Annotated in this window: 52 protein-coding genes (2 of these 52 only partly in view); 26 read left to right on the top strand and 26 right to left on the bottom strand. The window is 62.2% G+C overall.

Going from position 1 to position 57,671, the window contains the following annotated elements; translation table 11 throughout:
- From HV765_RS17375 to HV765_RS17355, 5 genes are all read right to left on the bottom strand, one after another.
- Positions 1-204, bottom strand: partial view of a threonine aldolase family protein gene (locus HV765_RS17375; protein ID WP_175170452.1) — the start only. It extends 855 nt beyond the left edge of the window; the window shows 204 of its 1,059 coding nt (coding positions 1-204); its start codon is at positions 202-204; the stop codon falls past the left edge of the window.
- Between the two features lie 5 nt (positions 205-209).
- On the bottom strand, positions 210-944 hold the full coding sequence (locus HV765_RS17370; RefSeq protein WP_175170517.1) for an amino acid ABC transporter ATP-binding protein: 735 nt from the start codon (positions 942-944) through the stop codon (positions 210-212).
- Between the two features lie 33 nt (positions 945-977).
- Positions 978-1,667, bottom strand: coding sequence for an amino acid ABC transporter permease (locus HV765_RS17365; RefSeq protein WP_054420907.1), 690 nt, complete (start codon positions 1,665-1,667; stop codon positions 978-980).
- Between the two features lie 9 nt (positions 1,668-1,676).
- Positions 1,677-2,426, bottom strand: coding sequence for an amino acid ABC transporter permease (locus HV765_RS17360; protein WP_054420906.1), 750 nt, complete (start codon positions 2,424-2,426; stop codon positions 1,677-1,679).
- Positions 2,427-2,512: 86 nt separating this feature from the next.
- On the bottom strand, positions 2,513-3,424 hold the full coding sequence (locus tag HV765_RS17355; protein WP_175170451.1) for an amino acid ABC transporter substrate-binding protein: 912 nt from the start codon (positions 3,422-3,424) through the stop codon (positions 2,513-2,515).
- A 171-nt stretch (positions 3,425-3,595) separates the two neighbouring features.
- Here HV765_RS17355 and HV765_RS17350 point away from each other — a divergent pair, with 171 nt between their 5' ends.
- Positions 3,596-4,528: a LysR substrate-binding domain-containing protein gene (locus tag HV765_RS17350; RefSeq protein ID WP_175170450.1), complete on the top strand. Its 933-nt coding sequence runs from the start codon at positions 3,596-3,598 to the stop codon at positions 4,526-4,528.
- 60 nt (positions 4,529-4,588) lie between these two features.
- On the opposite strand, the gene HV765_RS17345 is transcribed toward HV765_RS17350, so the two are convergent.
- A complete protein-coding gene (locus tag HV765_RS17345; protein WP_175170449.1) occupies positions 4,589-5,257 on the bottom strand; it encodes a flavin reductase family protein in 669 nt (222 codons plus the stop codon).
- Between the two features lie 18 nt (positions 5,258-5,275).
- Complete coding sequence (locus tag HV765_RS17340; protein WP_175170448.1) at positions 5,276-5,764, bottom strand: VOC family protein; 489 nt, start codon at positions 5,762-5,764, stop codon at positions 5,276-5,278.
- Positions 5,765-5,926: 162 nt separating this feature from the next.
- Between HV765_RS17340 and HV765_RS17335 the strand changes: the two genes are divergently transcribed.
- On the top strand, positions 5,927-6,832 hold the full coding sequence (locus HV765_RS17335; RefSeq protein ID WP_175170447.1) for a LysR family transcriptional regulator: 906 nt from the start codon (positions 5,927-5,929) through the stop codon (positions 6,830-6,832).
- On the opposite strand, the gene HV765_RS17330 is transcribed toward HV765_RS17335, so the two are convergent.
- The 4 genes from HV765_RS17330 to dnaA form a co-directional block, all read right to left on the bottom strand.
- A complete protein-coding gene (locus tag HV765_RS17330; protein ID WP_175170446.1) occupies positions 6,791-8,650 on the bottom strand; it encodes a WG repeat-containing protein in 1,860 nt (619 codons plus the stop codon). The two genes, HV765_RS17335 and HV765_RS17330, sit on opposite strands and share 42 nt — an antisense overlap.
- Before the next feature lie 178 nt (positions 8,651-8,828).
- A complete protein-coding gene (gene gyrB, locus HV765_RS17325; protein WP_054420900.1) occupies positions 8,829-11,276 on the bottom strand; it encodes a DNA topoisomerase (ATP-hydrolyzing) subunit B in 2,448 nt (815 codons plus the stop codon).
- Positions 11,277-11,377: 101 nt separating this feature from the next.
- Positions 11,378-12,487, bottom strand: coding sequence for a DNA polymerase III subunit beta (dnaN, locus tag HV765_RS17320; RefSeq protein ID WP_006227714.1), 1,110 nt, complete (start codon positions 12,485-12,487; stop codon positions 11,378-11,380).
- A gap of 2 nt (positions 12,488-12,489) precedes the next feature.
- Complete coding sequence (gene dnaA / locus HV765_RS17315) at positions 12,490-13,947, bottom strand: chromosomal replication initiator protein DnaA (RefSeq protein WP_054420899.1); 1,458 nt, start codon at positions 13,945-13,947, stop codon at positions 12,490-12,492.
- Between the two features lie 405 nt (positions 13,948-14,352).
- On the opposite strand from dnaA, the gene rpmH reads away from it, so the two are divergent.
- The 5 genes from rpmH to HV765_RS17290 all read left to right on the top strand — a co-directional run bounded on the left by rpmH (position 14,353) and on the right by HV765_RS17290 (position 18,689).
- The gene (gene rpmH, locus HV765_RS17310; protein WP_003816025.1) at positions 14,353-14,487 is read left to right on the top strand and encodes a 50S ribosomal protein L34; all 135 of its coding nucleotides are present in this window, start codon (positions 14,353-14,355) and stop codon (positions 14,485-14,487) included.
- A 113-nt stretch (positions 14,488-14,600) separates the two neighbouring features.
- The gene (locus HV765_RS17305; protein WP_175170445.1) at positions 14,601-14,972 is read left to right on the top strand and encodes a ribonuclease P protein component; all 372 of its coding nucleotides are present in this window, start codon (positions 14,601-14,603) and stop codon (positions 14,970-14,972) included.
- Positions 14,972-15,244 (top strand): membrane protein insertion efficiency factor YidD, encoded by a 273-nt coding sequence (gene yidD / locus HV765_RS17300; RefSeq protein WP_175170516.1) that lies wholly within the window; start codon positions 14,972-14,974, stop codon positions 15,242-15,244. Before HV765_RS17305 ends, yidD begins: the two co-directional genes overlap by 1 nt.
- Positions 15,245-15,292: 48 nt before the next feature.
- Positions 15,293-16,972 (top strand): membrane protein insertase YidC, encoded by a 1,680-nt coding sequence (gene yidC / locus HV765_RS17295; protein WP_175170444.1) that lies wholly within the window; start codon positions 15,293-15,295, stop codon positions 16,970-16,972.
- Positions 16,973-17,243: 271 nt separating this feature from the next.
- Positions 17,244-18,689, top strand: coding sequence for a catalase (locus tag HV765_RS17290; protein WP_054420896.1), 1,446 nt, complete (start codon positions 17,244-17,246; stop codon positions 18,687-18,689).
- 106 nt (positions 18,690-18,795) lie between these two features.
- Here the strand turns inward: HV765_RS17290 and HV765_RS17285 are convergent, their stop codons facing one another.
- The 10 genes from HV765_RS17285 to HV765_RS17240 form a co-directional block, all read right to left on the bottom strand.
- Entirely contained in the window at positions 18,796-19,674 is an 879-nt protein-coding gene (locus HV765_RS17285) for an ABC transporter permease (RefSeq protein WP_175170443.1), read from the bottom strand.
- Between the two features lie 27 nt (positions 19,675-19,701).
- Complete coding sequence (locus tag HV765_RS17280) at positions 19,702-20,544, bottom strand: ABC transporter ATP-binding protein (RefSeq protein ID WP_175170442.1); 843 nt, start codon at positions 20,542-20,544, stop codon at positions 19,702-19,704.
- A 1-nt stretch (position 20,545) separates the two neighbouring features.
- Complete coding sequence (locus HV765_RS17275; protein WP_175170441.1) at positions 20,546-21,589, bottom strand: ABC transporter substrate-binding protein; 1,044 nt, start codon at positions 21,587-21,589, stop codon at positions 20,546-20,548.
- Positions 21,590-21,650: 61 nt separating this feature from the next.
- Positions 21,651-22,664, bottom strand: coding sequence for a TauD/TfdA dioxygenase family protein (locus tag HV765_RS17270; protein ID WP_254600616.1), 1,014 nt, complete (start codon positions 22,662-22,664; stop codon positions 21,651-21,653).
- A gap of 187 nt (positions 22,665-22,851) precedes the next feature.
- Positions 22,852-24,051: a M20 aminoacylase family protein gene (locus HV765_RS17265; protein WP_175170440.1), complete on the bottom strand. Its 1,200-nt coding sequence runs from the start codon at positions 24,049-24,051 to the stop codon at positions 22,852-22,854.
- Positions 24,052-24,096: 45 nt separating this feature from the next.
- A complete protein-coding gene (locus HV765_RS17260) occupies positions 24,097-25,110 on the bottom strand; it encodes an ABC transporter ATP-binding protein (RefSeq protein ID WP_175170439.1) in 1,014 nt (337 codons plus the stop codon).
- A complete protein-coding gene (locus HV765_RS17255) occupies positions 25,107-26,117 on the bottom strand; it encodes an ABC transporter ATP-binding protein (protein ID WP_175170438.1) in 1,011 nt (336 codons plus the stop codon). The genes HV765_RS17260 and HV765_RS17255 overlap by 4 nt, the downstream gene beginning before the upstream one ends.
- Before the next feature lie 11 nt (positions 26,118-26,128).
- A complete protein-coding gene (locus tag HV765_RS17250) occupies positions 26,129-27,049 on the bottom strand; it encodes an ABC transporter permease (RefSeq protein ID WP_054420889.1) in 921 nt (306 codons plus the stop codon).
- Entirely contained in the window at positions 27,046-28,020 is a 975-nt protein-coding gene (locus HV765_RS17245; protein ID WP_054420888.1) for an ABC transporter permease, read from the bottom strand. The genes HV765_RS17250 and HV765_RS17245 overlap by 4 nt, the downstream gene beginning before the upstream one ends.
- A gap of 22 nt (positions 28,021-28,042) precedes the next feature.
- A complete protein-coding gene (locus tag HV765_RS17240; protein ID WP_175170437.1) occupies positions 28,043-29,629 on the bottom strand; it encodes an ABC transporter substrate-binding protein in 1,587 nt (528 codons plus the stop codon).
- A gap of 115 nt (positions 29,630-29,744) precedes the next feature.
- On the opposite strand from HV765_RS17240, the gene mnmE reads away from it, so the two are divergent.
- A complete protein-coding gene (gene mnmE / locus HV765_RS17235; RefSeq protein WP_175170436.1) occupies positions 29,745-31,097 on the top strand; it encodes a tRNA uridine-5-carboxymethylaminomethyl(34) synthesis GTPase MnmE in 1,353 nt (450 codons plus the stop codon).
- Between the two features lie 121 nt (positions 31,098-31,218).
- Here mnmE and HV765_RS17230 read toward each other — a convergent pair whose 3' ends face one another.
- Positions 31,219-32,637, bottom strand: a complete 1,419-nt coding sequence (locus HV765_RS17230; RefSeq protein WP_175170435.1) for a ClcB-like voltage-gated chloride channel protein — start codon at positions 32,635-32,637, stop codon at positions 31,219-31,221.
- 489 nt (positions 32,638-33,126) lie between these two features.
- Between HV765_RS17230 and HV765_RS17225 the strand changes: the two genes are divergently transcribed.
- From HV765_RS17225 to HV765_RS17205, 5 genes are all read left to right on the top strand, one after another.
- Entirely contained in the window at positions 33,127-33,804 is a 678-nt protein-coding gene (locus HV765_RS17225) for a response regulator (RefSeq protein ID WP_175170434.1), read from the top strand.
- A complete protein-coding gene (locus HV765_RS17220) occupies positions 33,794-35,278 on the top strand; it encodes a sensor histidine kinase (RefSeq protein WP_420840124.1) in 1,485 nt (494 codons plus the stop codon). The genes HV765_RS17225 and HV765_RS17220 overlap by 11 nt, the downstream gene beginning before the upstream one ends.
- 114 nt (positions 35,279-35,392) lie before the next feature.
- The gene (locus HV765_RS17215) at positions 35,393-36,391 is read left to right on the top strand and encodes a Bug family tripartite tricarboxylate transporter substrate binding protein (protein WP_175170433.1); all 999 of its coding nucleotides are present in this window, start codon (positions 35,393-35,395) and stop codon (positions 36,389-36,391) included.
- A gap of 124 nt (positions 36,392-36,515) precedes the next feature.
- Complete coding sequence (locus HV765_RS17210; protein WP_054420882.1) at positions 36,516-36,953, top strand: tripartite tricarboxylate transporter TctB family protein; 438 nt, start codon at positions 36,516-36,518, stop codon at positions 36,951-36,953.
- Complete coding sequence (locus HV765_RS17205) at positions 36,950-38,476, top strand: tripartite tricarboxylate transporter permease (RefSeq protein WP_175170432.1); 1,527 nt, start codon at positions 36,950-36,952, stop codon at positions 38,474-38,476. The genes HV765_RS17210 and HV765_RS17205 overlap by 4 nt, the downstream gene beginning before the upstream one ends.
- Positions 38,477-38,613: 137 nt before the next feature.
- Here HV765_RS17205 and HV765_RS17200 read toward each other — a convergent pair whose 3' ends face one another.
- Complete coding sequence (locus HV765_RS17200) at positions 38,614-39,780, bottom strand: pyridoxal phosphate-dependent aminotransferase (RefSeq protein ID WP_054420880.1); 1,167 nt, start codon at positions 39,778-39,780, stop codon at positions 38,614-38,616.
- Between the two features lie 84 nt (positions 39,781-39,864).
- Here HV765_RS17200 and HV765_RS17195 point away from each other — a divergent pair, with 84 nt between their 5' ends.
- From HV765_RS17195 to HV765_RS17155, 9 genes are all read left to right on the top strand, one after another.
- Positions 39,865-40,929 (top strand): AbrB family transcriptional regulator, encoded by a 1,065-nt coding sequence (locus HV765_RS17195; RefSeq protein ID WP_175170431.1) that lies wholly within the window; start codon positions 39,865-39,867, stop codon positions 40,927-40,929.
- Positions 40,930-41,164: 235 nt separating this feature from the next.
- Complete coding sequence (locus HV765_RS17190) at positions 41,165-41,371, top strand: cold-shock protein (RefSeq protein ID WP_008157480.1); 207 nt, start codon at positions 41,165-41,167, stop codon at positions 41,369-41,371.
- Between the two features lie 415 nt (positions 41,372-41,786).
- The gene (locus HV765_RS17185; protein WP_175170430.1) at positions 41,787-41,984 is read left to right on the top strand and encodes a hypothetical protein; all 198 of its coding nucleotides are present in this window, start codon (positions 41,787-41,789) and stop codon (positions 41,982-41,984) included.
- A gap of 1,757 nt (positions 41,985-43,741) precedes the next feature.
- Positions 43,742-45,661 (top strand): tRNA uridine-5-carboxymethylaminomethyl(34) synthesis enzyme MnmG, encoded by a 1,920-nt coding sequence (gene mnmG, locus HV765_RS17180; RefSeq protein ID WP_175170429.1) that lies wholly within the window; start codon positions 43,742-43,744, stop codon positions 45,659-45,661.
- Positions 45,658-46,371 carry a 16S rRNA (guanine(527)-N(7))-methyltransferase RsmG gene (gene rsmG, locus HV765_RS17175; protein WP_175170428.1) on the top strand — a complete coding sequence of 238 codons (714 nt, stop codon included), beginning with the start codon at positions 45,658-45,660 and terminating at the stop codon, positions 46,369-46,371. Before mnmG ends, rsmG begins: the two co-directional genes overlap by 4 nt.
- Entirely contained in the window at positions 46,368-47,168 is an 801-nt protein-coding gene (locus HV765_RS17170; RefSeq protein ID WP_054420876.1) for a ParA family protein, read from the top strand. Before rsmG ends, HV765_RS17170 begins: the two co-directional genes overlap by 4 nt.
- Before the next feature lie 9 nt (positions 47,169-47,177).
- Positions 47,178-48,002 carry a GNAT family N-acetyltransferase gene (locus tag HV765_RS17165; RefSeq protein WP_175170427.1) on the top strand — a complete coding sequence of 275 codons (825 nt, stop codon included), beginning with the start codon at positions 47,178-47,180 and terminating at the stop codon, positions 48,000-48,002.
- A gap of 43 nt (positions 48,003-48,045) precedes the next feature.
- Positions 48,046-48,969, top strand: a complete 924-nt coding sequence (locus tag HV765_RS17160) for a ParB/RepB/Spo0J family partition protein (protein WP_054420874.1) — start codon at positions 48,046-48,048, stop codon at positions 48,967-48,969.
- The gene (locus HV765_RS17155; protein WP_175170426.1) at positions 48,962-49,966 is read left to right on the top strand and encodes an asparaginase; all 1,005 of its coding nucleotides are present in this window, start codon (positions 48,962-48,964) and stop codon (positions 49,964-49,966) included. The genes HV765_RS17160 and HV765_RS17155 overlap by 8 nt, the downstream gene beginning before the upstream one ends.
- On the opposite strand, the gene HV765_RS17150 is transcribed toward HV765_RS17155, so the two are convergent.
- A complete protein-coding gene (locus HV765_RS17150) occupies positions 49,960-50,832 on the bottom strand; it encodes a LysR substrate-binding domain-containing protein (protein ID WP_054420872.1) in 873 nt (290 codons plus the stop codon). The two genes, HV765_RS17155 and HV765_RS17150, sit on opposite strands and share 7 nt — an antisense overlap.
- A 118-nt stretch (positions 50,833-50,950) precedes the next feature.
- Between HV765_RS17150 and HV765_RS17145 the strand changes: the two genes are divergently transcribed.
- The 4 genes from HV765_RS17145 to HV765_RS17130 all read left to right on the top strand — a co-directional run bounded on the left by HV765_RS17145 (position 50,951) and on the right by HV765_RS17130 (position 55,524).
- Entirely contained in the window at positions 50,951-51,538 is a 588-nt protein-coding gene (locus tag HV765_RS17145) for a cysteine dioxygenase family protein (protein WP_054420871.1), read from the top strand.
- 2 nt (positions 51,539-51,540) lie between these two features.
- Positions 51,541-52,731: a cystathionine beta-lyase gene (metC, locus tag HV765_RS17140; RefSeq protein WP_175170425.1), complete on the top strand. Its 1,191-nt coding sequence runs from the start codon at positions 51,541-51,543 to the stop codon at positions 52,729-52,731.
- Complete coding sequence (locus HV765_RS17135; RefSeq protein ID WP_175170424.1) at positions 52,728-54,326, top strand: rhodanese-like domain-containing protein; 1,599 nt, start codon at positions 52,728-52,730, stop codon at positions 54,324-54,326. Before metC ends, HV765_RS17135 begins: the two co-directional genes overlap by 4 nt.
- A gap of 190 nt (positions 54,327-54,516) precedes the next feature.
- On the top strand, positions 54,517-55,524 hold the full coding sequence (locus HV765_RS17130) for a Bug family tripartite tricarboxylate transporter substrate binding protein (protein WP_175170423.1): 1,008 nt from the start codon (positions 54,517-54,519) through the stop codon (positions 55,522-55,524).
- A gap of 93 nt (positions 55,525-55,617) precedes the next feature.
- Here the strand turns inward: HV765_RS17130 and HV765_RS17125 are convergent, their stop codons facing one another.
- Together HV765_RS17125 and HV765_RS17120 are read right to left on the bottom strand one after the other, a co-directional pair.
- Entirely contained in the window at positions 55,618-56,379 is a 762-nt protein-coding gene (locus HV765_RS17125; RefSeq protein ID WP_054420867.1) for a DeoR/GlpR family DNA-binding transcription regulator, read from the bottom strand.
- Positions 56,380-56,396: 17 nt separating this feature from the next.
- On the bottom strand, positions 56,397-57,671 hold the 3' portion of the coding sequence (locus HV765_RS17120) for an ABC transporter permease subunit (protein ID WP_054420866.1). The gene runs 408 nt beyond the window's last position; only the last 1,275 of its 1,683 coding nucleotides appear in the window; its start codon lies off the right edge, out of view — the gene reads right to left on this strand; its stop codon occupies positions 56,397-56,399.

Raw genomic sequence — 57,671 nt, 5'->3', positions numbered from 1 at the left:
GGGCACGAACAGCCCCGCTTCCTTGCCCAGGCGGGCCGCCACATGGGCTTCCAGCGCGCGTACGGAAGGGTCGCCATCCAGCCCGTCGTCGCCAATGGGCGCGGTGCGCATGCGCTCGTACATGGCCGCGGTGGGATGGGTGACCGTGTCGCTGCGCAGGTCGACAGGGCTGGTCGGGTGGTCGGCGGGAGTCCGCTGGGTCATGGCGTTCAATGCTGCAAAATTTTGGAAAGAAATTGGCGCGTGCGCGGAGCACGTTCCTCTACATTGCCGAAGAACGCGTCTTTGTCGCAGTCTTCAACAATCTTGCCGCCGTCCATGAAGATCACACGGTCGGCGACGCGGCGGGCGAATCCCATTTCATGGGTCACCACCATCATCGTCATGCCCTCGCGGGCAAGGTCGGTCATGACGTCCAGCACCTCGTTGACCATCTCGGGGTCCAGCGCAGACGTCGGTTCGTCAAACAGCATCACCACCGGGTCCATCGACAGCGCGCGCGCAATGGCCACGCGCTGCTGTTGGCCGCCCGACAATTCGCCGGGATGCTTGTCCTTGTGCGCCGACAGGCCCACGCGTTCCAGCAGCGCCAGCGCACGCGTGCGCGCCTCGTCCTTGCTGCGGCGCAGCACCTTGACCTGACCCAGGCACAGGTTCTCGGTCACGGACAGATGCGGGAATAGCTCGAAGTGCTGGAACACCATGCCGGCCACCGCACGCAGCTTGGGCAGATTGGTGCGGGGGTCGCCCACCGAAATGCCGTTGACCACGATGTCGCCCTGTTGAAAGGGTTCCAGCGCGTTCACGGTCTTGATCAGCGTGGACTTGCCGGACCCGGACGGCCCGCACACCACCACGACCTCGCCTTTGCCGACGGTCGTCGTGCATTCATCCAGCACCTGAAAGGCGCCGTACCACTTGCTGACCTGCTTGATCTCGATCATCGGAGGCGTCGAAGAAAATTGCATCGTTAAACCCTATCGCAGCACACGGGTGCGCTTTTCCAGCAGTTTGACCAGGCGGGACGCCGTGAAGCAGATCACGAAATACACCACCGCCACAAAGAGGTAGAGCTCCACCAGCCGGCCATCGCGCTGGCCGATCTTGGAGGCCGCGCCCAGGAAGTCCGTCAGTGACAGCACGTAGACCAACGAGGTGTCCTGGAACAGGATGATCACGCGCGTCAGCAGCGCGGGCACCATGTTGCGAAACGCCTGCGGCAAGATCACGTAGCGCATGCCTTGCCACGGGCTCAGGCCAATCGCCATGCTGGCCGACACCTGCCCGCGCGCAATCGACTGGATGCCGGCGCGCATGATTTCGCAGAAGTACGCGGCCTCGAACATCGTGAAGGTGATGACCGCTGAATTGAACGCCCCCACGCGCAAGGGCGTAGGCGACCCCACCACCCAGGCCGCAATGTACGGCACCAGGAAGTAGAACCAGAAGATCACCAGCAACAGCGGAATCGACCGCATCACGTTCACATAAATGCCCGCCGGCACCGACAGGATCTTGAAGCGCGACAAGCGCATCATCGCAAGCAGCGTGCCCAGCGCCAGGCCCATTACAGCGGCCAGCACCGTCAGCGTCAGCGTGAACGTCATGCCCGTCTGGAACAGATAGGGCAGGGCGGTCCAGATCACATCGAAATCGAATTTACCCACGGCGTTCCCCTAGCGGCTCTTGCCGGCTGAACCGATCAGCCCGGGAACAGCGACATGGCGTTCAAGCAGGCGCATACCCAGCACGACGATGCCGTTGAGGATCAGGTAAATCACCGTCGCGGCGGAGAACGCCTCGAAGATGTGGAAGCTAAATTCCTGCATGGAGCGCGCCTGGCCGGTCAGTTCCAGCAGGCCGATCGTCAGCGCCACCGAGGAATACTTGATGGTGCCCATGAATTCGGAAGTCAACGGCGGCAGCACGATGCGAAACGCTTCGGGCAGGATGATGTAGCGATACACCTGCACCTCGGTCAGCCCCAGCGCGGTGCCCGCCTGGAACTGGCCGCGCGGCAAGGACTGGATGCCGGCGCGCAATTGTTCGGCCACGCGGGCCGATCCATAAAACCCCAGGCACAGCACGGCAGGCACGAACTGCCCCCACGGCTGCGGCATCTGCTTCATCGCCAGACCCCAGGCATGCGGCAGCAGCTCGGGCAGCACGAAGTACCACAGGAACATCTGCACCAGCAGCGGAATGTTGCGGAAGATCTCGACGTAGGTCGCGCCAACGACGTTCATCAGCCGGGACTGCGCCGTGCGCATCACGCCCAGCCACGACCCCAGCAGCAAAGAGAAGACCCACGCGGTCAGCGCCAGCGCCAGCGTCCAGCCCACGCCGATCAGGAGCGTCTGCAGGAAGGTGTGCACGCCGTCTGGCGACATCTCCAGGAAGACGCCCCAACTCCAGTTGTAATTCATGCCTGTGCCTTAGATGGCGGCGCCGGCCCCGGCGCCTTGCCCCAAAACCGCCGCGGGACGCACTGGGCGTCCCGCGGACTACCTGCTTACTCGTATACCTTGGGGTCACCCGAATCGGTCGGGTTCGCCAGCGCGCGCTTGAGCGCGTCGCTCATCGGATACTTCAGGTTGATCTGCTTCGGGGGAATCGGCGAATTGAAGTACTTGTCGTAGATGGCGGCGACCTTGCCGGTCTTGATCAGGTCCACCACGGCGTCGTCCACCACCTTCTTGAAGGCGGGGTCGTCCTTGGGTTCCATGATGCCGTAGGGGGCCATTTCCAGGCCCTTCTTGCCGATCACGAATGCGTCCGGGTTCTTCGACGAGGCCACGGCGCCGTAGGCGATACCGTCATCGTTGGCCGAACCGGCGGCACGGCCCGATTCCACCATCAGGATGGTCTCGGCGGTATCCTTCGTCGGTGCCATCGTGATGCCCAGGTTGCCCTTGGCGTTCAGGCCCGAGATCAGGCGGAACGTCTGGCCACCGGCTTGGGCGGCGATGGTCTTGCCGCGAAACGATTCCAGGTTGTTGGGATCAACGCCGCCGTCCTTGCGCGCCACCAGCACCACTTGCGCCACGAAGGTCGTGGGCGCGAACGACACCAGCTTGTGGCGGTCCAGGTTATTGGTGGTGTTGCCGCATTCCAGGTCGATCGTGCCGTTGGCCAGCAGCGGGATGCGCGTGGCCGAGGTCGTCGGGTTGTAGCGCACTTCCAGCTTGGGCAGCTTCAGCGCGGCCTTCACGTACTGGGCGACTTCCTGGCAGATCTCGACCGTGTACCCGACCGGCTTCTGGTTGCCGTCAAGGTAGGCGAAGGGGACGGACGTCTCGGGGTGGCCGATGGTGATCACGCCCGTTTCGCGGATCTTGTCCAGGCGGCTGGGGCCTTCGGCGTGGGCGGTGGCGGCGCTGCCCAGCAAGGTGGCGGCAACCGAGATCGCGGCAAATGCTTTCATCTGAATCCCTTGGCGCCGTGCGTGCGGCGCGTGTTTGTAATGTCGATCAGCGGCGCCAGATTTTTTGGCGGCCGCCGCGTCCCGCGATGAGCCCCGCGGCTGGCAAAAAGTATCAACTAGCAGTATGGTTTTATCCAGTTCCAATCAGGTATTCCTCTATACGGATTTGATATGGCCATTCCACGGATGGGCTTAAGACACATCGAGGCCTTCCGAGCCGTCATGATGACCGGCTCGATGACGGCCGCCGCGCGGCGCGTGCATACCTCGCAGCCGCACGTTAGCCGCTTAATTGCGCAATTGGAAGCCATCACCCAGTTTCCCTTGTTCGATCGCAATGGCAGCCGCCTGAGCCCCACACAGGACGGCTCGCGCTTCTTCCAAGAGGTTGAAAAGACCTTCATCGGCCTGGCCGGCCTGGAGTCGGCCGCAGCCAGCATCCGCTCGTTCAGCGCCAGCCGCCTGAGCGTGGCCGCCATGCCCCGGTTGGCAGGCGGCATCCTGGCGCGCATCGTCGCGGCCTTCAAGACTGAGTACCCGGACGTGATGGTCTCCATCCACTCGGGCAACGCCAGCGCGGTGCATAACTGGATCAGCTCGGGCTTCTGCGACACGGGGCTGGCCATGCTGTCGGGCGACAGCCCCGGCATTCAGGTCGAGCCGGTGTTGACGATGAGCTGCGTGGCGGTGCTGCCCAAAGGGCACCGCCTGACCAAACTGAAAAAGCTGAAGCCCGCTGACTTCGCCGGCGAACCGTTCATCGCCTTTCCCAGCGCCACGCCGCTGCGCGAAAAGATCGACGCCGTCTTCAAGGCGGCAAAGGTCGAACGTCAGACAGTGGCCGAAGCCGGGCTGGGTTCATCGGTGTGCGCGCTGGTGGGCGCCGGGCTGGGCGTGGCGCTGATCAACCCGCTGGCGGCGCGCGAGGAGTACGAGGCCAACGGCGTCGAAGTCCGCCCCTTCAGCCCGTCGGTGCCGGTGACGGTGGCGCTCCTGTACCCGCCGTATCACACGCGCACCCGGCTGGTCAGCGTGTTCTCGCGCTACGCGCATCAGCTGATGAATGAAGAGATGGCGGATCTGAAGGCGCGGGCGCCGCGGTAACGCACAAGCGCCCGGCCAGAAAGGCGGCATGCGCGATGAACGGCGCCGCGTCCCCGCCTGCTATATGAAAGACTGCTCAAGATAGCCCGCCGCTTCGCCAGACTGCTTCAGGGCTTCCCACTGCGCCAGGTTCAGCTGCGGCATCTGAAAGGCGGGCTGCGGGCGGCTGTACCAGCCGGGGTTATGCAGACGGGCCAGCAGGTCCATCTTCGGGCCATCCAGGTACAGATGGTCGCGGTCGGCCACCAGCGCATCCTGCACATGCATGGCCACCACGTCGGCCACCACCAGGCTGCGGCCGTCGATGCGCAGCAGTTCATGCACCCGGCACTCGAACGCAACAGGCGACTGCATTACCCGTGGCACGCCGATACGCTCGGAAGGGGACAACACCAGACCGGCCTCGGCCGATTCGTCGACGCCTGCCGGGAAATCCACCGCCGTCACATTCATTCTGGCCGCTAGCCGGGTCGACACCAGATTGACGGTGAACTCGCCACGCTCGGCGATATTGCGGGCGGTGTCCTTGGGTGCGCCGTCACGCATCCCGATACCCACGCAGATCAGCGGCGGGTCACCCGACATCAGGTTGAAGAACGAGAAGGGCGCCACGTTCGTCGCCCCCCGCGCGTCGCGCGACACGATCCACGCGATGGGACGCGGCACGATCGCTGCGGTCAGCAGCTTGTAGCGGGCAGGGCCCGCCAGCGCATTCAGATCAATGAACATGACTGATCCCCAGGGCCATCAGTCTTGCGGGGCGGTTTGGGCCGGCGCCGCGCCCTCGGCGGCCTTCGCATCGGCAAACAGGCGGTCACTGCGCTTGCAGCGGCACCGGCCAATCTGATGCAGCTCGATCAAGTTGCCCACCGGATCGCGCAGGAACAGCTGCATCAGTTCGGGCGCCGCCACATTGTCCAACTTCCAGTAGTCCACCGCTTGACGCTGGAGTTCGGCTTCGGCCGCAGCAATGTCCCGCACCGCCAGCGCCACATGGTTTTCCACAGGGTCGCGGCCCGGCCCTTGGGAATAGGGCGAGGGGCCGTCGCTGCCCAGCAGATGGATCTGACAGTCATTGCCCATGTCCAGGAAGTACCCGGCAATGCCCGGGATTTCCCAGCGGCCCTTGTCGGTGTCCAAGCCCAGCACGTCTCCATAGAACGCACCCATCGCCGCCACCTTCGCAAGCGGCATGCGCACCGCGTGATGATGCAGTTCCAGAACGTCTAATGCCATGTGTGTCTCCTTTGTTGTCCGGCTGGCGCCCAAGCGCTGCCAAGGGGGCATTGTTGGCGGCGTCGGACCCGGTGGGGAATGCCGTTCAGCGCAACTCACGATTGCACGGCGTGCAACTCCGGCAGCCCGATTCGGCCGGAGAGCCGCGCTATGCTTGGCGGCATGACTACGCCAGACCTCAACATGCTGCTGACACTGGATGTCCTGATCCAGGAAGGCAGCGTCGCCGGTGCAGCGCGCCGCCTCAACCTGAGCACACCCGCCATGAGCCGCGCCCTGGCCCGCATCCGCGAGGCCGTGGGCGATCCCGTACTGGTGCGTTCGGGCCGCGGGCTGGCGCCCACGCCGCGCGCCCTGGCGCTGCGAGATCAGGTGCGCAGTGTGGTGGAACAGGCGCAGACAGTGATCTCTGCATTTAGGCAGGATGTGGACCTGGGTTCCTTGACGCGGGTGTTCACGCTACGGTCCAACGACGTGTTCGTCAGCGCCTACGGCGGCCGCCTGCGCGAACAGCTGCGCCGCGACGCGCCTCACGCCGTGCTGCGCTTTCTGTCGGAAGCGAAAGATGACAGCGACGCGCTCGCGGGCGACGCCGACCTGTACATCGGCTCGTCGCAGAAATTCGGCGCCGACATCAAGGTGCAGACGTTGTTCACAACGTCCTTCTGCGGCCTGGCACGCGCCGGCCACGCCATCTTCCAGGACGACATCACGCCCGAACGTTTCGTCGCCTACGAGCACATCAGTGTCTCGCGGCGCGGCCGCGCGCAAGGCCCCCTGGACCTGGCGCTGAGCGACTTGGGCCTGTCCCGGCGCGTCGCGTTGATCACGCCCACCTTCCACGCCGCCATCTTCGCGCTGGCCGATTCCGACATGATCCTGCCGTCCATGCCGCAACACCTGATGCCGGGCATCGAGCGCTTGGGGCTGGCCCTGCGCGGCTTCGCCGTGCCAATCCCGATGGCATCGGTCAGAGTCGTGCAGGCGTGGCCGCCCCGGCTGGACAGCGACCCGGCGCACCGCTGGTTAAGGCAGACGATCAAGCAGGTGTGTGGCGGGGAGGCCTGAGCCGTCGTCGCGGGTCCGGCCATCCGCATACAGCCACCAGACGGCGCCCGTGTCTGCCCGCAACGCTTGGACCGGCAAGCCTGCTGCCCAGCATTGAGCAATCGCCGGCGGCCCGCCATGCACCCCATCCGCAGTACGCAACGACGCCGGCGCGCCGATCCACGCATAGACCGGCTCATGCAACCAGACGCCGTGCGCATCTGCGATACCGATGTGCAGGCCGTCCGCGCTGTGCTCGCTGGGTGCGTCAGGCGCTACCGCGCACAGCCAGCCGTAGTCAGCGCCCCACTTCAAACCGAACAGCATGTGCTGCGTGCAGGGCAACGCCTCACGGCCTGCTTGCATGTCGTAGACGCCTTGGAACCATTCGTCCCATTCGCCGTGATCCACGCACCGCAACACGCGCACGTAGCGGCCCGCCTGACCGGCGGGCGGCGGCGGAATCTCGGCGGGGTCGTCCGACGGCAGCCAGATGACGTCTGCCAAATCGGTATAGACCACAGGCACGATCACATTGCCCTGGCTGTCGACGATGCCGCGTTTGTCGTCGTCGGTCAGGACACGCACGCGCATGCGTGCCTGCGCCCATAAATCCGCGGCGTCGGTTTCCGTATCCACCGGCGCAAACGCTGCGTACTGCGCGTCCAGCACCTGACGGCCATGTTTGTCGATCAATCCGCACAAGGCGTCGCGCTCGGTCACGTAGGCGTGCAACGCGTCATCCCAATTGATGTCGTCCCAACACGGCGGCACGGCCCACGCGCCTGTCCGGTCGATCAGCCCCCATTGGCCCGAATCAAAAGCGGGCGCCAGATCGCCCGGCGAAAAATCGCCCGCAGATTCAAATCGGGGGGCAATCGCCCACGCTCCCTGCTTATCCACAAAGCCGATCTGATCGCCGACCCGCACCATCACCAGGCCCTGTGCATAACTCCACGCTTCATCCAACACACACGGCATCAGTTCGCGGCCATCCGTGTCGATCAAGCCGATCTTGTCGCCTTTCAACACCGTTGCAACGCCGTCTTCAAATGCCCAGATGGTGTCGAACTGCGGCGCCAGCACGATCCGTCCATCGTCGGCCGCGCCCACACGCACGCCCCACAACTTGTCCACAAGAAAGCGGTGCAGGCCGGCGCCAAGGTGCGTACCGTCGGGGCGTTCTGTTTCGCCTTCGTTGTCTTCTTCGCTGGCGTCTTCGCTGTCGTCTTCGTTGTCTTCTTCGCTGCCGTCTTCGCTGCCGTCTTCGCCCCCGTCCTGCGTCACGAAGTCTTCGTAGCGCACGGTGCGCACCGGAACCTGCTCGGCAAAGTAAGGGTGACTCAAGCCACCCAGACCAAAGCGCCACGCCCAGCCCGACGCGTCGTCCACGCCGTGCACGCCCAGCAAGCGCAAAACGCCCGCGCTGTCTTCGGCTGCCATGCAGGCATGCAGCTGCTGCCAACGCAGATTGCACTGCGCGCGTGCGTGGGCGGCGTACGCCGCCGCGCCGTCCTCATGCAGCCACGCCAATTCGTCCAGATTCGCCGTGATCCACAAGACGGCGTCATCGGCTTGCGCGTCGATCATTTCTGCCAGGTACGTGGCGGCGGCATCCAGCTGCAAGCAATAGGGCGCATCGTCGTGTGCCGCATGCAACAGCAAGAAGGCCGCCAGCTCGCATAAGCGGTCATGCGCGTCGTTCGCGCGCGCGGCCAGCCCCGCGGTTTCCGCATCGCCGAACACACGCTGCGACACGTCCGCCTCTACGTCCGCTGCGCCGGCCAGCAAGACCTGCCACAGGGTCGGAAAATTGCCATTGGCGCTGGCGATTTCCACTGAAGGGCTATGCCCTTTGTCTTCTGACTGCAAATAGAGCCACGCCCGATTACCCATCACCCCATCCTTGCCGTTTGGAAACGCAACCACAAAAAATAAGGGCTGCCGAAGCAGCCCTATCAACCCATCAGATCCCCGAGAACGATCTACGTTCTGACGACATCACGTATGGGCTTGATCACGCGTCGATATTGCCCGCCGACAGCGCATTGCGTTCGATGAACGCGCGGCGCGGTTCGACGTCGTCGCCCATCAGCGTCGTGAAGACTTCGTCCGCCGCAATGGCGTCTTCGATCTGCACGCGCAACAGGCGGCGCACCTTCGGGTCCATCGTGGTTTCCCACAGCTGTTCCGGGTTCATTTCGCCCAGACCCTTATAGCGCTGCTTCGAGATGCTGCGGTCGGCTTCGCTGCGCAGCCATTGCATGGCTTCGCGGAAGTCGGACACCGTCTGTTCCTTGCGCTTGTCGCCTTCGCCACGCGCGGCGAGCGAACGCGAACTCACCTTGCCCAGGAAGCTCTTGGCGGCCTTGGACAGAATGGCGTAGTCGGAACCGTTGACGAAGTCGGCGTCGATGATGCTGACGCGCACGTTGCCGTGGTGCATGCGCTGCACGGACAAGCGATGACGTTCGGTGGCCTCATCAAACTGCGGCACCACTTCCACGCCGTTGCCGCTGACCGGGTCACGCATGGCATCAGCCAGGCGCTTGGCGGAGTCGGCGGTGGATTCTGCCGATTCCAGGTTGATCTCAACGCCTTCGGCCATGGCCGACAACGCGCCCACGTCGAACACCTTCGCCAAACGCGCGATGACGCCGTCAGCCGCCACGTACTGGCTGGCCAGATCGGTAAGTTCTTCGCCGCGGATGATGTTGCCGCCCGAGATGATCTCGGCATCCTTCAGCGCCAGTTGCAGCATGAACTGCGCTTCTTCCTGGTCGTCCTTCAGATAGCGTTCTTCGCGGCCAACCTTCACCTTGTACAGCGGCGGCTGGGCGATATACACATAGCCGCGCTGAACCAGCTCAGGCATCTGGCGGTACAGCAGCGTCAGCAGCAGGGTGCGGATGTGCGCGCCGTCAACGTCCGCGTCAGTCATGATGATCAGGCGGTGGTAACGCAGCTTTTCCACGTTGAAATCGGGGCCGATGCTGGTGCCCAGCGCCGTGATCAGCGTGGCGATCTGTTCGCTGGCGATCAGGCGGTCAAAGCGCGCCTTCTCAACGTTCAGCACCTTGCCGCGCAGCGGCAGGATGGCCTGAAACTTGCGGTCGCGGCCTTGCTTGGCCGAGCCGCCTGCGGAGTCACCCTCGACGATGTACAGCTCGCACAGCGCGGGGTCTTTTTCCTGGCAGTCGGCAAGCTTGCCGGGCAGGCCAGCGCCTTCCAGCACGCTCTTGCGCCGCGTCATTTCGCGGGCCTTGCGCGCGGCTTCGCGGGCGCGGGCGGCTTCAACGATCTTGTTGCACAACGCCTTGGCGTCGTTCGGGTTTTCAAGCAGCCAGGATTCCAGCGTGCGGGCCACGGCTTCTTCAACGGCCGGACGCACTTCGCTGGACACGAGCTTGTCTTTGGTCTGGCTGCTGAACTTGGGTTCGGGCACCTTCACCGACAGCACGCAGGCCAGGCCTTCGCGCATGTCGTCGCCAGACGTTTCAACCTTGGCCTTCTTGGCCAATTCGTTGTCGGCAATGTACTTGTTGATGATGCGGGTCATCGCCGCGCGCAGGCCGGTCAAGTGCGAGCCGCCGTCGCGCTGCGGGATGTTGTTGGTGAAGCACAGCACGCTTTCGCTATAGCTGTCGTTCCACTGCATCGCCACTTCCACACCCACCGACACACCGCCTGCGGCCGACTCGGTGCTGACCGAGAACACGTTCGGGTGCAGCACGGTCTTGGCGCGGTTGATGTATTCAACAAAGCCCTTCACGCCGCCCGAGAACGCAAAATTCTCTTCCTTGCCCTGGCGCTGATCCACCAGGCGGATCTTCACGCCGTTGTTCAGGAACGAGAGCTCGCGCAAGCGCTTGGAGAGAATCTCGTAGTGGTATTCGATGTTGTTGAAGATGACCGGGTCGGCCAGAAAGCGCACTTCCGTGCCCCGCATGTCCGTCGTGCCCGTCACAGCCAGGGGCGCCACGCGCGCGCCTTGGCGGAATTCCATCTGGTGGACCTGGCCGTTGCGGCGGATCGTCAGGCGCAGCCATTCCGACAGGGCGTTCACGCAAGACACACCCACGCCGTGCAGGCCGCCAGACACCTTGTACGAGTTCTGGTCGAACTTACCGCCGGCATGCAGTTCGGTCATCACGATTTCCGCCGCGCTGCGGTGGAATTCGTCGTCCTTGTGGATATCCGTGGGGATACCGCGGCCGTTGTCGGTGACCGAGATCGAGTTGTCGGTATGGATGGTGACGACGATGTCGTCGCAATGGCCGGCCAGAGCTTCGTCGATGGCGTTATCCACGACTTCAAACACCATGTGGTGCAAGCCTGTGCCGTCGGACGTGTCGCCGATGTACATGCCGGGGCGCTTGCGCACGGCCTCCAGCCCCTTGAGCATCTTGATCGAGTCAGCGCCGTAGCCGCTGGTCTCGGGAGTGGTGTTCTGCTGATCTGACATGTCTGGTTCGATAACGCTTTAAAGAACGGCCTGGCGGCCGGACCGCCCGCGAGCCCTCAGGCCCGCAAGCGGCACAAACCCACAAACGCGTGGGGCGCGGATCAAATCCGCATGGGCATGACGACGTACTTGAACTGGTCGTCTTCGGGCAGGGTGATGAGCGCCGACGCGTTGGCGTCGGGCATGACCGACCACTGGATGTTGTCGACCTTCACGTTGGCCAGCACGTCGAGCAGGTAGCCCACGTTAAAGCCCACGTCCAGGGCTTCATGGCCATAGTCGATGTCGATTTCTTCCTGCGCCTCTTCTTGCTCGGCGTTGGAAGACGAAATCTTCATCTGGTTCTGCGCCAGTTGCAGGCGCACACCCTTGAACTTGTCGGTCGTCAAAATGGCGGCGCGCTGCAAGCTGCCTTGAAGCGCTTCGCGGCCCACCATGAAGTGGCGCGTGTAGTTCGTGGGAATCACACGCGTGAAATCGGGGAACTTGCCTTCGACCAGCTTGGACACCAGCTCGACGTCGCCGAAACGGAAACGGATCTGGCCCGGCGCCACATCAATGGAGACCACTTCATCGGAGTCTTCCAGCAGGCGCTGCATTTCCAGCACGGTCTTGCGCGGCACGATCACTTCGTGACGTTCGGCAATGCCGTCAGCTTCCGTCGAGCAATGCGCCAGGCGGTGACCATCGGTGGCGACGGCGCGCACACGGCCCGGTTCAAACACCAGCAACATGCCGTTCAGGTAGTAACGGATGTCTTGTTGCGCCATGGCGAAGTGCACCATGTTGAACAGATGGCGCAGCGTGCGTTGCGGCATGGTGAGCGAGACGTCCCACTGCTCGGGCTGAGCCACGGTGGGGAACTCGCTGGCAGCCAGCGTCTGCAACGCAAAGCGGCTCTTGGCCGACTGCACCGACAGCTTGTTGCTGGCCAGCGCCAGACGCACGTCGCCGGTATCCGGCAGCGCTTTCAGGATGTCGAGCAGCTTGCGCGCGGCAACCGTGGTGGACTCGTTGTCCTGGCCCACGCCGAAGTCGGCGTGCGTGGTGATCTGTACTTCCAGGTCGGTCGCAATAAAGGCAACCTTGTTGCCTTCCTTGCGCATCAGGATGTTCGCAAGAATGGGCAGGGTATGGCGTCTTTCGACGATGCCCGCCACAGTCGACAGCGGTTTCAGCAATGCATCGCGTGTGGTTTGTACGAGTTGCATGTTCATCCTTTTAGAGTTTGTTCCAACACGTGCAGGGTATGGTTGAGCTCCGCTTGCTTTGCGCGGGCGTCGGAAATCTTGCGTACGGCGTGAAGTACGGTGGTGTGATCACGACCCCCGAACAAATCGCCGATTTCCGGCAGGCTTTTCTGCGTCAGCTCCTTCGCCAGGTACATCGCGACCTGGCGCGGCAATGCGATATTGGCGGGCCGGCGTTTCGAGTACATGTCGGCGACCTTGATCTTGTAGAAATCCGCAACCGTCTTCTGGATATTTTCCACAGTGATCTGGCCGTTGGACACGGACAGCAAGTCCTTCAGGGCTTCCTTGCAAACATCCACCGTCAGCACATCGCGGCCGTGGAAGCGGGCGTAGGCAAGCACCTTGCGCAACGCGCCTTCCAGCTCGCGCACGTTGCTGCGCAGATGCTTGGCAATGAAGAAGGCCACTTCCTCGGGCATGGGCACGCCTTCGGATTCCGCTTTACGCAGCAGAATCGCCACGCGCATTTCCAGCTCGGGCGGCTCGATCGCCACCGTCAGGCCGGAGTCAAAGCGCGAGATCAGGCGGCTGTCGATGCCCGACAGTTCCTTCGGATACGTATCGCTGGTGATGATGATCTGCTTGCGCTGGGCCACCATCGCTTCGAACGCGTAGAAGAATTCTTCCTGCGTGCGGTTCTTGCCGGAGAAGAACTGAATGTCATCGATCAGCAGCAAGTCCAGCGAATGGTAGTAGCGCTTGAAATCATCGAACGCCTTGCGCTGGTACGCCTTCACCACATCGGACACGTATTGGTCGGCGTGCACATAGCGCACGCGTACGCCCGTGCCGGCCGCCACCATGGCGTTGCCGATGGCGTGGATCAAGTGAGTCTTGCCCAGGCCCACGCCGCCATACAGGAACAGCGGGTTGTAGGACGTGCCCGGGTTCTCGGCCACTTGCAGCGCCGCGGCGCGCGCGAGCTGGTTCGCCTTACCCGTCACGAAGTTCTCGAAGGTGAGATCCGTATTCAGGCGCGAACGCTCGTACACGATGTTGGCCGCGTCGGCGTTGACCGCCTGGGCAGCCGCCGTGGTCGCGGGCGGGGGTGGGGCGGCCGGAGCCGGGGCCTGCATGGGCGGCGCGCCGCCTGAGGGCTGTGCAGCGGACAGGTGGGACTGATCGGGCTGCGGCGCACGCACGGGCGCGACCGGCATACGCGGGGCGGCTCCATGAGAAGGCAACTCGAACAACACCTGTACTGGTCGCTTGAACCACTCCGCGGCCAACGCTTCAATCTGGTGGGAAAAATTCTTACGCACCCAATCCAGCTTGAAGCGGTTGGGCGCGGCAACGCGCAGCACCGCCTGCGTTTCGTCGTACGCAAGCGGGACCAGCGGTCGTATCCACGCGCTGATTTGTTGGGGGGGGAGTTCCTGCTCAAGACGACTGACGCAGGTCTGCCAGAATTCTTTCATGTCGCTCTTATTCAAACCTCGATTCTACCTTGCCTGGGCTGGGGTTATCCACAGGGTAGGACATAAGCGTCTACACTGCTCAGGCTTAACTGTTTGACAAGACAGGGAAAACTTGCTGAAATGGTGGGCTTTTCCGAATTCTGTCTGTCAGAAGGTTTCACAGAGAGCTTAGCCGGAGTTGTGGCAAGACCCCTCCTTTCATTGGTTGGGGCGCTTACTGCACTGTCCGGTTTTTAGCTTTGCTGAATAGGTCGCCTGGGGAGAAATCCCTTGTCCAGAGCCCCGTCTACGAGTTGTTTTTTGCACATGTTGCAAAAATGCTCACTAGATACCCGCTGCTGAATCCGCGACCTGGAACCCTCCGGGCAGGTCCCTTCTGACTTTTGTTCTTTTTGTGGATCGTCCATGAAACGTACCTACCAACCTTCCGTTACCCGCCGCAAGCGCACCCATGGCTTTCGCGTGCGCATGAAAACCCGCGCTGGCCGCGCCATCCTGAACGCCCGTCGCGCCAAGGGCCGTAAGCGTCTGGCTGTCTAAGTTCTGGTTTTCCGGTTTTTCCGGAAGACCGTGACTCTTTGCACGGACCGGCCATATTGCAAGACCTCTCGCAATCTCGTTCTGGTTCCGCGCAAACGCCTGACCCGCAGTCCATGCCGCGCTCCACGCTTCCCCCGGAGGCGCGGTTGCATCGCCCCTCCGAGTTCGCCGCTGCCCTAAAAGGCCGGCGTCTTGCTCGAGGGGCGTTATTCATTGTGACTTCGGCTCCCAATGATCTGCCTCCCGGCCAGGATGCCTGTGCCCGCTTGGGGCTGATCATCGCCAAGCGCTTCGCCGCCCACGCCAGTACGCGCAACGCCATCAAGCGGGTCATCCGCGAAGCGTTCCGCCACCGGCGTCTGGCGTTGCCGCCCAAGGATTACGTCGTGCGATTGCATAGCAAAGTCGCTCCCACCACGCTCACCTCGCTAAAACGCTTGGTCAGAGCCGAAGTGGACGCTCACTTTGAACGGATCGCGCGATGATTTTCAAAGCACTGCTCATCGCCCCCATCCGGTTCTACAGGTTTTTCCTGAGTCCCTGGATCGGCCGGCAGTGCCGCTTTACCCCTACTTGCTCGGCGTACGCGATTGAAGCAATCGAACGCCACGGCGCCTGGCGCGGTTTCTGGATGGCGGTTCGGCGCATTGGCCGCTGCCATCCGTGGTCGCCCGGCGGATGGGACCCGGTTCCGCCAACACGGGGAACCAATGGCCCCCCGTGCTGTTCCCACAGCCACCGCACCGAGCACGATTGACGCTAAACTGGCGGGCTTTGCTGGCCCGTATTCACTTCAGTAGGCACCATGGATATCCGACGAACCGTCCTCTGGATGATTTTTTCCTTTTCGCTGTTGCTCCTATGGAACAACTGGCAAATCCATAACGGCAAGCCGTCGCTGTTCGGGGGCCCGACGCCCGCGGCCAGCACGGCTGAACCGCAGGCCGGCGCCAATAACGCCACGCCATCGGTGCCCAGCGCGCCGACCTCCACGGCAGCTACGCCGTCGGCGGTTCCTGGCGCCACTGCACCCGCTACCGCACGCTCGGAAGAAGTCGTCATCACGACGGACGTTCTGCGTCTGACGTTCGACACGATGGGCGCCCAACTGGTGCGCGCCGAGCTGCTGAAGTACCCGGCAACCGGCCAGCCCGACAAGCCCACCGTGCTGCTGGACCGTTCGGCCGGCCTGACCTACGTCGTGCAATCCGGCGTGGTTGGCGCCCCCAATGGCCAGAGCTTCCCCACGCACCAGACGCCTTTCCGCGTCGTGTCCACCGAACGCCAACTGACCGGCGACAGCCTCGTCGTTGCCTTCGAAGGCGAATCGGGCGGCGTGAAGGTCACCAAGACGTTCACCCTGCACAAGGGCCGCTACGACATCGACGTGCGCCATGACCTGGCCAACGTCGGCTCCGCCCCCGTCACGCCCGCGCTGTACCTGCAGCTTGAGCGCGACGGCAACGACCCGGCCGACACGTCGAGCTTCTATCACACCTTCACCGGTTTCGCCGTCTACTCTGAACAGGACAAGTTCCAGAAGAGCACCTTCAGCGACATCGAAAAGAAGAAGGCCAACTACATCAAGCAGGCGGACAACGGCTGGATCGCCGTGGTGCAGCACTACTTCGCCACCGCCTGGGTGCCGCCGCAAGGCAAGCCGCGCACGAACGAACTGCTGGAAGTGCAGAAGAACCTGTACGCCGCCCGCAGCATCGAAGCCGTGGGTGAAATTGCCCCGGGTTCCGCGTCGCGCGTCGACTCGCACCTGTGGGTTGGCCCGCAAGACCAGAAGGCCATGGCGGCGCTCGCCCCCGGCCTGGAACTGGTGGTGGACTATGGCTGGCTGACCATCATCGCCAAGCCACTGTTCACGCTGATGACGTGGCTGCATTCGCTGCTGGGCAACTGGGGCTGGACCATCGTCGCACTGACCGTGCTGATCAAGGCCATCTTCTACCCGCTGGCCGCCGCAAGCTACCGCTCGATGGCCCGCATGAAGCAAGTGGCCCCGCGTCTGCAAGCGCTGAAGGAAAAGTACGGCGACGACAAGCAGAAGCTCAACGCCGCCATGATGGAGATGTACCGCACCGAAAAGATCAACCCGCTGGGCGGCTGCTTGCCGATGGTGGTGCAGATTCCGGTGTTCATCTCGCTGTACTGGGTGCTGCTGGCCAGCGTGGAAATGCGCGGCGCGCCGTGGATTCTGTGGGTCCATGACCTGTCGATCCGCGACCCGTACTTCATTCTGCCCGCCATCATGATGGCCACCATGTTCCTGCAGATCAAACTGAACCCGACGCCCCCGGACCCCATCCAGGCCAAGGTCATGATGATCATGCCGCTGGTGTTCGGTGGGATGATGTTCTTCTTCCCGGCCGGTCTGGTGCTGTACTGGTGCGTCAACAACACCTTGTCGATCGCGCAGCAATGGTCCATCACCCGCGCCATGCAACGCAAGACGGAAGCCGCGGCAAACCGCTAAGCCTCTTCCTTGCAAGCATGAAGAACCGGCCCCAAGGGGCCGGTTTTTTTATGCGCGCGCCGTTTGCAGCGATGACCGAAGCACGCCATCTGAGGCATTTCTTAATAGCTTTAATCAATTGAATTTGGTGCTTCAATCAACTTCACAAGTGAAACGATGACCCCTATGATGTGTCGGACATATTCCCCGGGCGGCATCGCCGGGGAATATTCACAACACGGCGCGGGCCGGCAAAGGCCACGCGCCCTCCAGATCACGTAGGGAGTGTGCTATGACCGACAAGAAGCAACTGACCACCGCCTCAGGCGCGCCGGTGGCGGACAATACCAACACGCTGACCGCGGGCCCGCGCGGTCCGGCGCTGTTGCAGGACTTCTGGCTGATTGAAAAGCTTGCCCACTTCGACCGCGAACGCATCCCCGAACGCGTCGTCCACGCCAAAGGCTCCGGCGCCTACGGCACCTTCACCGTCACCCACGACATCTCGCGCTACACGCGCGCCAGCATCTTTTCCCAGGTCGGCAAGCAAACCCCGCTGTTCCTGCGCTTTTCCACCGTGGCCGGCGAACGCGGCGCGGCAGACGCCGAACGCGACGTGCGCGGCTTCGCCATCAAGTTCTACACCGACGAAGGCAACTGGGATCTGGTGGGCAACAACACCCCCGTGTTCTTCATCCGCGACCCGCTGAAGTTTCCGGACTTCATCCACACCCAGAAACGCGACCCCAAGACCAACCTGCGCAGCGCCACCGCCGCCTGGGACTTCTGGTCGCTCAGCCCCGAATCGCTGCACCAGGTCACCATCCTGATGAGCGACCGCGGCATTCCCGCCAACCTGCGCCAGCAGCACGGCTTTGGCTCGCATACGTTCAGCTTCGTCAACAAGGACGGCGAACGCTTCTACGTGAAGTTCCACTTCAAGTCGCAGCAGGGCGTGGTCTGTATGAGCGACGAAGAAGCGGCGCAAGTCGTGGCGCATGACCGCGAAAGCTCGCAGCGTGATCTGTTCGAAAACATCGAAAAGAAGAACTTCCCGAAGTGGACGCTGAAGGTGCAGATCATGCCCGAGGCCGAAGCCGCCACCTACCACATCAACCCGTTCGACCTGACCAAGGTGTGGCCGCACGGCGACTATCCGCTGATTGAAGTGGGTGTGCTGGAACTGAACAAGAACCCCGAAAACTACTTTGCCGAAGTCGAGCAGGCCGCCTTCACGCCGGCGAACGTCGTGCCGGGCATCGATTTTTCGCCGGACAAGATGCTGCAAGGACGCTTGTTCTCTTACGGCGACACGCACCGCTATCGCTTAGGGATCAATCACCATCAGATCCCCGTGAACGCGCCGCGCTGCCCGTTCCACAGCTATCACCGCGATGGGGCGAGCCGGGTCGACGGCAACGTGGGCGGCACGCTGAACTACGAGCCCAACAGCGCGGGCGAATGGAAGGAAACCCCGTCGGCCGGCGAACCGCCGCTGGCGCTGGATGGCCAGGCCGCCGCGCGCTGGAATCACCGCGTGGATGATGACTACTACTCGCAGCCGGGCAACCTGTTCCGCCTGATGACGCCCGAAAAGCAGGAGCTGCTGTTCGGCAACATCGGCCGCCACATGGCGGGCGTGCCGGAAGAGATTCAGCGCCGTCAGCTGGAGCACTTCAAGAAGGCTGACCCGGCGTATGCAGCCGGCGTGGCCAAGGCGCTGGGGCTGAAGCTCTGAACGCTTAGGTTGGCTGCATGAATCGCCAGGCGACGTCTGGCGGTGAATAAAAGGGGGCGGCTTCGCAAGAAAGCCGCCCCCTTTTTACCTGTGGACAACGCGCCGGCTAGCGCTGCATGCCCCACCGCCGTACCGTCAAACGCTCCAACGTATCGAATCCCAGGTTTTCCACAAGCAGGCCGATGATGACCACGGCCGCTAACCCTGCGAACACGCGATCTGTGTATAACTCGTTGCGGTTCTGAAAGATGTACCAGCCGAGTCCCCCTTTGCCGCTCGACGCACCAAATACCAGCTCGGCGGCAATCAACGTGCGCCACGCAAACGCCCAGCCTATCTTCAGGCCGGCCAGAATCGCGGGCAACGCCGCAGGCACCAGAATCTGCAATACGTACCGCAGCCCGGTCAGCCCATAGTTGCGGCCCGCCATGCGCAGCGTTTCCGACACGCCCAGAAACCCCGCATACATGTTCAGCGCCAGCGCCCACAGCACCGAGTGGATCAGCACGAACACCAGGCTGCCTTCACCCAGACCAAACCAAAGCAAGGCCAACGGCAGCAGTGCGATGGCTGGCAGCGGGTTGAACATCGCCGTCAGCGTGGACAGCAGATCGCGCCCGAAGCGCGTGGACACGGCCAACGTAGTCAGCACGAACGCCAGCGCCACCCCAGCCAGATAACCCTGCACCAACACCCGCAACGACTGCCAGGCGCGCGCCGGCAGCTCACCATTGGCGATGCCCTGCACGAAGGCTTGCGCCGTCTGCCACGCTCCCGGCAGCAACAAGTCATTGTCGGTATAGCGCGCCGCCAACTCCCACAAGCCCGCCAGCAAGGCCAGAATGAACAGCTTGCGCAGGCTGGCGTGTTGCCACAGCTTTTCGTGCCACGGCAGCGGCGCCTCGGCCGCCTGCGGGGGCAGGGGCGGCAGGTCATATTCCACTTCGGGGCGGATCGGCGGAGCCGCAGCGTGCGCGTGAGTCATGGAAGAAGGCTCATAAGGAACGCGCGCTCAGGCCGCAGCGCGCTCAGCCGGCAGGGGCGTGGCATCGGGGGCGGGCGATTCGAACAGCAAGTCATGGATGCGCCGCGCCGCCGACTGAAAACCGGCAGAACCCTGGCTGTGCAAGCCATACGCGTGCGCATTCAACTCTGCGCGCACACGCCCCGGATGCGGCGACAACAGCAGCACACGGCTGCCCAGCACCAGGGCCTCTTCAATCGAATGCGTGACGAACAGCAAGGTGAAGCGCACCTCTTCCCACAGGGCCATCAGCTCTTCCTGCATGCGCCGCCGTGTCAGCGCGTCGAGCGCTGCGAAGGGTTCATCCATGAGTAGCACGCGCGGCTGCATGGCAAGCGCCCGCGCAATCGCCACGCGCTGCTTCATGCCGCCGGACAACGTGTGCGGGTACGCATCGGCAAACGCAGCCAGGCCCACCTTATCCAGATAATGCATGGCGCGTTCATCCGCTTCGCGCCGGTTCAATTTGCGCGAGGCCACCAGCGGAAAGGCCACGTTCTGCCGCAAGGTTTTCCACGGCGGCAACTGGTCGAATTCCTGGAACACGACGATGCGATCCGGGCCAGGGCCAGCCACCGTCTGGCCATCAATGGCGATGCGTCCTTCGGTGGGCGGGATGAATCCGGCCACGGCTTTCAGCAACGTCGACTTGCCGCAGCCCGACGGCCCCAACAAGATGAAACGGTCGCCACCGTGCACCTCGAAACTGACCTGATGCGTCGCGCGAACCCGCCGTTCGCGCGTCTTATATTCGATTGTCACCTTATCCACAGCTAGCAGCGGTGACGTCTTTTGAACGTTATCCACAGGGCTTGCGGCGGCGACCGGCATCTCAGCTGCCTTGCGCCGTCAGCGCATCATCGAAGAAGTAGTCGCGCCAGCTGGCCGGCGCATGCTTGATGGCGCCCACCTTGTGCATGAATTCGGCCAGCGCGTAGGTATTCTGCGGTTCCAGCTTGAATTGCACGTCGGGGTTCTTGATCACCTTGATCAAGAAGTCGCGGTCTTGCTTGGCGCCGGTCACGCGCAAATACGTGTCGGCCGCCTTCTCAGGATTTGCCGTGGCAAACGCCGCGGCTTCTTTCAGCGCTTCCTGGAACGCCTTATACGTCTTGGGATTTTCCTTGCGGAATTTCTCGGTGGCGAACAACACGGTGGACGAACTGGGGCCGCCCAACACGTCATACGAATTCAGCACGATGCGCGCCTTGGGATTCTCGGCCAGCTCCTGTTCCTGGAACGGCGGGTTGCCGAAGTGGCCGGTGATTTCCGTGCCGCCAGCGATGATGGCCGCCGCCGCATCCGGATGCGGCAACGCCACGGAAATCTTGTCCAGCTTGTTGAATTGCGCGTCGCCCCACAGCTTGGCAGAGGCCAGCTGCAATACGCGCGACTGCACCGACACGCCCACCGCCGGCACCGCAATGCGGTCCTTGTCCGTGAAGTCGGCAATGGTCTTCACATTGGGGTTATTGGTGACCAGGTAATAGGGGAAGTTGCCCAGCGACGCCACGCCCTTCACATTCTGCTTGCCATGCGTGCGGTCCCAGATCGTCAAGAGCGGCCCCACGCCGGCCCCCGCGATATCCACAGCCCCCGACAGCAACGCATCATTCACCGCTGAGCCGCCGGATAACTTTGCCCACTCGACCGAGATATCCACACCCTGGGCCTTGCCGTGCTTTTCGATCAGTTGCTGGTCACGCGCCACATTCAGCAGCAGGTACACGATGCCGTACTGCTCCGCGATGCGGATGCGTCCTTCCGCCATGGCGGGCGTCGGCGAGGCCAGCGCCAGCACCGCCAGAATCAGCGCCAGCCCGGCGCCGGTAGCGGTTTGGATCAGGCGATCCCGAAGTGCAGATGACAGTTGCATGGTGTTCCTTGTGGATAACTGCTTTGCGCCAAACGCGGTGCGTTTTTCGCGGTGCATTTCTTTAAAACGGCACATCGCCTTCGATGGTGGTGCGGTACAACTTGCGGCGCAGATGATCTGGGGTGCCGCCCGCCAGATGGATCAGCGAACGGTTGTCCCAGAACACCAGGTCATGCGGCTGCCAGCGATGGCGATAGATGTGTTCAGCGCGCACGCTATGCGCAAACAATTCGTCCAACAGAGCGCGGCTTTCGTCTTCCGGCAGGCCCACGATGCGCGTCGTGAAGCCTTCGCTCACGAACAGCGCGCGGCGGCCGTTCTCGGGATGCGTGCGCACCACCGGATGCACCACTTCCTGCACTTGCGCGATCTGCTGCGCGCTCAAGTTCGGACGCCAGTTCCCTTCCTTCTGCAACTGGCCGTACTGCGCCAGATACGAATGCACGGCGCGCTTGCCGACGATGGCATTGCGCAACGCTGCGGGCAGCGTGTCGTAGGCCAGATGCATGTTGGCGAACAAGGTGTCGCCGCCTTCCGACGGCAGTTCCTGCGCGTGCAAGAGCGAGCCCAGGCTGGGCAGTTCCTTGTACGAAATATCCGAATGCCAGTACTTGCCCGCATCCCCCAGGCCAATCGGCTTGCCGTCTTCCACAATGTTGGACACGGTCAGGATTTCGGGGTGGCCGGCCAGATGAAACTGGTGCAGCACGTGAATCATCAGCGGGCCGAAGCGGCGGCTGAAATCAATGTGCTGTTGCGGCGTGATGCGCTGGTCACGGAACACCAGCAGGTGATGATCCAGATGCGCCTGATGCACGCGCGAGAAATCGGCCGGCGCGAGTTCGCGGGTCAAGTCCAAACCGATGATTTCGGCGCCAACCGGGCCGGGCAGGGGGCGGACCTCAAATTGCTGCACGTCGGACTGGTGCACATCGGACTGGTGCACATCGGACTGGTGCACATCGGACTGGTGCACATCGGACGGCTGCACATCGGACGGCTGCACATCGAACTGCTGCGCCTGGAGGGCGGGGGCGGCGTCTACTTCGCGCCGCAGGGCGTTGCTCTGGGACATCGATCGCTCCGTTTCGCCTTGCGGCATGTCTGGAACGATCGATTATGGAAACGGCGCCTTGTATCTCAAACGAAGTTATCGGCGTTTGATCAAAGCTTCCCGTCATATAGAAAAAGCCGCGGGGCAGGCCCGCGGCTTCATGCACCAAACACTATTAGCTAATAGCGTATCGGTTATTAGACGGTGCTTATGCCGCTGGCAAATAGGCCTCGACGAGCTTCACCCAATAGGTCGCGCCCACCGGCAGCAATGCGTCGTTGAAGTCGTAGTTCGGGTTGTGCAGCTGGCACGGACCCATGCCGTGATAGCTTTCCATGCGGTGATCGCCATCGCCGTTGCCCAGGAACAGATAGGCGCCCGGAATCGCTTCCAGGAAGAAGGAAAAGTCTTCCGCGCCCATGAAGGGCGGCATGTCGCGCAGCACGTTCTCGGCGCCAAATGCGTCCTCGGCAACCTTGGCCGCGAAGGCCGTTTCGTTTTCCCAGTTCACCAGCGGCGGATACGCGCGCACGAAGTCCAGCTCGCCCGTACCGCCATATACCTGCGGCAAGGTGGTGGCGATGCGGCGCATGTCTGCTTCGATCTTGTCCAGCGTCTCGACCGAGTACGTGCGCACCGTGCCGCGCAGCACGGCCTCGCCGGGAATCACGTTGTACGCGTCGCCCGCATGAATCTGCGTGATCGACAGCACCGCTTGCTCAAGCGGGTTCTTGCTGCGCGAAATGACGGTTTGCAGCGCGTGCACCATATCGGCCGCCACGATAATCGGGTCCACCGAGGCATGCGGCTGCGCCGCGTGGCCGCCCACGCCCTTGATGACGATGTCCCAGCGGTTGCTGGAGGCCATCGTGGGGCCCGCCCGAAAGCCGAACTGGTTGACCGGCATGCCAGGCATGTTGTGAATGCCAAACACGGCGTCACACGGGAATTTGTCGAACAGGCCATCCTGCATCATGGCGCGCGCGCCGGCGTTGCCGCCTTCTTCGGCCGGCTGGAAAATGAACACCACCGTACCGTCGAAATTGCGATGCGTGGACAGGTACTGCGCCGCCCCCAACAACATCGCGGTATGGCCGTCATGGCCACAGCCGTGCATGCGGCCGCTGATGGTGGACTTGTGCGCAAAGCGGTTGTGCTCCGGCATGGGCAGCGCATCCATGTCGGCACGCAGGCCGATGGTCTTGCCGCCGCTGCCCGCGCGCAGCACGCCCACGACGCCCGTTTTGCCCAGCCCCGTATGCACTTCCAGGCCCCATTCGCGCAGGCGTTCGGCCACCAGGTTCGACGTACGCGTCTCTTGGAAGGCAAGTTCGGGATGCGCGTGGATATCCCGGCGCAGCGCGGTCAGCTCAGGATGCGCGCGTTCGATTTCGGCAATGGTTTTCATGGTGATGGAGATAATTCAAAAGAGGTGAGTTTTTAGGGCCGAGCCCTAAGACATATCGTTCAAATGACAAGCGCTGAACTGCCCCGGCGATATCTCGCGCAGCAACGGCCGTTCCACCTTACATCGCGCCATCGCCTGCGGGCAACGCGGGTGAAAGGCGCAGCCCGTGGGCGGGTCTAGCGGTGACGGCAATTCGCCCTTGATCGGCTGGTACGTCCGCCGCCCCGGCGTCAACGTCGGCAATTCCTTCAACAGCGCCTGCGTGTACGGATGATTGGCGCGTTGAAAAACCGTATCGGTGGGAGCAAGCTCGACCACGCGGCCCAGGTACATGATGGCCACGCGGTCCGAAATATGGCTGACCACGCTCAGGTTGTGGCTGATGAACAGATACGTCAAGTCCAGATCATCGCGCAGCTGTTCGAACAGGTTCAGCACCTGCGCCTGAATGGACACGTCCAGCGCGGCCACGGCCTCGTCGCAAACAATCACGGAAGGCTTGAGCGCCAACGCCCGCGCGATACCAATGCGCTGCCTCTGGCCCCCTGAAAACTGATGCGGATAGCGCTGTGCAAAGGTCGGGTCCAGCCCCACCTGCCGCATCAGCCCCGCCACATATTCCGCTTTGTCGCGCGCGCGGATCAAGCCGTGCGCCACCGGTGCTTCGCCGATAATTTCGCGCACGCGCATGCGCGGGTTGAGCGACGCGTACGGGTCCTGGAAGATCATCTGCACGCCCAGCTCGTACGCACGCCGCTCGGTGCCTGTCATGGCGCGCACGGCCTTGCCCTGGTAGTGCACATCGCCTGACGAGGGCGGCAAAATGCCCGACACAATGCGGCCCAGCGTGGATTTCCCACAGCCGGATTCGCCGACGATGCCAATCACTTCGCCCGGCTGCACTTCCAGGTCCACACCCGCCACGGCGTGCACCACTTGCGTCTTCAAGCCCGCGCCCAACAGGTTCGCAATGCGCCCGGCAATATCCACGGGCTGCACGAAGCGCAGTTCCACACCACGCAGGGACAGAATGGGGGCGTTGCTTTCTGCTGCGCTCATTTGAGGTCTGGGTCTCCGGCATGCCAGCAGCGCACCCATTGCGCCGGGCGAACTTCAACGGGCTGCGGCTCGACCAGACAGGCGTCCGTCGCGCGCGGGCAGCGCCCGCGAAACGCACAGCCTTGCGGCAGGTTCAACAGCGACGGCGTCATGCCGGGAATCGGCACCAACGGCCTGCCACGCGACTCCGGCGTGGGAATGGATGCAATCAGCCCATGCGTATACGGATGCATCGGATGGCTGATCACGTCTTGCGTGCTGCCCGTTTCCACGACACGTCCCGCATACATCACCGACACGCGGTCCGCCAGGCCGGCCACCACCGCCAGATCGTGCGTGATCCAGATCAGGCCTGTGCCGGTCTCGCGGCACAGCTTCTGCACTTCGAAAAGAATCTGCCCCTGAATCGTCACGTCCAGCGCGGTAGTGGGTTCGTCGGCAATGATCAATCGCGGCGAATTCAAGAGCGCGATAGCAATCGCCACACGCTGCCGCATGCCGCCCGACAACTGATGCGGATACGTGCGCAAGCGTTCCGCGGGCGATGGAATGCCCACCATCGTCAGGGTCTGCAAGGCCCGCGCGCGGGCCTGTTCACGCGACACCTTGTGATGCGCCTGCACCGCCTCGATCATCTGCGTATCCACACGCAGCACGGGGTTCAGCGTCATCATGGGGTCTTGGAAGATCATCGCGATCTCTTGCCCCCGCAGCTGGCGCCAACGGGCGGGCGTGGCGCCACGCAGGTCTTCACCATTCAGGCGCAGCTGCCCCTCTACGATGCGGCCCGGCTCGTCCAGCAAGCCCATCAGCGAAAAGCCGGTAATGCTCTTGCCCGAGCCGGACTCGCCCACCAGCCCCAGGATCTCGCCTTCAGCAAGGGTCAGGTCCACGCCATCCACCGCTTTCACGACACCATTGCGCGTGAAGAAGTGCGTCTTCAGGCCCTGTACCTCAAGAATGGTCGGGGGCGTGGCCAAGGGTTTTTCAAGCGCGCTTGTCTGCATCGCGTCCGCCTTCAATTCGCGTGGCGCGGGTTGAGCACATCGCGCAGGTGGTCGCCCACCAGGTTGATGGCGATGATGGCAAGCGCCAACGCAATGCCGGGGAAGAACGAAATCCAGTATTGGCCCGACAGCAGGTATTCGAAGCCGTTATAGATCAGCATGCCCAGCGATGGCTCGGTGACCGGCACGCCCACCCCCAGGAACGACAGCGTGGCTTCCAATGCGATGGCATGCGCCAGATCGATCGTGGCGATCACGATGAGCGGCGGCATACAGTTGGGCAGCACGTGGCGAAACAGCACGCGCCCCCACGACAGGGACATACAGCGCGCGGCCTCCACATATTCCTTGCCGCGCTCAACCAGCGCCGCGCCGCGCGCGGCACGGGCAAAGTACGCCCATTGCACGACGATGAGCGCGATGATCACCTTATCCACACCCTTGCCCAAAATCGCCAGCAGCATCAGCGCAACGAGAATGGCGGGGAAAGACAACTGGATATCCACAACCCGCATCAGCAGCGCGTCGATGCGGCCACCAAAATAAGCCGCGATCAGCCCGACGGTGGCGCCAATGCCAAACGCCGCCAGCACCGACACGGTGGCGACCAGCAGGCTGGTGCGCATGCCATACAGAATGGCCGACAGCAGGTCACGCGCCTGCCCGTCGGTGCCCAGCCAGTAATGCATGGACCCATCACCGCTTTCGCTGCCCGGTTTGAGCTTGGAATCCATGATGTCCAGCGCAGCCAGGTCGTACGGATTCTGCGGCGCGATCCACGGCGCCAGCAGTGCGGCGCCCACAATCACCACCAGCATCACCAGGCCGAGTGTGGCGAGCTTGCTGGCGAAGAAGTCCGACACAAAGCGCCGCCAGGGCGTCTGTTCTTTTTTTGCGGCGACGGGCGCGGCGGTGGTGGCGGGGCTCGTCATCGGCGGCTATCCAAACGTACGCGGGGGTCCAGCACCGTGTAGATGATGTCCACCACCAGATTCAACATAACCAGGAAGAACACGATCAAGAGCAGATACGCCACCACCACCGGACGATCCAGGTTGATGATGGAATCGATCAGCAGCTTGCCCATTCCCGGCCACGAAAACACCGTCTCGGTCACAACGGCAAACGCCATCACCTGACCAAATTCCAGCCCGGCAACCGTGACGACGGGGATCAAGATGTTCTTCAACAGATGCACGCCCAGCACGCGCTTTTCCGACAGCCCCTTGGCGCGCGCGAACTTGATGTAGTCCATGGGCAGCGCTTCGCGCGTGGCGGCGCGCGTCACGCGGATGATCATCGCGCACTTGGCGAACGCGATCGTGGCCGCCGGCAATGCCAGGCTCAACCAGCCGTTAAGCGTCAGCACGCTGAGCTCCAGCGAACCGATGTGCACGGTCTTGCCGCGCCCGCCTGCCGGCACCCAGCCAAGCATCACGGCGAACACCATGATCAGCATCAGGCCGACCCAGAAGTTGGGCAGCGAAAACCCCAGCACGGAACCCGTCATGATGGCGCGCGAACCGGGCGCTTGCGGCTTCAAACCTGCCAGGATGCCGAGCGGCACGCCGATCAGCACCGACAGCAGCATGGCCACACAGGCCAGCTCGACGGTGGCCGGCATGCGCTCCAGGATCAGGTGCATGGCGGGCTCGCCCGTCAGGAAGCTGTTGCCGAAATCGCCTCGCACCGCCTGGCCCATGAAGATCAGGTATTGCCGCCACAGCGGCAAGTCCAGACCCAACGACGCGCTGATGGCGGCACGTTGCGCTTCGGTGGCTTCGGGGCTGGCCAGCATCGAGACCGGGTCGCCCACCATGTAAATCCCTGCAAAAACCAACGCCGACATGACGAGCATGACGACGATGGTTTGCAGCAGTCTTCTTACGATTGTTGCCAGCACTGGAGACCGCCTGTGTCGCGCATTACTTCTTCAGCGTTGCAAACTGCGCAAGCGTGACCTGATCGGGGCGGCCCTGGTAGCGGATGTCGCCCTTCATGGCCCAAACCGACAGTTCGAAGTGCACCGGCAGCATGGCGTAGTCATCCATGGCGATGTTGCTGGCCTTGGACAGTAGCTCGGCGCGCTTGGCGTCATCCATCGTGGACGACGCTTCCTTCACCAGCTCGTCCATCTTCGGGTTGGAGTAACGGCTGCGGTTGGTGGTGCCCAAGCCGGCTTCCGGATTACGCGTCACTAGCAAGGACGTCAGCGCGTTGGACATCTCGCCGCTGGTCACGGACCAGCCCGCCAGATAGGCCGAGAACGCATAGCTGTCGCGGTTCTTGAAGAACACCGGGGGCGCCATCGCATCCACGCTGGTCTTCACGCCGATGCGCGTCCACATCGATGCGATGGCCTGCGCCACCTTCGAATCGTTCACGTAGCGGCCCGACGGCGAACCCAGCGTGATCGAGAAGCCATTGGGGTAACCGGCTTCCTTCAACAGCGCCTTCGCCTTTTCCACATCGGCCTTGGGCGCCTTGGAATGCTCTTTGCTGGAACCGAACATGGGGTAGGGCAGCAGGTTGCCGGCCGGCAGCGCCACGCCCCCCATCACGCGTTCCACCAGCGCATCGCGGTTGATGGCCAGGGACAGCGCCTCACGCACGCGCTTGTCCTTCATCGGATTCTTGTCGGTGCCTTGAATGCCCGGCGACGGCTCCGCGTACTGATCCAGCGCCACATACACGACACGTACCGACGGCGTTTCTTCAACGAAGAGCTTCTTGTCGCCCTTCAGCTTGGGCAGGTCATCGGTGGGAGGATCTTCGATCATGTCGACGTCACCGGCCAACAGCGCGGCCACGCGCGCGGCGGCGTTGCTGATCGGGCGATAGACGACGCGGTCCCACTCGGGCTTCTTGCCCCAGTAGTTGTCATTGCGCGCCAGCACGAATTCGGCGCCGCGCTTCCATGACACGAATTTGTACGGGCCCGTGCCGATCAAGCCGTCGCCGCTATTCAATTCTGTGGTGGTCTTGCCTTCGGCCGCGGGGCCGGAAGCGGCCTTTTTCGACATGATGGGCAGTTGCGCCAGATTCACCAGCAGGTTCGGCGCGACTTCCTTGGTGGTGATGCGCACGGTCATGGGATCGACCGCTTCGGTCTTCGCCACCGAGCCGAGATATAGCGTAAAGGGCGAGGGGCTGTTGGGCACCTTGGGCACGCGGTCGTACGTGAACACCACGTCTTCCGCCGTGAACGGCGTACCGTCCGAGAACTTCACGTTCGGACGCAGCTTGAACGTCCAGACTTTGCCGTCCACCGTCCAAGATTCCGCCAGCGCAGCTTGCGGCTTCAATTGGGCGTCGGTGGCAACGAGCGTGTCGAATATGGTTTGGGAGATCTGCGTATTCGGCGTCAACGCGTGGTACTGCGGGTCCATCGATGAGGGCTCGGTCTTCAAGGCGATCACCAGATCGCGAGCCATTGCGGAACTGAATGTGCCAAAGGCCAACATCACCGCGGCGGAGCCGCAGGCCAAGACACGCGAAAACCGAGATGCCATCGTGATCTCCCTGAGTTGTTTCGGGTTTTGAACCTCGGGGCCACATTAACCAGCAAACAAGGGGCCGCGCAACAGTTATATTCCCCTATTGTTCTCGCATCCCCCACGCTCAGATATGTCCGCTTACGCCCCCATTGCCGCTATTGCCACCGCCCCCGGAAGAGGCGGCATCGGCGTCGTGCGCGTTTCTGGTGCGGACCTGTCCGAATTGGTGCGGCGCATCTTTCAGCGCAAACTTACGCCGCGCCACGCGCACTATTTGCCGTTCAAATCCATGGACGGCGAACTGCTCGACGAAGGCATCGCGCTCTACTTTCGCGCGCCGCATTCCTATACCGGTGAAGACGTGCTGGAACTGCAAGGCCACGGCGGCCCGGCTGTGCTGCGCCGCGTGCTGGAAAGCTGTTTGGCCGCTGGCCGCGACTTGGGCGTGCGCCTGGCCGAACCTGGCGAATTCACGCGCCGCGCCTTTCTTAATGACCGCATGGATCTGGCGCAGGCCGAAGCCGTGGCAGACCTGATCGATGCGTCGTCCGTGGCGGCGGCACGCGGCGCCATGGCGTCGTTGTCGGGCGAATTCTCTGCCCGCGTGAATGATTTATCTGACCGCATCATCCACCTGCGCATGCTGGTGGAAGCGACGCTGGATTTCCCCGAAGAAGAGATCGATTTTCTTGAGAAGTATCAGGCCCGCCCGACGCTGGATGCGCTGACGTCGGACTTGTCCAAACTGATAGCGCAAGCACGCCAAGGTGTGATCTTGCGCGAAGGCCTGCATGTGGTGCTGGCCGGCCAGCCCAACGTGGGAAAGTCCAGCTTGCTTAACGCATTGGCGGGCGACGATATCGCCATCGTCACGCCGATTGCGGGCACAACGCGCGACAAAGTGGTGCAAGAAATTCATATCGACGGCGTGCCATTGCACATTGTGGACACGGCCGGATTGCGCGAAACCGAAGACACCGTCGAGAGCATCGGCATTGCCCGCACTTGGCAGGAAATCGAACGCGCTGACGTTATTTTGCATCTGCAAGACGCCACCCAGCCCGGCGATGAACTGGACGCCCAGATCACCGCGCGTCTGCCGCCCCGCACTCCGGTGCTTAAGGTTTTCAACAAGGTGGACCTGTTATCCACAGGCTTCACCGCAAGCGCGGGTGAATTGGGCATTTCCGCCAAGCGCGGCGTAGGCCTGGACGCCTTGCGCGCCGAACTGCTGAATATTGCCGGTTGGAACCCCGGCGCGGAATCGCCCTGGCTTGCGCGCGAACGCCATCTGCATGCTTTGCAACAGGCGGCAGAGCATCTGGAACTGGCGGGCGAACATGCGGGGCAAGACGACCGCGTGCTGGATCTGTTTGCAGAAGAACTCCGCCTGGCGCACGACAGCTTGTCGAGCATCACGGGCAAATTCACCAGCGACGATCTGCTGGGCGAGATTTTCTCGAGCTTTTGTATTGGGAAATAAGGGTTGAAACACATGAGTCACGCGATAGTGCTCGATGCGTGACGATCATTCGTGGCCTGAATTCAGGTCGGCATTCAGGCCCGGCACTTCGATCCTCTATCTGAATAATATGAGCCTTTGCTCACATTCTATTTTTTCCCGGGTCAGCTCTATTTTCACGCTTATCTTGCGCAGATTTCTCCACCGCGAGTTGCGCGCGCTCGTTGTTCGCCAGTGATTTCGCGTACACCGATTCCGGCCGTATGCGATGGGCGATGACGTAACCGGTAATGCAGGCCAGCATCAGCGGCAGCATCACTTCATAGCTCAGCGTCATCTCAAAAATCATCAATATCGACATCAGCGGCGCATACGTGGTTGCGGCCAGTAGCGCGCCCATGCCAACGACGGCATAGCTGGAAATTGCCGACACATCCCCCGCCGGCAACACCGCTTGCAAGCAGCTCGCATACAGCGCACCCAAGGCCGCCCCCACAAACAGCGTCGGCGTGAACACGCCCCCCACCGCGCCGGACCCCACACTTGCGCCCGTAGCCACTATCTTCATCAGCAAGATGGCCGCCACTGCCTGCCACGCCCATTGCGTATGCAGCATGCTATTGACCACGCTGTACCCATTGCCCCAGACCTCGGGGTTAATGACCGATAAGGCGCCAACCACCAGGCCGCCCAACGCCATCCGCAGCCAAACCGGGAAGGGCATCCGCGAAAACGTGGCGCGCGACAGGTCCAGGAACCGCAGGAATTGGGGCGCGACCAAGCCAGCGGCCACGCCCAGCCCCAGGTAATTGATCACTTCCCATCCCGACACAAACTCAAAGTGCGGCATATGGAACACCGCGTCGTAGTGCAGGATCTGGCGCGTGACGATATTGGCCACCACCGACGACACCACCAGCGGCACCAGCGTGGCAGACGAAATCACGCCAAAAACGATTTCGGAAATAAACAAGGCGCCCGCAATCGGCGCGTTATAGGCGGATGTGATGCCCGCCGTGGCCCCACAGGCGACCAATAAGCGCAAATGGCGGGGCGGAAGCAGCAGGAATCGGCCCGTCAACGATGAAAACATGGCGGCCAGCTGGACCATGGGGCCCTCCCGGCCGATCGACGCGCCGGAGCCGATCGAAAAAATGGACGACAGGCTGCGCGCAAGCGTCTGGCGCAGGCCAATGACGCCGCGGCCAATGGAAATGGCTTCCATATAGTCGGCCGCGCCCCGCTTTGGCAGCCATCGGGCGGCCATTTGCAGGATGAGGCCGGCAATTGCGCCCCCGGCAGCGGGCATCAGGAACCGTTGCCAGGCGTCCAGCCCGCGCGCCAGCGAGACCATGCCGTGCGGGACATCTTCCCCGCCCAGCAACATTTGCGTCCACCCCAGCAGTTCGCGAAACACCACAGTAGCCAGGGCGCCGAACAGCCCCATCAGCGCCGCCGCGCACAGGGTGGCGGGCAGATTATCAGCCACCAAACGGGCTCTTAACCCGTGCGCCACGCCGAATTTCGCCCTGAATTTCCTGAATTTTTTTTCTGTAGCCATGGCCGGATTTTACGGCGGAACCTGCTCACTTTTTGTTCAGTTCCCTGTCAAGAAAGCGCCTGGGTACCCCCTCGAATGGCCGATTTCCGCAACGCCTCCGGGGGCATTTTTGACCCCTTGCAAGGGCGAAAAACCGGGTAGGCAAAGGGCGCTTTTTCGGGGTAAAAGTGCCGCTTTCCACCCCATTTCCCATGGCCGACCCTGTGGATAACTCCTAAGTAGCCAGGTTGTGCACATTGTGTGGAGGCAAGTTGAACAAGCCGGGGTTTTTGAGGGGGTCCGAAATGTTGTCCAACTTCAACTTTTTTCCCACACAGAGTTCTTGCACAGGCAAAAACGGCTGCAAGCTGATGAAAAGAATGAGGTTTTCAAGGTTAAGGTAGTTATCCACAGGCCTTATTAATCATTAGTCTTTATATAAAGAGAAATAAAGGAAAAGCCAAACATGCGTTCCCATTCCGCCCAGCCACTCCCCCCCGGACTCCGTCCATGCGCATCCTCCTGATAGAAGACGAAGCCGAACTTGCTCGCTGGCTTTCCAGAAGCCTGGCCAGACATGCGGGCTTTGTTGTCGAATGGGCTGACGACGGATTGGTCGCCGAAAGAAGGTTGGCAATTGAAGAATTCGATGCGGTCATCCTCGATTTGGGACTTCCGGGCATGGATGGCCATGCTTTGCTGGCAAAAATTCGCGCGCGAGACGACCGTACGCCGGTGTTGGTCTTGACTGCGCGCGATTCCTTGGCCGAAAAAATCGGAACCCTGCACCTGGGTGCAGACGATTTCCTGCCAAAACCTTTTGTTGTGGAAGAGTTGGAAGCGCGTTTGATCGCACTGATTCGGCGCAGCCGTGGACGCGAACATCCGCGTTTGGCTCTGGGAAACCTGGTTTTTGAGACGTCAGCGCAAAAATTCACGGTCTCGGGACAGACTTTGCAGTTATCCCCACGTGAACACGCGGTGCTTCGCGTGCTGATTCAAAAAAGTGGCGAACCGATCAACAAGCAGCAGATCCTTGACCGCATCCTCACGGACGATGCAGACATCAACCTGGAAGCCATCGAGGTGCTGGTGCACCGTTTGCGAAAAAAATTGGCCGATTCCGATGTGCAGATCGTGACCATGCGAGGCATGGGCTACTGCCTGGAGACGCTTGTTGACAACTAGAAATCCGGAAAAAGCCGGTTTTTTCGCGCCAAAAAAACGCAATCGCACGCTAAAAACGCAGTTGCTCTGGTGGCTGATTCCAACGCTGGTCTTTGTGATGATGGGCGCCTTGTGGCTGTCGAACCATCAACTGCGCAACCAGGTCGACATTGCCTACGACCGTTCCCTTTCCGGAGCGCTTCGCGCGATCGACCACAACATATCCACAGCCAGCGGTGGATTAGCCATGGAACAGCCTTACCTGATGCTGGAATTTTTCGAGCTGACGGCCAATGGCAGCGTGTTCTACCGCGTCGCCACCGAGGACGGGCTGGCAGAAATCGGGCATCCGGACCTGCCCATGCCCGACCAACCCCTGGTATCTGGCGAGCCGCGTTTTTTTTACGCGACGTATCAGGGGACGCCCGTCAGGGTTGCGGCGCTGGCGCGGCCGATGGACCCGCCGCTGTACGCGAACAAAGGGGGACGGGTAATCGTGCAGGTCGCCGAGGGGCTGGAAAGCCGCCAGGCGTTCTTGCATCAGGTGCTGCTGCGCTCGGTTGAGCGGGACCTGGCCGTGATCCTGATCAGCGTTCTGGTGATCGTCCTGGGGGTTTTCATGGCCTTGCGCCCCCTTGTCAGGCTCCGGCAGGAGGTAGAAGGGCGTTCTGGAGACGATTTAAGCCCCGTGAGCGCGTCCGAGATGCCTGGGGAGGTCCTGCCCCTGGTTGCGGCCGTAAACCTCCACATGGCCCGTTTTGCGGCTCAGGCGAGGGTGCAGAGTCAGTTCCTGGATGACGCCTCGCACCAATTGCGCACGCCGTTATCCGTGTTGCGGACCCAAACCGCCTATGCCTTGCGCGAAACAGACCCCCAGGAGGTCCGTACAGCCCTTCTGGCGATGCAAGAGGGGTTGGACAGGGCCGTACGCACCACCAACCAAATGCTCGCTCTGGCGCGCGCTAAGGACGCTTCCGTGGCCGAAGGCGGTTTCACCCCGGAACCGGTGGACCTCGTCGAGCTGGCCGATGCCGTGATCCGCAGCCTGCTTCCGGCGGCTCGCGCCCGGCAACTGGACATCGGCCTGGAGGCCCGTCTGCGCCCGATTCGGGTGAGCGGCGCCGAATGGCTGCTGCGCGAAGCGGTCACTAACCTGGTCGACAACGCCATCCGCTACGCCTCGCCGGGCGGCGAGGTCACGGTGACCGTACAGGCCGAACAGGGGTTTGCCCGCCTGATCGTCGAAGACGACGGCCCCGGCATGTCCGCCGAAGACATCGCCCGCGCCTGTGTGCGGTTTCGCCGGGGAGCAGCCGGCAAGAACAAGGCGGGGGCTGGGCTCGGCCTGGCCATTGTGGGCACCATCGCCGGGATTCTGGGCGCCAGGCTGGTCCTGGAGAACCGGGCCCCGCAGCCGGGATTGCGAGCGGTGTTGGTGTTTTCCCTGGAACCGGCCCCGGATGCTGCGCCGCGTCACGAAAACGGCCGTTATTGAAAGGATTTGGAAAGCTTCGGTTTTGTACGGTAGCGTCCGCTGGGTCCGATCTGGCATCACCGCAGTTCGGCGCATCCAGCCATACCAAGACCTATAAAACACGGAGACGCAATAATGCAGACCAGCCTGAAGCTGCGCCTGGCCGCCTCGGCGGCGCTTGGCGCGATGACCTTGTCCCTGGGCGCCGCCCAGGCCGCCGACGAGCCGCGCCGCCCCGAGTGCATCGCCCCCGCGCAGCCGGGCGGCGGTTTCGACCTGACCTGCCGTCTGGCCACTGAAGGCTTGAAGCAGAGCGGGGCGCTCAAGAGCACGATGCGCATCGTCTACATGCCGGGCGGCATCGGCGCCGTGGCCTATAACAACATCGTGGCGCAGCACCCCAACGAACCCGGCACCATCGTCGCATTCTCGGGCGGTTCGCTGCTGAATCTGGCCCAGGGCAAGTTCGGCAAGTACAACGTCGACGACGTGCGCTGGCTGGCCGCGATTGGCACCGACTACGGCGTGGCGGTCGTGCGCAATGATTCCCCGTACACCGATTTGAAGAGCCTGATGGACGCCTTCAAGCAGGACCCCACCAAGATCGTGCTGGGCGCGGGCGGCACCGTAGGCAGCCAGGACTGGATGAAGGCCGCGCTGACCGCCAAGGCCGCGGGGGTGGATTTCAAGAAAATGCGATTCGTGGCGTTTGAAGGCGGCGGCGAAGCCGTGACTGCCCTGCGCGGCGGCCACATCCAGGCCTACATGGGGGATGCGGCCGAAGCCTTCACCATGCTGGAAGGCGGCGCCCCCATCCGCGTGCTGGCCGTCTTCAATGACCAGCGCCTGCCGGGCAAGCTGAACACGGTGCCCACGGCCAAGGAGCAGGGCTACGACATCGTCTGGCCCATCATCCGCGGCTTCTACGTGGGGCCGAAGGTGTCGGACAACGACTACCAGTTTTGGGTCAAGGCCTTCAACCAGGCCACGGCATCGCCCGAATTCGACAAGTTGCGCCAGCAACAGGGTCTGTTCCCGTTCAACAAGACGGGGCCTGACCTGGACGCCTACGTGAAGAACCAGGTCAAGGTCTACGCCGAACTGGCTGACTCGTTTGGCTTGATCAAGAAGTAAGCCAGAAGAGGCTGGCCGAAAGGCCGCTTTACCCCCATCCGATCGCGCATCCGCGCCGCCCACGTCTTGGGCGGCGTTGGGGGCGGCTGCGCCGCGCGATCCCCACAACAACGGAAAGTGGATCATGAACGATCGAATCCTGGGCATCGGCGCGTTGGCGCTGGCGGCCTTCATGACAGCAGCGGGGTGGGGCATTGAAGCGCCCTTCGCGTACGAACCGGTAGGCCCGCGCGCCTTTCCCTTGCTGCTGGCCGGCATCATCGGCCTGTGCGGCTTGTGGCTGGTCTACAAGGGCGGCCATTCGGTCGAAGCCAATCCGCCCGGCGCCAACGGCCGCATTGCGCTGATGATGGCGTTCACCGTGGGCTATGCCTTCTTGTTCCAGTGGCTGGGCTTTGTTGTTGCGACCTCGTTGATGACGGTGTTTGTCGGCCGCTTGTTCGGGGGCGGCTGGGTCAAGTGCGCCATCGGCGGCGTCGTCATGAGCCTTTTCTTTTTCGTGTTGTTCGACAAGGTGCTGGACGTGGTCCTGCCCGGCGGACTGCTGGAGACCCTGATATGAGCGGCATTCTTGATCATCTGGCGATTGGCTTTGGCCTCGCCTTCTCGCTGACCAACATTCTGGTGGCCATGATCGGCTCGTTCATCGGCACCATGGTCGGCGTGTTGCCGGGCCTGGGGCCGGTAAACGGCGTGGCGATGCTGATTCCGATCGCGTTCGCGATGAACCTGCCGCCCGAAACCGCGCTGATCCTGCTGGCGGCGGTGTATGTGGGCGCCGAGTATGGCGGCCGCATCACGGCCATTTTGCTGAACGTGCCGGGCGAGGCCAGCGCCATCATGACCACGCTGGATGGCTATCCGCTGGCGCGCCAAGGCTTGGCCAATGTGGCGTTGTCGCTGTCGGCATGGTCAGCCTTTTTTGGTGCCATCGTTTCCGTGGTTGGCATCATTCTGCTTGCGCCGATGTTGGCGAAATGGGCGTTGGCGTTTGGCCCTGCCGAGTACTTCGTGCTGATGATTTTCGCGTTCTGCTGCCTGACGAGTTTGCTGGGCAAGCAGCCGGTAAAAGGCGTGTTGGCGGCCATGATTGGGTTGTCGATTTCAGTGGTTGGCGTGGACGCGAATTCCGGCGTATACCGCTATACCTTCGAGTCTGTACACCTGGCCGACGGCATCGATTTTGTCGTTGTCGTGATTGCGCTGTTTGCGGTCAGCGAGATGCTGGAGATGCTGGAAAAAGTGATGGCCGGTCATAGCGTCGAGGTCAAACCCAGTGGCCGCAAGCTCTTCAATTTGAAAGAGCTGGCGTTCACGTGGTGGAGCGTGGTGCGCAGCGCCTTGGTGGGCTTTGGCGTTGGCGTGTTGCCGGGGGCGGGCGCAAGCGTGGCGGCCGCCGTCGCGTACTCGCAGGAAAAGCGCATCATCGAAGCGAAAGACCCCGAGGCCAAATTCGGCAAGGGCGATATGCGCGGCCTGGTGGCGCCCGAGGCTGCGGCTACGGCATCGGCGATTGGCTCGTTCGTTCCCATGCTGACGCTGGGCGTGCCGGGTTCGGGCACGACGGCCGTCATGATGGGCGCGCTGACGCTCTACAACATCACGCCGGGTCCGGTGCTGTTTGAAACCAAGCCCGAACTGGTGTGGGGCTTGATCGCGTCGCTGTTTGTCGCCAACGTGTTGCTGTTCATCATGAACGTGCCGCTGGTGCGCTTCTTCTCGAAGGTGCTGTCGGTGCCGGGCTGGCTGATGGTGCCAGGCATTCTGTGCATTAGCTATATCGGCGTGTATGCCATCAACGCCGGCACGTTTGATCTGTTGCTGGTGGCGGGCATCGGCGCGTTGGGCTACTTCCTGCGCAAGTTCGGCGTGCCGATGGCGCCGCTGGTGCTGGGCGTGGTGCTGGGCAACATGATGGAGCAGAACCTGCGCCGCGCTTTGTCGATGACGGATGGCGACGTGGGCGTGCTGTTTGCTAGCCCTGTGTCGATGGGCTTGTGGGCGGCGGCAGCGGCGGTAGTCGTGGTGCCGCAGGTGATGCGCAGGATTCGCAAGTCCAGGAAGCTTGCGGCTGGCGCGGTGTGATCGCGTATAGATAGGCGGGAAAAAGACAAGGGGCGCTTGCGGCGCCCCTTGTTCATTTGTTTATTTGTTCAGTTGTTTATTTTATTTGTGCGTTTCATCTACGAATATGAGCGTTTACTCATATTCGCATTCTGGACTTACACCTGCGCCAATCGCTCCAGCGCCGCGTCCAGCGTTGCATCCTTCTTTGCGAAGCAGAAGCGCACGATCCGATGGTTGGATTCTGCAGCGTCAGGATGCCGATAAAAGGCAGAAACAGGAATTACCGTCACGCCATGATTCACCGTCAGGTCACGCGCAAAGTCGGCTTCGTTCTGTTTGGAAATCTGGCTGTAGTCGGCCAGCAGGAAGAAGGTGCCGGGGCTGGGCAGCGGACGGAAGCGCGTCTTGGCCAGGCCTTGCGACAGGCGGTCGCGTTTGGCCTGGTAGAAGGCGGGCAAGTCCAGGTAGGGCTTGGGATCGCGCATGAATTCGGCCAAGGCGAATTGCATCGGCGAGGGCACCGTGAACACCATGAACTGGTGCACCTTGCGCAGCTCGGCGCTCAGCTGTCGCGGTGCGCAGCAATAGCCGATCTTCCAGCCGGTCGTGTGGTACGTCTTGCCGAATGACGAAATGACAAACGCGTGTTCGGCCAGCAGCGGACGGCGCGCAACGCTGGCATGCGGCTTGCCGTCGAACACGATGTGCTCATAGACCTCATCTGACACCAGCAGCACGCCGGTATCACGCACGATGGCTTCCAGCGCATCCAGATCGCTGTCGTCCAGCACGGCTCCCGTGGGGTTGTGCGGGAAGTTCAACATCAAGAGGCGCGTCTTGGACGTGATGGCGTCGCGCACACGCTGCCAATCGATGCGGTAGTAGGGGTCGGCCTCGGTGGGGGCGCGCAACGGCACCGGCACCGCTGTGCCGCCCGCCAGGCGGATGGCCGGCAGGTAAGAGTCGTAGCAGGGTTCGATGACGACCACTTCGTCGCCGCTGTTCACGGCGGCCAGCACGGTGGCCATCAGCGCTTCGGTAGCGCCGCTGGTGACGGTGATCTCGGTTTCCGGGTCGTAGGCGTGGCCATAGAGTTCGCGCGTCTTGGCGGCGATGGCTTCGCGCAAGGGCGCAACGCCGGGCATGTACGGATACTGGTTATGGCCGTTGGCCATGGCCTGGGTCACGAGTGCGCACAACGCGGGGTCGGGGTCGAAGTCCGGAAAGCCCTGGCCCAGGTTGATGGCCTTGTGTTCGATGGCCAGGCGGCTCATCACGGTGAAGATGGTGGTGCCGACGTCGGGAAGTTTGGATCGGATCATGGTGGATGCGAAGGTGAACGCTGGTAGGCAGAGAAATTTTTCGTAAGTATCCCACTAACTCATAATTCGTTTTTCGTATTAGCTATGCACGTGGAAGGAATCGTGGGTCAGAACATGTTGTTAAGGGTGCTGGGCGGTTTGACGATTGCGCTGGCCGGGGCGGGGTTCGCGGTATGGGCGCATCTGCCCTTGCCCTGGATGCTGGGGGCCTTGCTGGTGACTGCAGCGACGCGTATTGCGGGCTTGGGGACGGTCTGCCCGCGCCCGGCGCGCAACGGCGGGCAATGGGTCATCGGGACGTCGCTGGGGCTGTATTTCACGCCGCAGGTAGTCGGGCATATCGGCACCAATGCCGGGCCCATCGTTGTGGGCATGCTGTTCGCATTGGCGCTGGCGTTCTTGGGCACGGCCATGCTGCGCCGTTATACGGATGCGGACTTCAAGACCGCATGGTTCTCGTCTGCGATTGGCGGCGCCAGTGAAATGGCCAGCCTGGCGGAACGGCACGGTGCGCGCATTGATCGTGTGGCGACGGCGCACAGCGTGCGCGTGTTGCTGGTGGTGGTGACGGTGCCGTTCATTTTTCAATGGTGGGGCGTGGCGGGGCTGGACCCGACGGTGCCAGGGCCGAAGACGGTGGATGGCGCAGGCCTTGCCGCGCTGGTGGCGCTGACGTGCATGGGCGGCCTGATCTTCATGAAGCTGCGGTTGCCGAATCCGTGGGTGCTGGGGCCGATGCTCGTGGCGATGATTCTGACGGTGTCGGGCATCGAGTTGTCGGCCTTGCCGGACGTCGTGCCGAAGGTGGGGCAGCTCTTCATCGGCTGGTCGCTGGGCGATCGTTACCGCCCCGATTTCTTCCGCGCTGCGCCGCGATTTATTGCGGTGGTTGCGGCGTTCACGATCAGTGCGCTGGCCTTGGCATTCGGGTTGGGGGCGTTGCTGTCGTATTGGTCGGCAGCGCCTGTTCCGACGCTGATTCTGGGCACCACACCGGGCGGCATCGCCGAGATGGCAATCACCGCCAAAGTGCTGCAATTGGGCGTCCCGGTGGTCACCGCATTCCACGTGACGCGCATGGTTTTCGTGGTGATTGTGACGGGTCCGATTTATGCGTTTTTGGCGCGCCGGCAGATGAATTCCGCCTAGCGGTACTTCAGTGCGAGTCTGAAAAAAGAGACATTGGGGTAAACAACAATATGAGCCGGTAATGCCGGATGAGTATGCTGATTCCGCAGTTGATTCAAGCAGCGCGCGGACTCGTTCTGTTGCTCGGCGACGAGCGGGAACGCAGCAGCAACGCAAGGTACTTCTACCGATCGTTCAGTTCTCACGGCGTCCTTGATTCATTGCATTTCGACTTAATTACAGGACGCTAGAGAAAATGGCTCAGAAGGGCAAAGTTAAGTGGTTCAACGCTGACAAGGGTTTCGGTTTCATTACTCCGGATGTTGGCGGGACCGACGTTTTCGCACACTTTTCCGCCATCCAGGGCCGCGGCTATCGCAGCCTGAACGAAGGCCAGGAAGTCGAATTCGAAGTTAAGGATGGTCCGAAAGGACCTCAAGCGGCCGAAATTCGCCCGCTCTAAATCGGGAAATCCCAATTTCCCGTCCGCCAGGTCCGACCTGGCTACAACGCCCCAAGACTTCCGAGTCTGGGGCGTTGTTTCATTTAAGACGCCACTTTGCGCGCGCCATCCACCTCTGAATCCCAGCCGTAGTTAGTGTTCACTAACTTATCCTCGACCCTTGGATAAGTCTGTGGATAATTATTTTTGGGCATCAAGATTTTTGTGCTCATAAATGAAGCAAAGGCATTCCCTGGCCTTGGGTTTTGCACAGAAAAACAGTTTTTCCAAACTTGCTTTTGAACGCGCCGCAATGGCGCCGGCGCTCCCTGCCTTACGCGTCTTGCTCAACGTGAAACATGGCCTTTCCCTAGGGAAAACGGGTGTTTAGCGGGGTTTTCCACATTGTTATCAGTCGCGCCAGGCGCATTAAGAGATGACTTTCTGGATCACGCCACAGCCCGTTTTTGAGTTTGCGGGGACGGTTGTTCACAAAGATATCCCCATCCCGGTTATGCACAGAATTTGCCGATTTGAGACCGAAATGAAGGTGCGCAGCCTGTGGATAGAAATGGGGATAGCGCTGCGTTTCCCGGTCAAAACTTCGGGCTTCTTACCGATAAGCTGGCGATGATGACTGCGGGATTACCGCTTTGAGACTTCCGAAGGGACGTCGCGATCGAGACTTGGAAAATGCGCTGTGGAAAACAGACAAGCAGGTTTTCCACAGGGATTCACATGAAACCCTGCGCCTCCGCCAAATGGATGATGGCGGACCGGCAACGCCTCAAGCAAGATAGTTGTGTTGCTTGGGGAAAAGCGGGATGGGGATAATCGCCGCAGATTTCGCGTAGTACGCGTGTGGATAATCCGCGAGTGTGAAATTTGGCCGCAATTTGACTGAGGCATATCCCAAGAGTTCCCGCCTGATTTTCGATGGTTTATTGGCGAGCCGGTTGCGCCGTTGAACCCGGCAATTGGGTCGATAGCCGAATCTTATCCACAAAGTTTTCCACGGCTATTTTGTTCGCGAACCGGGGCCGTAAGAGGCTACTTTTGATGGGTTATTCGTCGTTCCTCAATAGGCATGAAAATCGCAATGTCCCTATGAAACGCGTTGGCGTTTTGTGCGAATTTTAGATTTTGGCGAATCAGCTTTGCATGCGCCGATCTCTCATTTCCCAGTGCCTTTCGGCGCGCGCATTTTCGAGTTATCCCCAAAGTTGTTCATCGTGAAAATGAACTTTGGTTGACCCATGCGCGAACGCGTTCTGTTGATAACTCCACAGCTGATGATGGGACGAAGTTTTTGAATTTTCGGCTGCAAAGAGATATCCACCGCAGGTTGTGAATTAACTCCGAGTCGTCAGCCAGGGCGAATTCAAACCGGCTTCGTCCAACCCTCCCAGCATTCTTAGAAATTTTCCGGATGCGGTTTCTGCGATGGTCCGGGTTTGTATTTCTTGAATCGCGTTTTTGATTGCGTGATGTGTTTCACGTGAAACGCAAAAGAGCGATATTTTTGGCAAGGGGTAGGGTAGGGTCAAAAATATCTCTTTTTTTCTCTCTCCCAGGCCCATCTTGGGAAGAATGCGCGCTTAGGCGAAATCGTCGCCGTCCCCAAATTTAGTCTGTTTCACGTGGAACAACGCCGACTAAATGATCGTGAAATTTCATGGTTAGGCGGTCGCCGGGTGGTTCCACGTGAAACACATCCGAGGGTTTTCGAGAAATTCTGTGGGTCATGCCCCCCTAAAAGCAAAAGGGTGGATGTTTCACGTGGAACATTGAGTGATCAAAAACGGTTGGGGCAGTTCAAGTGTGTTGCACTCGCCGTCCCCGATGTTTCACGTGGAACATTCCCCAAAGATCGGCGAGCCCTATGACCGTTGTCAGCACCTCAAGCCATGCTGGGTACCCCATGGAATGTTTCGCATCGCTGGTTTGGGCCTCGGGGCAGGGTGGATCTTCATGTTCCACGTGGAACATGACGCAACGCGAATACTAGGAGTGGGGGTCAGCGTGGCTGTTTCTCCTCGATGTTTCACGTGGAACATCGAGGAGAAGCTTGAGTGAAGCCGAGTATGCGTACAACCTGCGGCGCTTCCTCACCTGTCCAATGTTCCACGTGAAACATCGTTAGACCTACCCCGCTAGTTGAACCGGTGCGCGGAGCGACGCCCAGCCACATGTTTCACGTGGAACATCCATTTAGAAACAGAGGCAGATGCCGACATATTTACTCGCCGGCCGGGCTGATTCGTTGCCAATTGCCTACGGCAGGGTTGTACCCATCCGGCCCAATATCAAGCCCGGCAATGTTTCACGTGAAACATGCAACCCCTGCCTCTATAATGAGCACCGAACGCCTTCTTATCTTTCCTCCCCATCATGGACTATCCCCGCGAATTCGATGTCATCGTCGTCGGTGGCGGCCACGCCGGCACTGAAGCCGCCCTGGCTGCGGCCCGCGCTGGCGCCCAGACGCTGCTGTTGACGCACAACATCGAAACCCTAGGCCAAATGTCTTGCAATCCCTCCATCGGCGGGATCGGCAAGGGCCACCTTGTCAAAGAAGTCGACGCCCTGGGTGGCGCGATGGCTTTGGCAACGGACGAAGCGGGGATTCAATTCCGCATTCTTAACGGATCGAAAGGCCCGGCCGTCCGCGCGACTCGCGCCCAGGCCGACCGAGTGCTGTACCGTCAGGCGATCCGTGGCCGTCTCGAGAATCAGCCCAATCTGTGGTTGTTCCAGCAGGCGGTTGAAGACTTGATGGTGGAGGGCGACCGCGTTGTCGGTGCCGTGACCCAGGTGGGCCTGAAGTTTCGGGCCAAGACGGTGGTGCTGACCGCCGGCACATTCCTGAACGGGTTGATTCACGTGGGCCTGCAGAATTATTCCGGCGGCCGCGCGGGCGACCCCCCGGCGATTTCGCTGGGCCAGCGCCTGAAGGAACTGAAGCTTCCGCAAGGCCGCCTGAAGACGGGCACGCCCCCGCGCATCGACGGCCGCTCGATCAACTACAGCATTCTGGAAGAGCAGCCGGGTGACCTGGACCCGATCCCTGTGTTCTCGTACATGGGCAATGTGGCTATGCATCCGCGACAGCTGCCGTGCTGGATCACCCACACCAACGCCCGCACGCACGACATCATCCGCGGCGGCCTGGACCGCTCGCCGATGTACAGCGGCGTGATCGAAGGAGTGGGCCCGCGTTACTGCCCGTCCATCGAAGACAAGATCCATCGCTTTGCCGACAAGGAATCGCACCAGGTCTTCCTGGAGCCCGAAGGTTTGGATACGCACGAGGTGTATCCAAACGGTGTGTCGACGAGCTTGCCGTTCGATGTGCAGCTGGATTTGATCCATTCCCTGCGTGGCCTGGAAAATGCGCACATCATGCGCCCCGGCTACGCCATCGAATATGACTACTTTGATCCACGTGGATTGAAGAGCACGCTGGAAACCAAGGCGATCAGCGGGCTGTTCTTCGCCGGCCAGATCAACGGCACCACCGGCTACGAAGAAGCGGCGGCCCAAGGGCTGTTGGCCGGCGTCAACGCCGCGCTGTTGTCGCTGGGCCGCGACCAATGGACACCGCGCCGCGATGAAGCCTATTTGGGCGTGCTGGTGGACGATCTGGTGACGCGTGGCGTGACCGAGCCGTACCGCATGTTTACCTCGCGTGCCGAATACCGCCTGAGCCTGCGTGAAGACAACGCCGATCTGCGCTTGACCGAAATCGGCCGCCAGCTGGGCATCGTCGACGACGCGCGCTGGGATGCTTTCAATCGCAAGCGCGACGCGGTGGCTGCGGAAGTTGAACGGTTGAAATCCTCGTGGGTGAATCCGCGCGTGATGCCGCCTGAGATCGCGGAACCCTTGCTGGGCAAGGCAATTGAACGTGAGTACTCACTAGCTGATCTGCTGAAACGCCCGAATGTTTCATATGAAGCATTGATGGCGGTGCAGAACGCCGACGGTTCGCTGCTGGCCGGCCCCGGTGTGGTTGCGGATAACGTCTTGGCCGAACAGGTCGAGATCCAGCTGAAGTACGCCGGCTACATCGCGCGCCAGCAGGATGAAGTCCAGAAGCAGATTTCGCACGAACAGCAGCCCATCCCGGCCGACGTGGATTACGACGCCGTGACGAGCCTGTCGTTCGAAGTGCGCCAGAAGCTGAAGACGCATCGTCCGGAAACGGTGGGCCAAGCCGCTCGCATATCCGGCGTGACCCCCGCTGCAATCTCGTTGTTGCTCATCCACCTGAAGCGCCTGCATTACGGCTCGCGCAAGCAAGCCGCATGACCGCCTATACCGATCAGGCCGGCGCTGACATGGCCGGCCGCCTCTCTCGCGCATGCGAGCAGCTGGGGCTGCGCGCTGACGCCGCCGCACAAGCCAAGCTGCTGAACTATCTGTCGCAGATGCAGCGCTGGAACCGCACGTACAACCTCACCGCCATCCGCGATCCGCAGCAGATGCTGATTCAGCACTTGTTCGACAGCCTGGCCGCCGTCGGGCCGTTCAGCGAGGCGCTGGGCGCCGATCTCGACGCGGCCAAGGTCTACGACGTGGGATCGGGTGGTGGACTGCCTGGCGTCGTTCTCGCCATCATGCGGCCCACGTGGTCCGTGACCTGCATCGACGCCGTTGAAAAGAAAACCGCATTCGTGCGCCAGATGAGCGGCGCACTGACGCTGCCTAACCTGCAAGCGCGCCATGCACGCATTGAAACGCTGGACCCGGCCGAGTGCGACATCGTGACCTCGCGGGCCTTCGCATCCCTGGATGATTTTGCGCAGCTTGCGGGTCGCCACGTGCGCAACGATGGTACCCTCGTCGCCATGAAGGGCAAGGTCCCCGAAGAAGAAATTCAGGCATTGCATGCGCGCGGGGAATGGCAAGTCGACCATATTCAGCCGCTCCAGGTGCCGGAGCTGCAAGCAGAGCGCTGTCTGATCTGGTTGCGCCGCAACGAAGAACGCAGCGAAGGACGCAGTCAAGGAACCCTATGAAGAACTTACCCCCCAGCACAACCGCCCGCGTCTTCTGCATTGCCAACCAGAAGGGCGGTGTGGGCAAGACGACGACCGCCATCAATTTGGCGGCGGGCCTTGCCACGCACAATCAGCGCGTGCTGCTGGTGGACCTGGACCCACAAGGCAACGCCACGATGGGCAGCGGCATCGACAAGAATGCGCTGGAGTCGAACCTGTACCAGGTGCTGATCGGCGAGGCCACGATTGAGCAGGCCCGCGTGAAGTCGGAATCCGGCGGCTACGACGTGCTGCCCGCCAACCGCGAGCTGTCCGGCGCCGAGATTGACCTGGTGCAGATGGAAGAGCGCGAGCGCCAATTGAAGTCCGCGCTGGACACCGTCGCCACCCAATACGATTTCGTGCTGATCGATTGCCCGCCGACTTTGTCCCTGCTGACCCTGAATGGTCTGGCCGCCGCCCACGGTGTCATCATCCCGATGCAGTGCGAGTACTTCGCGCTGGAAGGTTTGTCTGACCTGGTCAACACCATCAAGCGGGTTCACCGCAACATCAACGACGACCTGCGTGTCATCGGATTGTTGCGTGTGATGTTCGATCCGCGCATGACGCTGCAACAGCAAGTGTCGGCGCAGCTTGAAGCGCACTTTGGCGACAAGGTCTTCAAGACCGTCGTGCCGCGCAACGTGCGTCTGGCTGAAGCACCCAGTTACGGCATGCCGGGTGTGGTGTATGACCGCGCGTCACGCGGCGCGCAAGCCTACATCTCGTTCGGCGCTGAAATGATCGAACGCGTCAGAAAGGACTTGAAGTAAGCCGTACCCATGTCCGTTGCCGCGCTCTTTTCTCCGACTGCATCGCAAGCCTCACACACGCCGCCCGCCGACGTGCGCGACAGCTTGCGCGTGCGTCTTGAAGAGGCTGCACTGAACGCCACGGCGGTCGGCGCGCAGCTGCTCTATGATGGCTGGCTGGTGCGCTTCTCGCGTGCGGAAGCCAAGCGTGTGCGCAGCGTGAACGTGCTGGGGTTATCCACACGTCCGCTGGACGAGCGGCTGGCGTATTGTTCTTCGTTGTATGCGCGCCATGGCTTGCCCATGGTGCTGCGCATTACCTCCATCGGCCCCGATTTTTCCCTGGACGCCGAGCTGGAGTCCCGCGGCTATACCTTCACCGGTGAGACCCGAGTCATGAGCATGTCGCTCGCCCCCAGGCCTGGCGTCCGGGGCGGCCTGTTTTTCAGGAATGTCGACACCGGCCGCTTCGCGCAAGTGGTCGGGGCAATGCGCGGCTCGGCGCCCGAACATATCGGTGAACATCAAGCGCGTCTGCAAGGGCTGGCTGTGGATAAGCAGCCGGTGCTGGTTTTTGACGCGCACGAGCAGTGCGTTGCCGCGGGCTTGGCCGTCCGCGATGGCGACTTGCTCGGTCTGTTCGACATCGTCACCGATCCGGGGCAACGGCGTAAAGGCTACGCCGACGCCCTGGTAGATCATCTATTGACCGAAGGCGCCGCCGGCGGCGCCACGACCGCGTACCTGCAGGTCGAGCCGGAGAATACCGCCGCGCGGGCCTTGTATGGCCGCTACGGTTTCAAAGACTGTTACGCGTATTGGTACCGTCTGCCCGCCGAGCAGACGGACGCCTGAGCCTGGCTCGGGATACAAAAACAGAAGGAAAGAGGATTTAACTATGGCCACCAAGAAACCCAAGGGATTGGGTCGCGGACTGGACGCCTTGCTTGGCGCGGACGCGCCTGCGATCGACAACATCGGCAAGGCCGTCGCGGCCAAGCCCGAGGGTCCGCCATCCACCTTGCCCATCTCGAAGATGCGCGCCGGCAAGTATCAGCCGCGCACGCGCATGGACGAGGGCGCCCTGGGTGAGCTGGCCGAATCGATCCGCACACAAGGCATCATGCAACCCATTCTTGTGCGCGCACTGGGCGAGACCGCGCCCGGCCATTACGAGATCATCGCAGGCGAACGCCGCTACCGCGCCGCGCAGATTGCCGGCTTGAAGGAAGTGCCGGTGCTTGTGCGTGAAGTGGCCGACGAGAACGCGGCCGTCATGGCGCTGATTGAAAACATCCAGCGCGAAGATCTGAATCCGCTGGAAGAGGCGCACGGCGTGCGCCGCCTGCTGGACGAATTCGGCCTGACACACGAGCAGGCCGCGCAAGCGATCGGCCGTTCGCGTTCTGCCACTAGCAATCTGTTGCGTCTGTTGAACCTGGCCGCGCCCGTGCAAACGATGCTGCTGGCGGGCGACGTCGACATGGGCCATGCCCGCGCGCTGTTGGCCGTGGACGCGGCCACGCAGATCCAGCTGGCCAACCAGATCATCGCGCGCCGTCTGTCGGTGCGGGAAGCGGAAAAGCTGGTTGCGAAGACCGCCAAGGACACGGAGTCCGCGGCATCCCCGCGCAAAAAGACCAATGGCGTATCGCGTGATCTGACGCGTCTGGAAGAAGCCTTGTCCGATCACCTGGGCACGCGTGTTGCCCTGAAGGTGGGCGCTAAAGAGAAAGGGCAGATCGTCATCGACTTCCATGGCTGGGAACACCTGAACTCGCTGCTGGAACGCCAAGGTTTGTCCGGAGTCGTGGATGCTTGAGCAGGCCTTGCCGGTGATTGCCGTGCTGGCCACGGGCGGCACCATTGCGGGCGCCCAGGCCGACGCCACGTCTGCCGGCTACAAGGCAGGATCGTTCTCGGTGAACGACTTGCTGGCCGCTGTGCCGCAGTTGTCCGGCATTGCCGAGATTCGCGCTGAACAGGTCGCGAATGTGGGCAGCCAGAACATGACGCACGCCGTGTGGCGTGCGCTGGCCGAACGCGTGAACACCCTGTGCCAGGACGCTTCGGTGGCCGGCATCGTCATCACGCACGGCACCGATACGCTTGAAGAAACCGCGTACTTCCTGAGCCTGGTTATCCAGCATGACAAGCCTGTTGTGCTGGTGGGCGCCATGCGTCCCGCCACGGCGTTGGGCGCGGAAGGCCCGGCCAACTTGTATAACGCGGTGGCGCTTGCCCGCCACCCCGACGCGCGCGGCCGTGGGCCGCTTGTCGTCATGAATGAAGACGTGCACTACGCCCGCGAAATCCAGAAGATCGCCAGCGCAGGCCTGTGCGCGTTTGCGTCGCCCAATCGTGGCCGCGCAGGCGGCATGCATGGCGGCGCGCCGTGCTTCTATTCGCGCAACACCACTACGCACACGACACAAAGCGAGTTTTCACTCGCATTGCTGGAAAGGGCGGGCTGGCCGCGCGTAGACATCGTCTACGCCCATGCCAACCTGCAAGCCGATTTGATCGAATTCCTGACCGATAGCGTGGATGGCATCGTGCTGGCCGGCGTGGGCGATGGCAACGCCACCGATCTGGCCATTGACGCATTGAGCCGTGCGGCAGATCGCGGCGTGGCCGTGGTGCGGTCCAGCCGCACCGGCAGCGGCTTCGTGGCGCGCGATGTTGAGCTGGACGACGGCAGCCTGGGCTTTATCGCGGCGCGTGACCTGAATCCGCAAAAGGCGCGCATCCTGCTGATGCTGGCCCTGTCCGTCACGCGCGACACCGCCGCCATGCAAGCGGTGTTCGACCGCTACTGAGCGTCGCCTTGTTGCGCCAGCCCCAGGTTGGTCCGCAGCATGTCATAGACCTGCCGCGTCAGCGGATTGATCAGATCACGTCTTATCCACAGGAAGTAGGTGACGTCCGGCAAGGGCGGCAGCCCTTCCTTTTCTCCCAGCACGCGCATCTCGGGCCCCAGTAGTTCCACGCTGCGGGCCGTCACGCCCAGACCGGCGCGCAACGCCGCTTTGATCCCCACCAGGTTCGGCGCCACATAGTTGGTGTGCCAGCGCACCCGCGCCTGCTCCAGCGCATTCAAGGCCAGCCGGCGAAAGATGCTGGGCTCATCGGCCAGCACCAGCGGCACGGGCGCGTGCACGTCATGTACATAGTCGGCAGACGCCAGCCACACCGTGGGTGACGTGCGTAGCGCCACGCCTTCGAAGTCCTGATCAAAACGGGTGGAGATGGTGAGGTCGATTTCGCCCGCACGCAGGGCATCCATCAGGAAGGGGCTGCGATCCACGCGAATCTCGAGCTTCACACGTGGCGCTGACCGAGCGATGTGCGTCAGCAGCGTGGGCAAGATGGTGTCCGCCACGTCCAACGGCGCACCCAGCCGCAAATCCCCTTCCAGCGGACCGTCCTGCAAGGCGCGCAACGCTTCATCGTTGATGGCGAGCATGTGGCGCGCATATTCCACCAGCCGGCGTCCATGCGATGACAGCACCTTGTTGCGCCCCTGCTTTTCGAACAGTGGCAGGCCGATGGTGGATTCCAGCCGCTGCATCTGCTGCGTAATCGCCGACTGCGTTTTATGCAGCCGATTGGCGGCCTCCGAGAACGTCTCGTGCTGGGCGATGGCCGTTAGCGTGCGAAGCAGGTCCAGATCCAGATTGCGCATGTCATGCCCTAAAAGTATTAGCAATGCTAATGGGATGTTAAGGCAATTTAAATTGTTGGCGCAGGGTCCGAGCGATACATTAAGTGCAATAACTCATGAGACAAGAGGGAAAACCAAAGTGAGCACTGCACATCCTCATCAGGCCGGCATCGATAGCGCCATCGGAAATATTAAAAAAACTGTAGGAAATAAGGGGCTGAACCGCGACAGCCTGAATGACGTTCTGCAAGAGCTGGTGGGCTTGGCTGCGCACACGGACTGGTGGACGGGCGACCGCTACGCCCCGCCGGAAGACGGTGAGCGCCAGGCGCGCTACCTGATCGCGGAAGACCCCGACAAGAGCTACGCGCTGTACCTGAACGTCATGCGCCCCGGCAACAAGATCGTGCCGCACAACCACACCACCTGGGCCTGTATCGCTGCCGTGGAAGGCGTGGAATACAACTACGTGTACGACCGCCTGGATGATGGCTCGGTGCCAGGCGTGGGCAAGCTTGCGAAGACGGGCACCGTCGTCGTGGGCCCGGGCGCCGGCATCGCCTTGATGCCCGACGACATCCACGCCGTTGAAATCCAGGGCGACAGCGTCATCCGCCACCTGCATATGTACGGCCGCGCCCTGGAAACGCTGAACGAACGCCTGGGCTTCGACCTGGACGCCGGCACCTGCAAAGTCATGCCGATCGGCGTGAAGACGCGCCGCTGATCATGAGCAAGCCCTACCAGTCCACTACGCGATTGCTGCGCGCCGGGCGTCCCCATCAAGGATGGGTCAACACGCCGGTGACGCGCGCCAGCACCTACGTCTTCGATAGCGTCGAAGCCTGGCGCGATACGCGCGCACGCCGCGAAGAAGAGCGCCTGCCGTCCTATGGCGCGCGCGGCACTGACAGCACGCATGCGCTGGAAGACGCGCTGGTGGAGCTGGAGCAGGGCTTTCGTGCGGCGCTGTATCCCACGGGGCAGGCGGCGATCGCCACCGTGTTGCTGGCCTATCTGCGCGCGGGCGATCACGTGCTGATCACCGACGCCGTGTATGAGCCGGTGCGCCGCTTCTGCGCCGAACATCTGACGCGTCTGGGCATTGAGCACACGTTCTACCGGCCGGATGGCGTGGGCATCGAAGCGCTGATCCGGCCGAACACCAAGATGATCTACGCCGAAGCCCCCGGCTCGCTGACGTACGAATTTCCGGACCTGTGCGACTTATCCACAGCTGCCAAAAAACACGGTTGCTGGCTGGCTGTGGATAACACGTGGGCGTCGGGTTTGATATACAAACCTCTCACGCTGGGTGCCGATATTTCCATCTTGGCGGCCACCAAATATCTGGGCGGACATGCCGATGTGATGATGGGCGCCGTGGTGGTCAACGCACGCGCCTGGCGTCCGCTGGAACGCGCCAGCATCGACTTCGGCCAGACCGTCGGCGCCGACGATGCGTTTCTGGTGCTGCGCGGCATGCGTTCGCTACCGCTGCGCATGGCGCAACACGCCAAGAACGCAATGCAGGTCGCGCAGTTCCTGTTGGAACGCCCTGAAGTGGCCCGCGTGCTGTGCCCCGCCTTGCCCGGCGATCCGTCGCACGCCATCTGGCAGCGCGATTGCTCCGGCGCCAATGGCCTGCTGACCGTCGAACTGAACGACGGCTTCACCGCGACAGACGCCGAGCGGCTGATCGACAGCCTGCGTTTGTTTGGTATCGGCGCCTCGTGGGGCGGCTTTGAAAGCCTGGTGATCCCCGTGCAACTGGCCTCGCGCGCGTTGCCTGACGCGACCCCTCGCGGCGCCATGCTGCGCCTGCATATCGGCCTGGAAGCGCCCGAAGACCTGATCGGCGACCTTGAACAAGGCCTGTCCGCCATGACCCAATCCTCTCGTTCCCTTCGAATCTCATGATGCACCCGACCTCCGCTTCTTCCTTTGCAGACATCGATGCCCACACGCTGAAGCAGTGGTTGCACGACGGCCACGAGATCGCCTTGCTGGATGTGCGCGAACACGGCCAGTACGGCGAATCGCATCTGTTCTACGCCGCGCCCGTGCCGTACAGCCGGCTTGAAATCGACATCGTGCGATTGGCTCCGCGGCGCGACGTGCGCGTGGTGGTGTACGACAACGGCGGTGATGACGACACCGCGGCTCGTGCCGCCCGGGCGCTGGTCAAGCTGGGCTATGGACAGGTGCATCGCCTGGCCGGCGGCATCGCGCAATGGCAGCAAGATGGCTACGCCGCCTTCGCTGGTGTGAATGTGCCCAGCAAAACCTTCGGCGAATTGGCCGAAGAAGTTTTCCACACCCCCCGTATTGGTGCGCGTGAATTGGCCGAACGCCAGCAACGCGGCGATGACCTGATCGTGCTGGATGGCCGGCCTTACGCTGAATACCAGAAGATGAGCATTCCTGGCGGCATCTGCTGCCCGAACGGCGAACTCGCGCTGCGCGCGCATACGCTGGCCAAGCGCCCCGAGACCACCATCGTGATCAACTGCGCCGGCCGCACGCGCAGCATCATCGGTGCTCAGACGCTGATCAATCTGGGTGTGCCCAACCCCGTCTACGCGCTGGAGAACGGCACGCAGGGCTGGTATCTGGAAGACCTGCAACTGGAACATGGTGCGCGCCGCCGTTATGACGATGGCGTCGCGGCCGAAGACCTGCCCGCGTTGGCCGGCCGCTCGGCGCAGCTGGCCGAACGCCATGGCGTGCCATTCGTCAGCGCCGCTACGGTGCAGGAATGGCTGCACGATTCAACGCGCAGCACCTTCCTGTGCGATGTGCGCAGCGCGGAAGAATTTGCAGAAGGCTCGTTGCCGGGGGCGCAGCATACGCCGGGTGGGCAGCTGGTGCAGGCCACCGACCAGTACTTGGCCGTGCGCGGTGCGCGCATCGTGGTGTTCGACGCCGAAGGCGTGCGCGCGCCGGTCGTGGCCAGCTGGTTGCGGCAGATGGGCTGGGACGCCTGCGTGCTGCAAGAAGGCATCAACGCCGCCTTGACGCATCAGGCGCCCGAGGTGCAAACACCCGTCGTTTCCATGCTGTCCGATTCCGGCCTGGCCAGCGCCTTGGCGCAAGGCGCGCAAGCCGTCGATGTTCGACCCGGCATGCGTTATCGCGCAGGCCACATCGCGGGTGCGCAGTGGTCAATTCGGCCGCGTCTGCATCGGCTGGCGCTGGACCCTGCGCGCGCTGTCGTGCTGCTGGCCGAAGACGTTGCGGTGGCGGCGTGGGCCGCTGAAGATTTGCGCGCGTTGGGCGTGCAAGACATCAAGGTGAACACCGGCACGCCGGCCAGCTGGCAGGCAGCGGGCATTGCGCAAGCGGCCACGCCCGCCGTGCCGGCCGACGATGAATGCATCGACTACCTGTTCTTCGTGCACGATCGTCACGATGGCAACAAAGCCGCGGCGCGCCAGTATCTGGCGTGGGAGACCAACCTGGTCAAGCAGATCGATGAACGTGAATTGGCGGGCTATCGCTTTCCGGCGCGCTGACGCCGCCCATTCACGCCGCGTCCGATAGGGCGCATGCCGCAACGGCCCGCAGAGGCCGCGCGGCATACCCAATGCATCAACGCAATCAATACGCCCCGGCGGCAGGTGCCGGCGGGGTGCGGACGGTTCATGGCGAACCGGAATGCAGGGACGGCCGAGTATCCGGCCGCAGACACAAGGGGAAATCCAGATGAAGCACCATGCATTGCACACTTGCGGCGCGGCCGCGTTGGCCATTGCCGGCTTGACGTGGGGGGCAGGCGTCCAAGCGCAAACGCCTTCGCTCAAAGCGCCCGCCGACTATCCCAAGCAGGCCATCACCGTCGTTTCGCCATTCCCGCCCGGCGGCGGCAATGACAACGTGGCGCGGCTGATTGCGCAGGAGCTGGGCGCCATTACGGGCCAGAGCGTTGTGGTGGAAAACCGCTCTGGCGCGGGCGGCAACGTCGGCACGGCGCAAGTGTCGCGCGCCAAGCCCGATGGCTACACGCTGGTGATGTCGCAGACGAGCGTCATGGCCGTCAACCCGCGTTTGTACAAGAACGTGGGCTTTGATCCGGTGAAGGACTTCACGCCGATCTCGCAGATCACGTCTGCGCCGCTCGTGTTGGTGGCGCGCACCGAAAGCCCTTACAAGACCTTGGCCGACTATCTGGACGCCGCGCGCAAGCAGCCGGGCATCATCACGTATGCGACGCCCGGCAACGGCACGATGAGCCATCTGATGGGCGCGCTGGTCTCGAAAAAAGCGGGTGTGAATCTGGTGCACGTGCCGTATCGCGGCGCGGCGCCCGCCATCACCGATTTGATGGGCGGTACCGTCGATATGCTGATCACGTCACCCGCGTCGGCCGAACCCATGGTGGCCGCAGGCAAGCTGCGCATCCTGGCCTTGAGCCACGAGAACAGCATCGGCATTTTCAAGGGGGCGCCGACGTTGAAGCAAAGCGGTCTGGACGGCATCACCGCCGATGATTGGTATGGCCTGTTTGCCCCTGCCGGCACGCCGCCCGAGCGTGTCGCCTACCTGGCGCAAGCGGTCGGGCAAGCCATGAAGTCGCCCAACGTGATCGCCAAGATCAACAGCGGCGGCAGCTGGCCGGTGGGCAGCCAGCCGGATGCGTTCAAGACGCGCTTGCAGGAAGACACGGTGTACTGGGCCGACATGGTGAAGACGGCAGGGGTATCGCTGGACTAATGCGACCGCGACCGAGAAGGCCGAGGCCAAGGCCAAGCTCACGGTCAAGGCCAAGGCCAAGGCCAAGGTCAAATTGGGCGCAGGGCAACGGGCTTACACCGCCAGCACGTTGCCCACCGCTGACTCCAGCGCCGTGTAGGCCGCCGATTTCTGTGCACTGGTGTTCGTCACCAGATGATCAATGCGGTCAGCGCCGCAGAATGACACGCGGCTGCACAGGCCGATCTTGCTGAAGTCAGCCAGCAGGACCAGTTGCTTGGCGTTAGCCGTCATCGCGCGGGCCACCTCGGCTTCGCGCAAGTCATAGTTGGTGGCGCCGCATTCAGCATCCACGCCCACGGGCGACAGCAACGCGAAGTCAGCGCGGTAGCGGTGGATTTCGGCAATGGTGATGTCGCCCGCAGTGGCGCATACCGGCCCGCCGACCGACCCGCCCAGCATCAACAGCTGATTCGCGCCGTTGCCCGCCGCGCCCACCTTCAACGCTACATCGAACGAATTGGTGATGATGGTGAGCCCCGACAACTTCGCCAATTCATCGGCCAGCACGCTGGTTGTGCTGCCCGCATCCAGGAACAAGGTCTGGCCGCTTGCCACCAGCCCCGCCGCCGCTCGGGCAATGGCGCGCTTGTATTTGACGCGCGTGTGTACGCGTTCTGCGATGGGCGGCTCGCTGTGCACCGGCACCGCGCCGCCATGCACGCGGCGCAATTCGCCCATGGCTTCCAATTCGAGCAGATCACGCCTGACGGTTTCGCGCGACACGCCGAGCTCGCCGACGATGCGGTCCGTCGACACCTGCTGCAATGAAGACAGCAGGGCGCGGATTCTTTGATACCGCTCTTCTTGCCACATATCCGATGCTTCCTAATCTATCTCCGCCGCCGCGCCGCGCCGGCGATCAACGCGCGCATGGCCAGCAGAGAACCTCCAACGACCAGCATGATAAGCGTGGAATACGCCGCCGCCTGCGAAACGAATCCAGCTTCGTCCAGCCGCAGCACCGATACGGGCGCCACGCTGACCGATGGGGTCACCAGGAAAATCACCGCCGACAGCGTCACCATCGACCGCATGAACAGGAAGAAGAACACGCCCAATACCGTGGGGGCGATAAGCGGCAGCACGGCGTCGCGCAGCACTTGCATGGTGCCGCCGCCCAGGCAGCTGACCGCTTCCTCCAGAGCTTGCGGCACGGCGCGCATGCCCGTCATCATCGTCAGGAATCCTTGCGTGTGATAGTGGTAGAAGTTGCATAGCGCTATCAGCGCCGCGCTGCCATACAGTGCATACAGCGGCGTGCCAGGCGCGTTGAACGCGAAGATGTACGACAGCCCCAGCACCAGGCCCGGCACCCCCACCGGCAACACCGACAGCAGATAGATCACCTTCGCCCAGCCGCGGCCAATGCGGCAGACGCCGAAGCTCAAGAAGAACAACAGCAGCACGCCGCCGCCTGCGGCCGCCAGCGAGAGATACAGCGACGTCCACAACGGCGCATAGCCGCCGCTGACGGTGATGTCGTAGTGCTTGAGCGTCCACTCCATCCGGTACGGCCATAGCCGCATGAAGCTGGCGAAGACAACGGTGGCCACTGTCAGGATGATCGTGCTGCAAGCCAGCAGCACGCCGATGCCAAACGCCAGGTCTCGCGCGCGTGCCGGTTGCGGCGCCACCCGTATGCCGCTGGGCGACGCCGAGCCGAATTGGCGCTGCGACGCCACGCGTTCGATCTGCACTGAAATCAGCGAAGGCAGCAACAGCAAGATGCCCACTACCGAGCCCATGCCGAAATTCATTTGCCCCGATACCTGGCTGTAGATCTCGGTGGCAAGAACCCGGTAGTTGCCGCCGATCACCGCGGCGTTGCCGAAGTCGGTGATGGTGATGACGAACACCACGAAGCCTGCGCTCAGCAAGCCGAACTTGCAGTTGGGCAAGGTAATGTCGAAGAATTGGCGCGTGCTGGATGCGCCCATGACTTCGGCCGCATCGTAGTAGCGGGCGTCCATGTTGCGCAGCGCCGCCTGCAGGATCAGCACGGCTTGGGGCAGGGCATAGAACACGTTAGATATCAGCAGGCCCCAGAACCCGTAGATATCGATTTCCCAGCCGGTCCACCGGTGCACCAGCCCATTTCGCCCCAG

This window comes from Achromobacter kerstersii (genome assembly GCF_902859595.1).
Taxonomy (GTDB): Bacteria; Pseudomonadota; Gammaproteobacteria; order Burkholderiales; family Burkholderiaceae_B; genus Achromobacter; species Achromobacter kerstersii.
The sequence above is the reverse complement of the archived record's forward strand: the minus strand, read 5'-3'. Positions and strand labels throughout refer to the sequence as shown.

What these genes read in the sequence shown, in the direction of transcription:
- HV765_RS17205 (WP_175170432.1), top strand. Translation starts at nt 36,950, where the DNA reads ATGAGCGGCATTCTTGATCATCTGGCGATTGGCTTTGGCCTCGCCTTC.
- gyrB (WP_054420900.1), bottom strand. Translation starts at nt 11,276, where the DNA reads ATGTCAGATCAGCAGAACACCACTCCCGAGACCAGCGGCTACGGCGCT.
- HV765_RS17360 (WP_054420906.1), bottom strand. Translation starts at nt 2,426, where the DNA reads ATGAATTACAACTGGAGTTGGGGCGTCTTCCTGGAGATGTCGCCAGAC.
- HV765_RS17355 (WP_175170451.1), bottom strand. Translation starts at nt 3,424, where the DNA reads ATGAAAGCATTTGCCGCGATCTCGGTTGCCGCCACCTTGCTGGGCAGC.
- HV765_RS17150 (WP_054420872.1), bottom strand. Translation starts at nt 50,832, where the DNA reads ATGCGCAATCTGGATCTGGACCTGCTTCGCACGCTAACGGCCATCGCC.
- HV765_RS17350 (WP_175170450.1), top strand. Translation starts at nt 3,596, where the DNA reads ATGGCCATTCCACGGATGGGCTTAAGACACATCGAGGCCTTCCGAGCC.
- metC (WP_175170425.1), top strand. Translation starts at nt 51,541, where the DNA reads ATGAGCAAGCCCTACCAGTCCACTACGCGATTGCTGCGCGCCGGGCGT.
- HV765_RS17125 (WP_054420867.1), bottom strand. Translation starts at nt 56,379, where the DNA reads ATGTGGCAAGAAGAGCGGTATCAAAGAATCCGCGCCCTGCTGTCTTCA.
- HV765_RS17250 (WP_054420889.1), bottom strand. Translation starts at nt 27,049, where the DNA reads ATGACGAGCCCCGCCACCACCGCCGCGCCCGTCGCCGCAAAAAAAGAA.
- HV765_RS17215 (WP_175170433.1), top strand. Translation starts at nt 35,393, where the DNA reads ATGCAGACCAGCCTGAAGCTGCGCCTGGCCGCCTCGGCGGCGCTTGGC.
- HV765_RS17290 (WP_054420896.1), top strand. Translation starts at nt 17,244, where the DNA reads ATGACCGACAAGAAGCAACTGACCACCGCCTCAGGCGCGCCGGTGGCG.
- HV765_RS17210 (WP_054420882.1), top strand. Translation starts at nt 36,516, where the DNA reads ATGAACGATCGAATCCTGGGCATCGGCGCGTTGGCGCTGGCGGCCTTC.
- rsmG (WP_175170428.1), top strand. Translation starts at nt 45,658, where the DNA reads ATGACCGCCTATACCGATCAGGCCGGCGCTGACATGGCCGGCCGCCTC.
- yidC (WP_175170444.1), top strand. Translation starts at nt 15,293, where the DNA reads ATGGATATCCGACGAACCGTCCTCTGGATGATTTTTTCCTTTTCGCTG.
- HV765_RS17335 (WP_175170447.1), top strand. Translation starts at nt 5,927, where the DNA reads ATGACTACGCCAGACCTCAACATGCTGCTGACACTGGATGTCCTGATC.
- mnmE (WP_175170436.1), top strand. Translation starts at nt 29,745, where the DNA reads ATGTCCGCTTACGCCCCCATTGCCGCTATTGCCACCGCCCCCGGAAGA.
- HV765_RS17255 (WP_175170438.1), bottom strand. Translation starts at nt 26,117, where the DNA reads ATGCAGACAAGCGCGCTTGAAAAACCCTTGGCCACGCCCCCGACCATT.
- HV765_RS17240 (WP_175170437.1), bottom strand. Translation starts at nt 29,629, where the DNA reads ATGGCATCTCGGTTTTCGCGTGTCTTGGCCTGCGGCTCCGCCGCGGTG.
- HV765_RS17170 (WP_054420876.1), top strand. Translation starts at nt 46,368, where the DNA reads ATGAAGAACTTACCCCCCAGCACAACCGCCCGCGTCTTCTGCATTGCC.
- dnaA (WP_054420899.1), bottom strand. Translation starts at nt 13,947, where the DNA reads ATGAAAGAATTCTGGCAGACCTGCGTCAGTCGTCTTGAGCAGGAACTC.
- HV765_RS17190 (WP_008157480.1), top strand. Translation starts at nt 41,165, where the DNA reads ATGGCTCAGAAGGGCAAAGTTAAGTGGTTCAACGCTGACAAGGGTTTC.
- HV765_RS17155 (WP_175170426.1), top strand. Translation starts at nt 48,962, where the DNA reads ATGCTTGAGCAGGCCTTGCCGGTGATTGCCGTGCTGGCCACGGGCGGC.
- HV765_RS17340 (WP_175170448.1), bottom strand. Translation starts at nt 5,764, where the DNA reads ATGGCATTAGACGTTCTGGAACTGCATCATCACGCGGTGCGCATGCCG.
- rpmH (WP_003816025.1), top strand. Translation starts at nt 14,353, where the DNA reads ATGAAACGTACCTACCAACCTTCCGTTACCCGCCGCAAGCGCACCCAT.
- HV765_RS17200 (WP_054420880.1), bottom strand. Translation starts at nt 39,780, where the DNA reads ATGATCCGATCCAAACTTCCCGACGTCGGCACCACCATCTTCACCGTG.
- HV765_RS17280 (WP_175170442.1), bottom strand. Translation starts at nt 20,544, where the DNA reads ATGCCGGTCGCCGCCGCAAGCCCTGTGGATAACGTTCAAAAGACGTCA.
- HV765_RS17265 (WP_175170440.1), bottom strand. Translation starts at nt 24,051, where the DNA reads ATGAAAACCATTGCCGAAATCGAACGCGCGCATCCTGAGCTGACCGCG.
- HV765_RS17285 (WP_175170443.1), bottom strand. Translation starts at nt 19,674, where the DNA reads ATGACTCACGCGCACGCTGCGGCTCCGCCGATCCGCCCCGAAGTGGAA.
- mnmG (WP_175170429.1), top strand. Translation starts at nt 43,742, where the DNA reads ATGGACTATCCCCGCGAATTCGATGTCATCGTCGTCGGTGGCGGCCAC.
- HV765_RS17305 (WP_175170445.1), top strand. Translation starts at nt 14,601, where the DNA reads ATGCCGCGCTCCACGCTTCCCCCGGAGGCGCGGTTGCATCGCCCCTCC.
- HV765_RS17230 (WP_175170435.1), bottom strand. Translation starts at nt 32,637, where the DNA reads ATGGCTACAGAAAAAAAATTCAGGAAATTCAGGGCGAAATTCGGCGTG.
- HV765_RS17130 (WP_175170423.1), top strand. Translation starts at nt 54,517, where the DNA reads ATGAAGCACCATGCATTGCACACTTGCGGCGCGGCCGCGTTGGCCATT.
- HV765_RS17160 (WP_054420874.1), top strand. Translation starts at nt 48,046, where the DNA reads ATGGCCACCAAGAAACCCAAGGGATTGGGTCGCGGACTGGACGCCTTG.
- dnaN (WP_006227714.1), bottom strand. Translation starts at nt 12,487, where the DNA reads ATGCAACTCGTACAAACCACACGCGATGCATTGCTGAAACCGCTGTCG.
- HV765_RS17370 (WP_175170517.1), bottom strand. Translation starts at nt 944, where the DNA reads ATGATCGAGATCAAGCAGGTCAGCAAGTGGTACGGCGCCTTTCAGGTG.
- HV765_RS17275 (WP_175170441.1), bottom strand. Translation starts at nt 21,589, where the DNA reads ATGCAACTGTCATCTGCACTTCGGGATCGCCTGATCCAAACCGCTACC.
- HV765_RS17270 (WP_254600616.1), bottom strand. Translation starts at nt 22,664, where the DNA reads ATGTCCCAGAGCAACGCCCTGCGGCGCGAAGTAGACGCCGCCCCCGCC.
- HV765_RS17225 (WP_175170434.1), top strand. Translation starts at nt 33,127, where the DNA reads ATGCGCATCCTCCTGATAGAAGACGAAGCCGAACTTGCTCGCTGGCTT.
- HV765_RS17165 (WP_175170427.1), top strand. Translation starts at nt 47,178, where the DNA reads ATGTCCGTTGCCGCGCTCTTTTCTCCGACTGCATCGCAAGCCTCACAC.
- HV765_RS17195 (WP_175170431.1), top strand. Translation starts at nt 39,865, where the DNA reads ATGCACGTGGAAGGAATCGTGGGTCAGAACATGTTGTTAAGGGTGCTG.
- HV765_RS17345 (WP_175170449.1), bottom strand. Translation starts at nt 5,257, where the DNA reads ATGTTCATTGATCTGAATGCGCTGGCGGGCCCTGCCCGCTACAAGCTG.
- HV765_RS17260 (WP_175170439.1), bottom strand. Translation starts at nt 25,110, where the DNA reads ATGAGCGCAGCAGAAAGCAACGCCCCCATTCTGTCCCTGCGTGGTGTG.
- HV765_RS17135 (WP_175170424.1), top strand. Translation starts at nt 52,728, where the DNA reads ATGATGCACCCGACCTCCGCTTCTTCCTTTGCAGACATCGATGCCCAC.
- HV765_RS17185 (WP_175170430.1), top strand. Translation starts at nt 41,787, where the DNA reads ATGACTTTCTGGATCACGCCACAGCCCGTTTTTGAGTTTGCGGGGACG.